The sequence below is a fragment of the Amycolatopsis arida genome (genome assembly GCF_900115565.1).
GTDB lineage: Bacteria > Actinomycetota > Actinomycetes > Mycobacteriales > Pseudonocardiaceae > Yuhushiella > Yuhushiella arida.
On record NZ_FOWW01000004.1, the window covers coordinates 401713 to 459383 of the forward strand.

The window sequence follows — 57671 nt, forward strand, 5'->3', positions numbered from 1 at the left end:
ACGCGCTGCGCGGCGTCGCCGAGGCGAGCGCGGAGCTCTGGCGGGGCGGCGCGGGTGACGCGGTGCGGCACGCGCTGACCGCAGCGGCCGGCTGGGCCGACGAGGCGGCCAGGGTGTCGGACGCGGTCGGCGGGTCGGTGGCCGAGCAGGCCGCGGTCGCCGCGCGGGCGCGGGCCGAGATGCCCGAGCCGGTGGACTACGACCCGGCGGGCATGATCCGGGGGGCCGCCGGCAGCGGCGACATCGTCGCGCTGATCGGGTTGTCCGACGCGTTGGCCGGGCGGCGGCTGGCGGCCGAGGTCGCCCGGCAGCGAGCCATCGACGTGATGCGGGCCAGGGACGCGGGGTTGCGGGCGGCGGTGCCGGCGGTCGGGTTCCCCGATCCGCCACCACTCACCGCGCGCGGTGGCGGATGATCCGCGTCTCGGCCTCGGCCTTCGACATCCTCTGGGCCGACCTCGGGCACGCCGGCGTGCCGGCGCCGCTGTGCGTGCCCAGCGTGGGGGTGACCGAGGCGGAGCGGGCGGCGGTGCGCGAGGCAGTGTACGACAACCTCGCCGAGCGCGGCCTGCTCGTCGACGGGGTGGTGGAGCCCGAGCTGGTGACCCGGTTGGCGGTGCTCGCCGGGGCCGAGGCCACCGTGGAGTGCGAGGCGCTGCTCGACATGGACGACCCGGAGCCGCTGCGCGCGGTGGCCGCGGCGCGCGACGGGCTGGGGGTGCTGGCCGCGCAGCCGCGGCGGACCATCGGCCTGTCCGAGATCGGGGAGGGCGAGCTGGTGGCGGCGGCCGTCGGGGTGCTGCCGGAGCTCGAGCCCGGGCCCGGCTACGGCGTCAGCCTGCCCGCCTCCGCGCTGGGGTCCGCGATGGCCGACCCGGTGTTCGACGAGGGCGGTGCCGACGACCTGTCCGCGGCGCACGCGCAGCAGATCCGAGAGGTGCTGGCCATCCAGGCGCGACCGGTGCTCGCCGCCGGTCAGTTCTCGGTGTGCGTGCGGGCGGGCGGGCGGCCGCGCCGGCTCGGCGGGGTGAGCTGGTTCCACACGGACGTCGGTGCCTATCTCGGTGCGGTCGCCCCCGGCCGCGGCGGGCAGGACTGGCTCACCGTGGCGCCCACCGACAGCGTCCGCCTCGCCGGCCGCCTCGCCGACTTCCTCACCGGCTGACCCGGGCCGGCACCGACCCGGCCTCGCCCACGCCCGGCGGCGCCCACCCCTTCCCCCGTCACCCCCACTCCGTCCCCACGGCCCCACTTGGGCTACCCACCCAGCCCCACCACCGCCTCCGCGCGCCCCGCACCGGGCCCTGACGGCCCGTCTCGAGGTCCGTCAAGGGCCGCTCGGAGGCGGCGAACCTCACCCGCCGCGGCGATGCTTCCCCACCGGGCCCCACTCGAGCCCACCGCCGTGACCTGCGCAAACAGGAAAGCTCATGACCCGATCGAGCGCGTTCGTCGTTGACTGTGGTGGAAAGTGGGGTACGGTGGTGCACAGTGGGGCGGAAGGGAGCCCCGTGGCCGACCCGGAGGGTCCGAAGAGGACGTTCAGGGCTCGGTGGGGAGGTGGAGGTCGGTGTTCCTCGGCACCCACACCCCCAAGCTGGACGACAAGGGGCGACTCACGTTGCCCGCGAAGTTCCGCGAAGCGTTGGCGGGTGGGTTGATGATCACCAAGGGACAGGACCACTGCCTGTACGTCTTCCCGCGCGCGGAGTTCGAGCAGATGGCCCGCAAGGTCGCCGAGGCCCCGTTCACGAACGAAGCGGTCCGCGCCTACCAACGGTATCTGTTCGCCGGCACCGACGAGCAACGCCCGGACGGGCAGGGGCGCATCGCCATCGCGCCCGAGCTGCGGCGGTACGCCGGGTTGAGCAAGGAGTGCGTGGTGATCGGCGCGATCACCAGGTTGGAGATCTGGGACGCCGAGGCGTGGCAGACCTACCTGGAGGAGCACGAGGACAGCTACGCCAAGGCGCAGGAGGAGGTACTGCCGGGCGTGTTCTGAACGTGGTGCGACGGCGGGAGGCGTCGTCGTGCGCGGTCTCGGTGTGGCCCGTGGGGAGCGGCGTCGCCCGAGGCGGTGACTGTCGTGAGGTCTCTGTCCGCTCAGCGGCCCTGGTGCACCTTCCCCGGCACCAGGTTCGCAGCGGGCGGGCGGGGACCTGACGGCAGCCGCCGGCCGCGACGGGAGGCCGGTCGCGAGTGGAGGGCGCGAGCGGAGAGCGGAAGGGGGTTGGCCATGGCGGAGCACGTTCCGGTGCTGCTGGACCGCATCCTCGAGCTGTTCGCCCCGGCGCTCGCCGACCGTGCTGCCGTGCTGGTCGACGCCACCGTCGGGCTCGGCGGCCACGCCGACGCGCTGCTCGCGGCGCACCCCGGGCTCCGGCTGGTCGGGTTGGACCGCGACCCCGACGCGCTCGACCGCGCTCGCGCGCGGCTGGCCCGACACGGCGACCGGGCGCATCTCGTGCACGCCGTCTACGACCGCCTCCCCGAGGTGCTCACCGACCTCGGACTGTCCCGAGTGGACGGCGTGTTGTTCGACCTCGGGGTGTCGTCGATGCAGCTGGATCGCGCCGACCGTGGCTTCGCCTACGCCAGGGACGCCCCGCTGGACATGCGGATGGACCCGACGACCGGCCCGACCGCCGCCGACGTCCTCAACACCTACCCCGCCGCCGAGCTGACCCGGATCCTGCGGGACTACGGCGAGGAGCGCTTCGCCGCGCGGATCGCGAGGGCGATCGTCGCCGAGCGCGAGCGCGCGCCGTTCGACCGCAGCGAGCGGCTGGTGCGGCTGCTCTACGCCACCGTCCCAGCGCCGAGCCGGCGCACCGGCGGGCACCCCGCCAAGCGCACCTTCCAGGCACTGCGGATCGAGGTCAACGGCGAGCTGGACATCCTTCGCGGGGCACTGCCCGCGGCCCTCGACGCGCTCGCCGTGGGCGGGCGGATCGTCGTGGAGTCCTACCACTCCCTGGAGGACCGCACGGTGAAGCAGTCCTTCGCGGCGCTGGCCCGCTCCCGCACCCCCGAGGGGCTGCCGGTGGAGCTGCCCGGACACGGACCCCAGCTTCGGCTACTCACCCGCGGGGCCGAGAAGGCCGGCGCCGCGGAGATCGAGCGGAACCCGCGCGCCAGCTCGGTACGGCTGCGTGCGGCGGAGCGGATCGGAGAGGCAACCACATGACCGCGCCCACCCGCACACGCACCCAGCAGCCCCCGTCCCGGACGCGGCGGCGGGCCCGCGCCACGCCGGCGACCGAGGAGACACCGGACACTCCCCGGCGTCGGCAGCGCGCACCCCGGCGCACCTCCCAGCGGGGGCGAACCTCGGCCGCCGAGCGAGCCTACGCCCGGCGTGCCCAGCGGGCCGACCTGGTGCAGCGCGAGGGCGACGCGCCGGCGCCGGCGCGTCGCCGGGTCCTGCTGCGCCGGCCCCGCTCGCGCACCTCGTTCGTGCTGCTCATGATGGGGCTGCTGGCCGCCGGGGTGGCCGCCTCGCTGTGGCTGTCCACCCAGGCCATCGCCGACACCTACCGGCTGGAGCGGTTGCGCGAGGACACCGCCGGGCTGGCCGAGCGGGTGGACCAGCTGCAGCGGGAGGTGACCGGCCTGGAATCGCCGGCGGCGCTGGACGAGCGGGCCCGCCGACTGGGCATGGTGCCCGGTGGCGATCCCGCCAGGATCGTGGTCGCCCCGGACGGCACGACGACGCTGGTCGGTGAGCCGAAGGCGGCGGTCGCGCCTCCTCCGCCACCGCCGCCCAGCAGGCCCACCGCCGAACCCCCCGCCGACACCGAGCGGCAGCCGGCGCCGGAGCAGGGCGCGCCAGCCGACGAGGGCACGGACCAGCAGACGGACCAGCAGGCCGACCAGCAGGGCGACGTGGCGCCCGAGCAGCGCGCCGCCGGCGCCGGAGGCGACTGATGGCGGGCGTGCCCGATCGCCGTTCGGCCCGCCAGCCCGCCAGGGTGCGGGCGGGCACCCGGCGGACGTACTCGGCCAGGGCCCGGCGGCGTGGTGCCGGCCGGGTGGACGGCGGCAACCGCCAGCGGTTCGTGGCGGTCCGGATCATCCTGGTGCTGGTGCTGGCCGCCGCCGGCGTCAAGCTGGTGCACCTCCAGGCCTTCGAGGCCGCGGCGCTGTCGGCGCAGGCCGAGCGGCAACGGGTGACCTCCATCGAGATCCCGGCGCCGCGCGGGTCCATCGTGGACCGCAACGGCGCGAAGCTGGCGTTCAGCGTGGAGGTCCGGAGCCTGTCGGTGAGTCTGCGGTCGATGCGGCGGACCTGGACCGAGTACGCCCGGCAGCACCCGGAGTCCGGGCAGGACTTCCGGACCAGGGCGGCCGACGCGGCGGCGTTCATCGCGGAGAAGCTGCCTGGCAAGGTCACCGAGGCGGAGCTGCTCTCGAAGTTCCACAAACCGGCCGACTTCACCTACCTCGTCCACGAGGTGGAGCCGTCGGTGGCCAAGGAGATCACCGAGCGGTTCCCGGAGATCGGCACGGAGAACCGGGCCAGGCGGGAGTACCCCGGTGGGTCGCTGGCGGCCCAGGTGGTGGGCGTGGCCAACTGGCGGATGGAGGACCCGGATCCCTACAAGCACAACCTGCACGGCCTGTCCGGGTTGGAGTTCGTTCGCGACGGCGACCTCTCGGGCACGCCGGGCCGCCGGCTGGCCGACACCAAGCAGGGCAACGACAACGTCATCATCCCCGGCACGGAGCGCGAGCTGCAGCCGGCCGTGCCCGGCTCGGACCTCGAGCTCACCATCGACTCCGACGTGCAGTACGTGGTGCAGAACATGCTCAGCGACTACGTGCGGGGCGCCAGGGCCCGGGGCGGCAGCGCCGTGGTGATGGACGCGCGGACCGCGGAGGTCTACGCGCTGGCGACCGACGAGACGTTCGACCCCAACGGTCCGCTCGACCCGAAGAAGCTGACCAACGAGGCGGTCACCAACGCCTTCGAGCCGGGCTCGGTGAACAAGGTGGTCACCGCGGCCGCGGCCCTCGAGACGGGCGTGGCGACGCCGGAGTCGGTGCTCGAGGTGCCCGACTCGCTGCAGGTGGCCGACCACGTCGTGCACGACGCCTGGGAGCATCCGACCCAGCCGTTCACCGTCACCGGGATCTTCGCCAAGTCCTCCAACATCGGCACGCTGCTGCTGGCCCGGCAGGTCGGGGAGGAGCGGTTCGCGGAGATGCTGAAGCGGTTCGGGCTGGGCACGCGGACCGGGATCGGCCTGCCCGGGGAGAGCCCGGGCAGCGTGCCGCCCCGGGACCAGTGGTACGCCACCACGTTCGGCAACCTGCCGATCGGACAGGGCCTGTCGATGACCGTGCTGCAGATGACCAGCATGTACCAGGCGATCGCCAACCACGGCCTTCGGGTGGAGCCGCGGATCGTCCGCGCCAAGATCACCCCGGACGGGCGGCGGGTCGAGGAGCCGACGCCCGGCACCGGGCAGGTGGTGAGCCCGCAGACCGCGGACACGGTCAGGAACATGCTGCGCGCGGTGACCCAGAAGGAGGGCGGGAACAACAACGGCACCGCCCCCGCGGCGGCGTTGGAGGGCTACCAGATCTCCGGCAAGACCGGCACCGGCCAGCAGGTCGATCCGAGGACCAGGAAGTACAGCGACTCGCTGTACAACATCACCTTCGCCGGGATCCTGCCGGCCGACGCTCCGCGGTTCGTGGTCGGCATCCGGTTGGACGCTCCGGAGGACACGCTGCCGCAGGGCTCCACCGCGGCGCCGCTGTTCCACGACATCGCCTCGTACCTGGCACAGCGCTTCCAGCTCCCGCTGTCGGAGAGCCCCACCCCGGTCGTCCCGCTGGTCCTGAGCTAGCCGACCCGAGCCGTTCCGGATCCGCCGGATGTGGGCCCTGTCATCGAATGTCGGCGTCCCACGAGCGGGTCAGCCGGATCTCCTCCTCCTGACAGCCCAGGGCGTGGTAGAAGCGCAGGGGCCGTCGTGTTGGCCGCTCCGGTGCGCAAGGTCAGGCGGGAAGGCCGCGCGCTCGGGCCCATTCCTCCGCCGCCGTCATCAACCGCCGGCCCGCGCCCATCCTGACCGCCTCCGCTGCCACGGCCAGTTCGCCGACGTACGCGTCCACGGCACCGGTGGAGTGTTGCTGCTCACCGACCGAGACCACTCCGACGACGTGCGGGCCATCCACGGCGACGTAGACCTCGCCCTGGCCGCGGGCAGCCGAGGCCAGGGAATCCACGAGCCACTGGTATGCGGCCCGCTCGGCCGACGCCCGGTCACGCCACGGCGCCATCCCCTCGGTCGATCGGGAAGCCAGCGCGAGGATCGCCCCCTGGTCACGGGCACGGCAGGACGGATCTCGATGTGCCACTCGCCATGCCATCGAGCATGGCGGGCGACCCGACGCGGAATGAACGGTCGGTCGGTGAGCTGACCACCCAGGTCTCGGGGTCCGAGGGACCGGCGGGCACGAGCACGGGAAGCGCCCGGGTGGTGGACGGCCGGAGCCGCCCACCACCCCGCGTGCCTCACAGGCCGGCCGTGCGGAAGCGGCGCACCGCCAGCGGCACGAAGATCACCAGCAGCAGCACCGACCACCCGATGGTCGCGGCGACCGGATGAGCCAGCGGCCACGGCACGTCGCCGCCGGGCAGGCCCGGGTTGCCGAACAGCTCCCGGCAGGCGGCCACGGCGGCGCTGACCGGGTTCCAGTCGGCCACCGCGCGCAGCACGGCGGGCATCCCGTCGGTCGGGACGAAGACGTTGGAGATCATCGTCACCGGCATCACCAGCGGCCCGATCTTCGCGGCGGTCTCCTCGTCCTTGATCAGCGATCCGAGGTACACCCCGACCCACGACACCGCGTACTGCAGCAACAGCAGCAGGCCGAAGGCACCGAGGGTGGCGCCGAGCCCGTTGTGCGCCCGCCAGCCGAACAGCAGCCCGCACCCGGCCATGATCAGCAGGCTGCCCGCGGCGACGATCAGGTCGGCCGCGGTCTGTCCGAACGGGACGGCCGAGCGGGCCATCGGCATCGACCGGAAGCGGTCCATCACGCCGAGGCCGTTGTCCTTGGCGATGACGGTGAGCGAGCCCATCAGCCCGAACACCACGCCCATCACGAACAGCCCCGGCATGAGGTACTCGCGGTAGTTCCCGCCGCCGGGGATCGGGATGGCGCTGCCGAAGACGTAGCCGAACAGGATCACCGAGATCAGCGGGAACGCGAAGGTGGCCACGATCTGGCCGGGGTGGTGCCTGAGCTTGAGCAGGTTGCGGCTCAGCACGGTGAACTCGTCGCCGAGGGCGGCGCGCAGCGCCCCGGTCCGGTCCAGGTCGAGCGTCGTCATCGGGTCACCTCCTGCAGAGCGAGCTCGGCGTGATCACTGGTGTTCCTGCTGGGCTTGCCGGTGAGGGCGAGGAACACCTCGTCGAGCGTGGGCCGCCGGATCGCCACGTCGACCGCGTCGACACCGGCTTGGTCGAGCCGGCGCACGACGTCGGGCAGCCGCACCGACCCGAGGGCCACCGGCACGCTCAGCCGCCGCTGGTCGACGTCGACGTCCGGATCGGCGGCCGAGCCGGCCGAGCCGGTCACGGCGGCCAGCGCACGGGCGGCCTGTCCGACATGGGCGTCGTCGAGCGGGGTGGCCGGGTCGAGGACCACGTCGATCCGGCCGCCGATCCGGGCCTTGAGCTCGTCCGGGGTGCCGTCGGCGATCACCCTGCCGGCGTCGATCACCGCGATGTTCCCGGCGAGTTGGTCGGCCTCGTCCAGGTACTGCGTGGTGAGCAGCACGGTGGTGCCGTCGGCGACCAGCGTGCGCACGGTGGCCCAGATCTCGTTGCGGCTGTGCGGGTCCAGCCCGGTGGTGGGCTCGTCCAGGAACAGCACGGTCGGCGTGACGACCAGGCTGGCGATCAGGTCCAGCCGACGGCGCATGCCGCCGGAGTAGGTCTTCACCAGCCGTTCCGCGGCGTGCGCCAGGTCGAACCGCTCCAGCAACTCGTCGGCCCGCCGGCGGGCGGCCGCCGCGCCGAGGTGGAACAGCTGGCCGAAGATCCGCAGGTTCTCCCGGCCGGTGAGGTCCTCGTCGAGCGCGGCGTACTGGCCGGCCAGCCCGATTCGGCGGCGAACCTCGCGGGACTCGCGCACGACGTCGTGCCCGGCGACGACGGCCCGGCCGGCGTCGGGCCGGGTGAGCGTGGCGAACACCCTGACCGCCGTGCTCTTGCCCGCGCCGTTCGGACCGAGCAGTCCGTAGACGGTGCCCGCCGGCACGGCCAGGTCCAGCCCGTCCAGTGCCTGCGTCTGCCCGAACCGCTTCCGCACACCCTCGGCGACCGTCGAGGGAGCGGGAGCTGCTGGCGCGGGTGCGCGTGTGGCTACCGGGGCCGCAGCGCTGCCGCGGGCCGGCACCGACCTACAGCCGGGAGCAGATCGCCGACGCCGCGATCCGGATCGCCGACGACGAGGGCCTGCCCGCGGTCACCATGCGCAAGATCGCCACGGCGCTGGGCACGGGCGCCATGAGCCTCTACCGCTACGTCGAGAACAAGGAGGCCGTGTTCGAGCTGATGGCCGACCGACTCGTCCACCAGCAGGGGCTGCCGGAGCGCAGCGGCGAGTGGCGAACCGACCTCCGCGTGCACGCCCGCCGGCAGCGCGCGCTGCTGCTGGACCACCCCTGGCTGCTGGAGCTCGTCTCGGGGCGGCCGCCGATGGGCCCGAACCTGGTGCGGGAGCTGGAGGCCCAGATGTCCATCCTGGACGAGCTGGGGCTGGACATCGACGACATGTTCGAGACCATCGTGCTGGTCGACACCTGGGTCACCGGCTTCGTGCGCAACGAGCTGGCCTGGCGCGCGGCCAGTGAGGAGATCGACGACGAGACCTGGATGCGCGCCTTCGAGCCCTACGTGCGGTCACTGATGGACAGCGGCGAGTTCCCCTACTTCACCCGAGTGGTCACCGAGGCGCGGCAGCCGCACGTGGACAACGACACCCGCTTCGAGCGGGGACTGGACCGCGTGCTCGCCGGGATCGAGGCCACCCTGCCCCGCCGCGGCTGACGCCCGCCCCGGCCGGTGCCCGGCCGGGGCAGGTCAGGCGTTCCCGCGGCTCACTTGGCGTAGAGCGCCTCGATGTCACCGGCGTGGTTCTTGCTCACCACGTTGCGCTTGAGCTTCAGGCTCGGGGTGATCTCCCCGTCGGCCTCGCTGAAGTCCCTGGGCAGGATGGTGAACTTCTTGATCGCCTCGGCCTGGGACACCTGCCGGTTCGCCTCGTTCACCGCCTCCTGCACCGCGGTCCGCAGGTCGGGGTCGTCGACGAGGTCGGCCACGGTGGCGTCGGCCGGCTTGCCGTGCTGCTCCTTCCACGTCGGGAAGAACTCCTCGTCGATGGTGACCAGCACACCGATGAACGGCCTCCGGTCGCCCACCACCATCGCCTGGCTGATCAGCGGCTTGGCCTTGAGGGCGTCCTCGAGCCCGGACGGGGCGACGTTCTTGCCGCCCGCCGTCACGATGATCTCCTTCTTCCGCCCGGTGATCTTCAGGAAGCCCTCGTCGTCGAGCTCGCCGAGGTCGCCGGTGCGGAACCAACCGTCCTCGAGCGACTCCTCGGTGGCCTGCTCGTTCTTCCAGTAGCCGCGGAACACGATGTCGCCCTTGAGCAGCACCTCGCCGTCCTCGGCGACCCGCACCGAGGTGCCGTTCACCGGCCGCCCGACGGTGCCGACCCGAAACCCGTGCTCGGTGTTGACGCAGGCCGCCGCCGAGGTCTCGGTGAGCCCGTAGCCCTCGAACACCGGCACGCCGATCCCGCGGAAGAAGTGCGCCAGCCGCGCGCCCAGCGGCGCCCCGCCGGACACCGCGGCCGTGCACCGGCCGCCGAGCGCCGCGCGCAGCTTGGCATAGACCAGCTTGTCGAACACCGCGTGCTTGAGCCGCAGCCCCAGGCCCGGCCCGCCGGCGTCGAGCGCCTCGCTGTAGGCCACGGCCGTGGCCTCGGCGACGTCGAAGATCTTGCCCTTGCCCTCGGTGTGCGCCTTGAGCTTGGCTCCGTTGTAGACCTTCTCGAACACCCTGGGCACGGCCACCACGAACGTCGGGCGGAACGTGCCGAGATCGGCGACCAGCTCCTTGACGTCGGAGCTGTGCCCGAGCGTCACCCGCGCGGTGAGCGCGGTGACCGCGATCGCCCTGGCCAGGATGTGCGCCAGCGGGAGGAACACCAGCAGCGAGTTGCCCTGCTCCATCAGCTGCGGGAACGCGTCGATGTCGGCGCGGACCTCGGCGAGCAGGTTCCGGTGGGTCAGCTCGACGCCCTTGGGTCGCCCGGTCGTGCCCGAGGTGTACACGATCGTGGCCAGCTCGTCGGCCTTCACCGACCGCCGGCGGTCGTGCACCCGGTCGTCGGCGAGGTCCGCGCCGAGCGCGGTCAGCTCGGCCACCGCGCCCGGCTCGCCCTCGATCTGCCAGGCGTGCGCCAGCTCGGGCAGCCGGCCGCGCACCTCGTCCAGGGTGGCTTTGTGCGCGGCGGTCTCCACCACCACGGCCTTGGCCCCGGAGTCGGAGAGGATCCAGTGCACCTGCTCCGCCGAGGACGTCTCGTAGATCGGCACGGTGACCGCGCCCGCCGCCCAGATGGCGAAGTCGAGCAGGGTCCACTCGTAGCGGGTCTTGGCCATCAGGCCGACCCGGTCGCCCTTGCCGATCCCGGCCTCGACCATGCCCTTGGCCACGGCGAGCACCTGGGCGGCGAACTCCCTGGCGGTGACGTCGAGCCAGGACCCGTCGACCTGTCGGCGGAAGCTCACCACGTCACCGAAGCGCTCGGCGTTGGCCCACACGACGTCGGCCATGTTCTCGTCGTCGGCGACCGACCGGTTTGCGGGGGCGCTGTATTCGCGCACGTGGACCTCCGAAGTTACGTACCGGCGAGTGTGCGGTGGGTGTTACTCGCCGGTTAACCTAGCTTGTGCGATTCGCCTTGGCCATGGCGGCGGCACACCGTCCCATCAGGCGTGACATTCTGCATGCGTGTCCGTTATCGACAATGCTCCGCCCGCGCTCGACATCGTCGACGAGACGTTCCTGGCGGTGCCGCCCACCACGGTGGCCGCGGCCTTCGCCGATCCCGCCTCCTGGCCACGATACTGGCCCGACCTGGTGCTGGAGGTCTACACCGACCGTGGCGCGGAGGGCCTGCGCTGGACGGTTCGGGGCGCGCTGGTGGGCACCATGGAGGTGTGGCTGGAGCCGGTGCTGGACGGTACCCTCCTGCACTACTTCCTGCGGGCCACCCCGGTCGGCGCCGACGGGCGACCGCTGGCGCTGCGGCCACGGGAGCTGCGCCGCGAGCTCGACCGGAGGGCCCGCGCGGCCAAGGGCATCGCGCTGCAGCTCAAGGCGGTGCTCGAGGACGGTCGCGAGCCCGGCGTGCCACCCCGGGCTCGGTAGGCTGGGCGTGTGAGGGTTCACGTCGTCTCGGATGTGCACGGCAACACCGAGGCCCTCGCCCGCGCGGGGGAGGGGGCCGACGCGCTCGTGGTGCTCGGCGACCTGATCGACTTCGTCGACTACCGGGAGCACGGCAACGGCATCCTGGGTGCCCTGTTCGGCCCGGAGAAGGTCGCCACGTTCGCCCGGCTGCGCCGCGAGGGCACCCGCGACGACACGGTCGCCTACTCCCGCTCGCTGTGGGCCAGCCTCGACGACCCTGCCGCCGCGGTGGACGAGGCCGTCCGCGCCCAGTACGCCGCGCTGTTCGGCGCGCTCACCGCGCCCACCTACGCCACCCCCGGCAACGTCGACACCCCGGACCTGTGGCCCGAGTACGCCGGCAAGGGGGTCACCGTGGTCGACGGCGACGTCGCGGAGATCGGCGGGCTGCGGTTCGGCTTCGTCGGAGGCGCGCTGCTGCCGCCGGGCGTGCTGCCCCGCCGCCCCGGGGCCGCGTGGCGGCCGTACCTGCGCACCCGGGAGGACTTCGACGCCGCCGTGGCCGGGCTGTCCGGGATCGACGTGTTGTGCAGCCACATCCCGCCCGCGGTGCCCGACCTCACCTACGACGTGGTGGCCCGGCGGGCCGAGCTCGGCTCCACCGCGCTGGCCGATCTCGTCGACAAGGAGCAGCCGCGGTGGTCGCTGTTCGGCCACGTGCACCAGCCGCTGGCCGCGCGCACCCGACTCGGCCGCACCGAGTGCCGCAACGTCGGGCACTTCAAGGAGACCGAGCGGCCGTACGTGCTGCGCTGGTGAGCCGGCCGGGTCGCGCCACCGACCCGCACAGCGGCTACGCTCTGCCGCATGGCCGAGGAGTCCACGCAGTCCATCGAGGTCGACGCGGCACCCGAGCGGATCATGGCGGTGATCGCCGACCTGCCCTCCTACCCGGAGTGGGCCAAGGCCGTCCGGGAGACCGAGGTGCTCGAGGAGGACGACGCGGGACGGGCCAAGCGGGTGCGGTTCACCCTGGACGCCGGTCCGGTGAAGGACGTCTACACCCTCGAGTACGACTGGGCCGACGACGGCATGTCGGTGAGCTGGCACCTGCTCAAGGGTCAGATGCAGAAGGCGCAGAACGGGCGTTACCAGCTCGAGCGCCGTGATGAGCGCACCCTGGTCACCTACACCCTCTCCGTCGAGCTGGCGCTGCCGATGATCGGCCTGCTCCGCCGCAAGGCGGAGAAGATGATCATGGACACCGCGCTGAAGGAGCTGAAGCGGCGCGCGGAGGGCCGCGGCTAGCGTGCGCATCCTGCTGTTCACCGGCAAGGGCGGCGTCGGCAAGACAACGCTCGCCGCGGCGACCGCGGCCGCGCTGGCCGACCGGGGCGGCAAGACACTCGTGGTGTCCACCGACCCCGCGCACTCGCTGGGCGACGCGTTCGGCCGGCCGCTGGGCGCCGACCCCGCCCCGGTGGACCGCGACCTGCACGCCGTGCAGGTCGACCCGCGCGGCCTCGTCGACGCCACCTGGCAGGACCTGCGCGGCCGGCTCCGGCAGGCACTGACCGGCGTCGGGGTGGACGCGCTGGACGCCGCCGAGCTCACCGTGCTGCCGGGGGTCGACGAGGTGCTGGCGCTCACCGAGGTGCGCCGGCTGGCCGAGACCGGCCCGTGGGGGACGGTCGTGGTCGACTGCGGGCCGACCGCGGAGACGCTGCGACTGCTGGCGCTGCCCGAGGCCGTGTCGGGGTACCTGCGGCGGATGTTCGGCCGGCCGGGCGAGCGCCGGTGGGGCGAGGTGGCCGGGGCGGTGCGCCGGCTGGGCGACCACCTGGACGGGCTGCGCGCACTGCTCACCGACGGCGACGTCACCAGCGTGCGCCTGGTGCTGACCCCGGAGCGGGTCGTCGCCGCCGAGACCCGGCGCACGCTCACCGCGCTGGCGCTGCGTGGCATCCGGGTGGACGGGTTGGTCGTCAACCGCGTGCTCCCCGCGCCGGGTCGCTGGGGCGGCGCGGCCGGCGCCTGGCTGCGCACCCGGCGGGCCGAGCAGGACACGGTGCTCGCCGAGCTCGCCGCGGCCGGGGTTCCCGACCCGCTGGTCCGGTCCGTCGAGCACCGCGCCGCCGAGCCGGTCGGCCTGCCGGCGCTGCGGGCGATCGCCGCCGAGCTGTACGGCGCCGCCGACCCGCTGGCCTCCGCTGCCGCCGGCGCGGCTCCGCTGCTGCGGGTGTCCGGCACGGCCAACGGGTACCGGCTGCGGGTGGCGCTGCCGCTGACGCCGGACGCCCGGATCGACCTCGCCAGGGTGGACGACGACCTGGCGATCACCGTGGACGGCGTGCGCCGGCTGGTCGCGCTGCCGGAGGCGTTGCGGCCGTGCGAGGTCACCGGAGCCGAGTGCGACCCGGCCGGCCTGCTCGTGTTCCTCAGCGGAGGGGAGAGCCGATGACCAGCGGGCGGACCTGGTCGGAGTCCGACGTCGCCAGCCTGGCCGAGGAGATCCGGCTGCTGGTCGAGCTGGTGGTGGAGCGGGCGGCGCCCTGGCTGGAGGGCCTCGTGGCCGCCGGCCACGGGCAGGGCCACGAGGAGCACGACGGGGCGGGGAGAGCGCCCGGACCCGACGCCGGGCGGGGCGGGGACACTCAGGCCACCGAGAACAGTGCCGACAGTGCTGACAGTGCTGACAGCACGGACAGCGCGGCCGGCACGGATGGCCCCGATGGCCCGGACGGTGCGGACACCGCCGGCGCGGCGTGCGGCTGGTGCCCGCTGTGCGCGGTCGTCGCGCTGGTCCGCGGGGAACGGCCCGAGCTCGCCGCGCGGCTGGTCGCGCAGGCCGCCCAGCTGGTCGCGCTGCTGCGTGCGGTGCTGGCCGACCGCTGGCAGCCCGAGGAGGGCGTGCACATGCCTGGCTTCCAGCCGGCGCCGAGGCCGGCCGGCGAGCCCGCGACGGGCAGGGTGCAGCGCATCCCGGTGCGCCGCGTCGCCGGGTGGGCGGCGGACGGGTCCCACTAGTGCTCACCGTCGGGGTGGACGTCGGGGGCACCAGCGTGCGGGCCGGCGTGGTGGACGAGCGGGGATCGCTGCTCGACACCGCACGGGTGGCCACGCCCAGCGGCGAGGTCGCGCTGGAGGACGCCGTCGCGGGGGTCGTCGAGGACCTGCGCAACCGGCACGAGGTCGGCGCGGTGGGCCTCGCGGTCGCCGGGTTCGTCGGCACCGACCGCCGCTCGGTGATGTTCGCCCCGCACCTGGCCTGGCGGGGGGCGCCGGTGGCCGACCGGATCGCCAAGCGGGTGGGCCTACCGGTCACGCTGGAGCACGACGCCAACGCCGCCACCGTCGGCGAGCACCGGTTCGGCGCGGCCCGCGGCGCCGGGGTGGCCGTGCTCATCGCGCTGGGCACCGGGATCGGCGCCGGGCTGCTGCTCGACGGGGCCCTCTTCCGCGGCGCGCACGGCGTGGCGCCCGAGCTCGGCCACCTGTGCGTGGTGCCGGGCGGGCGGCCCTGCCCGTGCGGCAAGTACGGCTGCTGGGAGCGCTACTGCAGCGGCACCGCGCTCGCCGCGACCGCCGTGGAGCTGCTGGCCAGGCACCCGGGCAGCTCGACCGTTCTGGCCAGGGAGACCTCCGGCGATCCCGGGTCGATCACCGGCCGCAGGGTGGCCGGCGCCGCCAGGGACGGCGACCCCGTGGCGCAGCGCGCGATGACCGAGCTGGCCCGCTGGTTGGGGGAGGGGTTGGCGCTGGTCGCCGACATCTACGACCCGGAGGTCGTGGTGATCGCCGGCGGGGTGTCGGAGTCCGCGCCGCTGTTCCTCGACGAGGCGCGCGAGCACTACGCCGGGGCGATCACCGGGGCGCGGCACCGGCCGCTGGCCAGGATCCGCACCGCCCAACTCGGCGACGACACCGCCATCGTCGGCGCGGCCACGCTGGCCAGGGAGGACCTCGGCACGGTCGACCGGAGGGCGGGCTGACCCTGCCGGCGCGCGCGGGACCCTCGGCCGCCGGGCCCGACATGGCGGCCGGCCGGGTTCGCCGCGGCGTGGCTCGCGGTGATGGCGAGCCGGCCGGAGCTCGCCGGCGGAGGGGCCGCCGCGGCCCCGGGGCCGTTCCCCGCGTCTCGACCTGGCTCGCCCGATCCGTGCCGGCCGGCCGGCACGGATCGACCGCGCTGAGCCGAGCGGCGGGGTCGGCTAGGCTCGGCCGGATGCTGCTCGGCGACGGCGGAGGGTTCGTCCGGTGCGCGTGCGGGAACCGGCACTGGGGTCCGCACGGCGCGGCCGGGCTGCTGCTGTCCGACCCCGAGCGCGGGGTGCTGCTGCAGCGCCGCGCGTGGTGGACCCACCACGGGCGGACGTGGGCGCTGCCCGGCGGGGCGGTGCGCCGCGGGGAGACCCCGGTGGAGGCCGCGGTCCGGGAGGCCGCGGAGGAGGCGGCGGTGCCGCCGGCCGCCGTGGCGGTGACCGCCGTGTCCACCGAGGAGCACGGCACCTGGCGCTACACCACGGTGCTCGCGACCGTCCGGGAGCCGGTGCGGGTGCGCGCGGTGAGTAGGGAGAGCGCGGAGCTGCGCTGGGTGCCCCCGGAACGGGTCGCCGACCTGCCGCTGCACCCCGACTTCGCCGCCGCGTGGCCCCGGCTGCGGGTCCAGCTGGAGCGGCGGCTGGTGCTGGTGGTGGACGCGGCCAACGTCGTCGGCGCCCGGCCGGACGGCTGGTGGCGCGACCCGGCCGCCGCGGCGCGCCGGCTGCGGGACCAGCTCGCCGTGCTGGGCGTGGCCGAGGTGTCGGGCACCGCGCTGCGGGTGACCGCGGACGGCGACTGGTGTTGGCGGCCGCGGGTGGTCATGGTGGTCGAGGGCCGGGCCAGGGGCGTCGAGCCGCGTGCCCCGGTCGAGGTGGTCGCCGCGCCTCGGGACGGCGACAGCACGATCGTCGAGGTCACCGAGCGGCTGCGGGCCGAGCGACCGGACGACCACGTGGTGGTGGTGACCGCCGACCGCGGCCTGCGGGCGCGGGTGGCCGACCCGGCCACCGCCCTGCTCGGCCCCGGCACCCTGCGCACCCTCCTCGACACCCACACCCCCTGACCGATCCGCGGTCTGCGTACGCGTGTCCGCGCTCTGTGCACGTGTGTCCGCGGTCTGTGCACGCGTGTCCGCGTCGTGCGGCGCAGACACCCGCTCACGGACCGCGGACACACCCGTCGGTGGGGATGCCGTCGCGCATCTCGGCGATCAGGGAGGCGACGACGGCCTTGAGGCTGCCGTTGTGCTCCCTGGCCACCGCGCGCTGCCGCTGGTAGCTCGCGCCGTGCCGGAGGATCGTCTCGACGCCGCGCAGCTCGGCGGCGCAGTCGAGGTGCTTGGCCACCGGCTCCAGCCGCTCCAGCACGTCCACGATGTCCTCGGTGACCAGCCGCTCGGTGCCGGCCGCGTCCAGGATGACGATCGCCTCCATGCCGTAGCGGGCGGCCCGCCACTTGTTCTCCTGCACGTGCCACGGCGGCAGCGACGGCAGCGTCTCCCCGGCGTCGAGCCGGGCGCTGAAGTCGTCCACCAGGCACTGGGTCAGCGCCGCGATGGCGGCCACCTCCTCCAGCGTCGGCAGCCCGTCGCAGACCCGCATCTCGACCGTCCCGAAGTGCGGCGCCGGCCGGATGTCCCAGCGGATCTCCGAGAAGTGGTCGATCACGCCGGTGACGAACATGTCCTCCACGTAGCGTTCCAGCTCGGCCCACCGGCGGAACTGGAACGGAAGGCCCGCGGTGGGCAGCTGCTGGAACATCAACGCCCGGTTGGAGGCGTAGCCGGTGTCCTCACCGCCCCAGTACGGCGACGACGCCGACAGCGCCTGCAGGTGGGGCGCGTAGTTGAGCAGCGCGTCCAGGATGGGCAGCACCTTGTCCCGGTGGTCGACGCCGACGTGCACGTGCACGCCGTAGATCAGCATCTGCCGGCCCCACCACTGGGTGCGGTCGATGAGCTTGGCGTAGCGATCCTTGTTGGTGACCTTCTGCTGGTACCACGTGGAGAACGGGTGCGTTCCGGCGGAGAACAGCTCGACGCCGAGCGGGTCGGTGACCGCCCGGACTTCGTCGAGCGAGCCGGCCAGGTCGGCGGCGACCTCGGCGACCGTCGTGCACACGTCGGTGATGATCTCGACGGTGTTGAGCAGCAGCTCCTGCTTGATCTTGGGGTGCTCGTCGGCGCCGGGCGGGCGGACCTCGGCCAGCACCCGCTCGGCGACCGAGGTCAGCTCGCCGCTGCGCCGGTCGACCAGCGCGACCTCCCACTCCGCGCCGATGGTGGAGCGTCGCGAGGGGTGGAAGTCGATGCGCATGGCGCTGGCGACCGGGTCAGACCTGGGCGCCGGTGCTCGGGTCGGCGCCGTCGGGCGGGCCCTGGCGGACCCGCAGGAGCAGCAAGGCGATCGCGGCGGCGAGGCCGAGGATGCCCAGTGGCGTGCCCACCGCGCTGGACAGGCCGACCACCCCGGGCGCGATGAGCAGCAGCAGGGCGAGCACGAACAGCAGCAGCACGACCACCGCGCCCTTGCGCGGGCGGGGCAGTGGCGGCGGCTCGGGTGGCACGTAGTGCTCGTCGTCCCCGGCCGGGTCGTCGCCGAACACAACCGTCTCCCACTCGGTGCCGCCGTCCCGCCACCCCGGTTGCTGGGAGCCGGCCGGCTCCCGGGGCGGCTCCGGAGGGGTGGCGTCCCGCCCCGCGGGGGCCGTGTCCCTGCCGAGTCCCTCGGCCCGCAGGTCGGCCACGATCTCGGCGAACGTGGCGTCCACGTCCTCCGGGCCGTCGTGGCCGCCGGTAGCCCGGTTCACCGCGTGCTCACCTCCCGCCTGCCGTCGGGTGTGCCACCGCGCCGGGGCGGCCGGGGGGACCGCACCGTGGCGAACGGCACGGGGTGCGGTGTCGGGAACGGCTGCGCGCCGGCGAGCACAGGCATGGCGTCCGCCTCTTTCGTCGACCGTGGTGCCCTCCATGGTCGCACGGTCGAGCGCGTGCGGGAGGATGCGCCGCGAGACGGCCATGGACACAGGGCGCTGGACGGATGTGAGATCGGTCGCCGCGCTGGGGCAACCGGGGGTCGGTCGTTGTGCGTCGACCGTTCGGCTTCGTAGGGTGGCTGATCGGGCAGTATGGCCGGCACGAGGGGCTGGCAGCGAGGAGGGCGTGTCGCGGTGCTGTATCGGCTGTTGAAGTATGTCCTGCTGGGACCGCTGCTTCGCCTGTTCTGGCCGACGAAGGTCACCGGGGTGGACAACGTCCCCGAGCGCGGCGGCGTCATCCTGGCCAGCAACCACCTCGCGGTGGCCGACTCGTTCTTCATGCCGCTCCACGTCCGGCGCAAGGTCACCTTCCCGGCGAAGCAGGAGTACTTCACCGAGAAGGGGGTGAAGGGCCGGCTCAAGAAGTGGTTCTTCACCGGGGTGGGGCAGATCCCCATCGACCGGTCCGGCGGGTCGGCCGCGCAGGCCGCGCTGGACACCGCGATCCGGCTGGTGCGGGAGGGGCACCTGCTCGGCATCTACCCGGAGGGCACCCGCTCCCCGGACGGGCGGTTGTACAAGGGCAAGACCGGGGTGGCGCGGGTCGCGCTCGAGTCGGGTGCGCCGGTGATCCCGGTGGCGATGATCGGCACCGACAAGGTCAACCCGATCGGCTCGAAGATGTGGCGGCCGCGGCGGCTGGAGATCCGGTTCGGCACGCCGCTGGACTTCTCCCGGTACGAGGGCCTTTCCGGCGACCGGTTCGTGGAGCGGTCGATCACCGACGAGATCATGTACGCGCTGATGGAGCTGTCCGGCCAGGAGTACGTCGACATCTACGCCGCGCGGGCGAAGGAGCTGGCGGCGGCCGAGGCGGCCGGGGTGACCGCGGACGTGCCCGCCCAGCCGGCGGCGCGGGAGTCGGCACGGCTGCCGGAGACCAAGGCGGGCTAGTGGTCTCCGCACCACTGACCAACCAGACCGAAAGCAAGCACGCTACGGCGACATGCTGACATGGCGGCCGGCTCGCGTTCGGTCGGATTGGTATCTACCAGCACTGTAGGGTGCCCCGGTGCGATTCTTCTACGACACCGAGTTCATCGAGGACGGCGTGACGATCGACCTGGTGTCGATCGGTGTCGTGGACGAGAACGGGCGCGAGTTCTACGCCGTGTCCACCGAGTTCGACCCGGACAGGGCGGGGCCCTGGGTACGGGAGCACGTGCTGGCGAAGCTGCCCTCGCCGGGGGACGCCGCGTGGCGGAGCCGGGAGCGGATCCGGGAGGACCTGCTGGCCTACTTCGGCAAGCCGCCCGGCGGGATCGAGCTGTGGGCGTGGTTCGCCGCCTACGACCACGTCGCGCTGGCCCAGCTGTGGGGGCCGATGCCGGCGTTGCCGCGGCAGCTGCCCCGGTTCACCCGTGACCTGCGGCAGCGGTGGGAGGACGTCGGGAAGCCACCGCTGCCGGCCGCCCCGAACGACGCGCACGACGCGCTGGCCGACGCCCGCCACAACCTCGAGCGCTGGCGGGTCATCGAGCAGGCCCGCCGCGCCCGCGACCGCCGCTGAAGCAGCGTTCGTGGGCCCGAGCGTTGCGCCCGACCGCGAGCGCGGGGCGGTCAGCGGCGGCCGACGACGTCGGCGAGCCGGTCCAGCAGCCGGGCCGTGCTCGGCCAGTCCAGGCAGGCGTCGGTGATGCTCCGCCCGTACTCCAGGTCCGCCGCGCGACCCAGGGTGAGGTCCTGCCGCCCTGCCGCCAGGAAGCTCTCCAGCATCACTCCCACGATCCCGGGCTCGCCGGCTCCGATCCGGTCGGCCAACTCCTCGACGACCACCGCCTGCCGCCGGTGGTCCTTACCGCTGTTGCCGTGGCTGGCGTCGACGATCACCCGCTCGGGCATTCCCGCCGCGCGCAGCCGCTCCAGCGCGTCGGCCACCGACGCGGGGTCGTGGTTCGGCCCCCCGGCCCCACCGCGCAGGATCACGTGGCAGTCCGGATTCCCGGACGTCGTCAGCAGCGCCGCCAGCCCGTCGGCGTTGATCCCGGCGAACACGTGCCCCGCCGCGGCCGCCTTGGTGGCGTCCACCGCCACCTGCACGTCCCCCTCGGTCGAGTTCTTGATCCCCACCGGCATGGACAGCGCGCTGCACAGCTGCCGGTGCACCTGGCTGGCCGCGGTGCGCGCGCCGATCGAGCCCCAGGTCACCGTGTCGGCGATGAACTGCGGGGTGATCGGGTCGAGGAACTCGCACCCCACCGGCAGCCCCAGCGCCGAGATGTCCAGCAGCAGCCGCCGGGCGATCCGCAGCCCCTTGTTGACCGCGAAGCCGCCGTCGAGGTCCGGGTCGTTGATCAGTCCCTTCCAGCCCAGCGTGGTGCGCGGCTTCTCGAAGTACACCCGCATCACCACGTGCAGCCGCTCGCGCAGCCCCTCGGCGTGCTCGGCCAGCCGGCGCGCGTAGTCCAGCGCCGCCACCGGGTCGTGCACGGAGCACGGCCCGACCACGACGATCAGCCGGTCGTCGCGCCCGTCGAGGATGTCGACGGTGTCCGCCCGGCCCTGCGCCACGGTCTTGGCCACGGCGGCGTCGATCGGGTGCTCCTGGCGCAGCAGGGCGGGGGACAGCAGCGGGCTGATGCTGGTGGTGCGTTGGTTGTCCAGCCGCTGGGAGTCGCTGTCGAGAGCGGAGGCTGCGTGCATCGCGGGGTTCCTTCCTTGGGACCGCCCCGCCGAGTCCTCCAGGTTCCCGCCGAGCCGGTCCGTGGTCGTCCGGCTCGAGGTGGGAGGTCAGCGCGCGGCGGAGTCTCGCCAGCCGGCTGGCCCACCCCGGGCCGGCCCGCCAAACCAGAAATAGCGCCGCACGGCGGCCACTGTACTCGACGGTTGCGCACTTTCGGTGGCCCGCCCCTTCCCGGCACCCCGCTGCTGCACCGATCAAGAGCGCTCCCGCTAGGCTGGCGGGTGACAACTGTGACGTAGGACAACCAGCGCAAGGCGGAGGTCGAGAGCGAATGCGTGTCGGTGTGCTGACCGGCGGTGGCGACTGCCCCGGGCTCAACGCGGTGATCCGCGCCGTGGTGCGCAAGGGGATCGAGGTGCACGGCTGGGAGATCGTTGGGTTCCGGAGCGGCTGGAAGGGCCCGCTCACCGGGGAGAGCCGGCCGCTCGTCCTCGGCGACGTGGAGGAGATTCTCACCAGGGGCGGCACCATCCTCGGCTCCTCCCGCACCAATCCATACAAAGTGGACGGTGGAGTGGACCGGATCAGGTCGGTGCTGGCCGAGCAGGGCGTGGACGCGCTGATCGCCATCGGTGGCGAGGACACCCTCGGCGTGGCCAGGCGGCTCACCGACGACGGCATCGGCGTGGTCGGGGTGCCCAAGACCATCGACAACGACCTCGCCGCCACCGACTACACGTTCGGCTTCGACACCGCGGTGCACATCGCCACCGAGGCGATCGACCGGCTGCGCACCACCGCCGAGTCCCACCACCGCGCGCTGGTCGTCGAGGTGATGGGCCGGCACGCCGGGTGGATCGCGCTGCACTCCGGCCTCGCCGGCGGCGCGAACGTGATCCTGGTGCCCGAGCGGCCGTTCTCGGTGGACAAGGTCGTCGAGTGGGTCGAGCGCCGGTTCGAGCGGATGTACGCGCCGATCATCGTGGTCGCCGAGGGAGCGCTGCCGGAGGGCGGCGCGGAGGTGCTGCAGAGCGGGGAGAAGGACGCCTTCGGCCACGTCCGGCTTGGCGGTGTCGGCACCTGGCTCGCCGACGAGATCTCCGCCCGCACCGGCAAGGAGTCCCGCGCGGTCGTGCTCGGCCACACCCAGCGCGGCGGCACGCCCACCGCCTACGACCGGGTGCTGGCCACCCGGTTCGGCCTGCACGCGGTGGACGCGGTGCACGACGGCGACTTCGGTGTCATGGTCGCGTTGCGCGGCACCGAGATCGTTCGGGTCAAGCTGGCCGAGGCCACGGCCGAGCTGAAGACCGTGCCGATGGAGCGCTACGAGGAGGCCCAGGTGTTCTTCGGCTGACCGGCCGCGCCGGTCGAGGTGCGGGCCACCGCTCCCCGCCGGGGCGGTGGCCCGCACCGTGTCCGACGGCGCGACGAGCGCGTGTCCGGACGCGTGTCTGGGCACCTGTCCCGACGGAAACGGTGCTCGCGGACGGGGGCACACGGTACATTCCGGGCACTCGAGCCACGGAGGTGACGCATGTCGCAGGTGGAAGGCCGCGCGGTCGACGCGGGACCGGAGCGGGGCGGCGGGGGTGTGCGCCGCCGGTGGATCGGCGTCGGCGCCGGCCCGGTGCTCGCCCTGCTGGCCTTCCTGCTGTTGCCCGACACCCTGTCCACCACCGGCCGCGCCACCGCCGCGGTGGCGGTGCTGATGGCCGTGTGGTGGATGACCGAGGCGCTCCCGCTGGCCGCCACCGCGTTGCTGCCGCTGGTGCTGTTCCCGGTGTTCGGCGTGGCCGGGATCAAGGACGCCGCGAGCCCGTACGCCAACGACGTGATCTTCTTGTTCATGGGTGGGTTCATGCTGGCGTTGGCGATGCAGCGGTGGAACCTGCACAAGCGGATCGCGCTGCGCACGGTGCTCGCGGTCGGCACCAGGCCGGTGCTGCTCATCGCCGGGTTCATGATCGCCACCGCGTTCCTCAGCATGTGGGTCAGCAACACCGCGACCGCGGTGATGATGCTGCCGATCGGCATCTCCGTGCTGGGCCTGGTGTCCCAGCTCGGGGACGGCAGGGGCGATCCCAACTTCGCCACCGCGCTGATGCTCGGCATCGCCTACGCCGCCTCGATCGGCTCGCTCGGCACGATCATCGGCACTCCGCCGAACACGCTGCTGGTCGGCTACCTCGCCGACAACCACGGCATCCAGCTCGGCTTCGGCGAGTGGATGCTCTTCGGCGTGCCGCTCGCGGTGGTGTTCCTCGCGCTGGCCTGGCTGGTGCTCACCCGGCTGGTGTTCCCGCCGCGGCTGCGCGAGCTGCCCGGCGGCCGCGAGCTGATCCGTGAGCAGCTGCGCGAGATGGGGCCGATGAGCCGCGGCGAGTGGAACGCCCTCGTGGTGTTCGTCCTCGCGGCGCTGTCCTGGATCTTCGTTCCGGTGCTCGCCGACACCGACACGATCGGCGGCGCGCTGCCGTGGCTGTCGCGGATCTCCGACGCCGGCATCGCGATGACGGTCGCGGTGATCCTGTTCGTCCTGCCGGTCGACGCCCGCCGCGGGGTGCGCACGTTGGACTGGGACACGGCCAAGCAGCTGCCCTGGGGCGTGCTGCTGCTCTTCGGCGGAGGGTTGAGCCTGTCTGCCCAGTTCACCGACACCGGGCTGAGCACGTGGATCGGCGACCGGGTGGGTGGCCTCGGCGGGTTGCCCACGGTCCTGCTCGTCGCGGTGACCGTCGCGCTCGTCCTGCTGCTCACCGAGCTGACCAGCAACACCGCGACCGCCGCGGCGTTCCTGCCGATCCTCGGCGGTGTCGCGGTGGGCCTCGGGCACGGACCGATGCTGCTGGTCGTGCCGGCGGCGCTCGCCGCGACCTGCGCGTTCATGCTGCCGGTGGCCACCCCGCCGAACGCGATCGCGTTCGGCTCGCGGCACATCACCATGGGGCAGATGATCCGCGGCGGCGTCTGGCTGAACGTCGCCGCGCTGGTGCTGGTCACCCTGGCCGCCTACACGCTCGGCGCGTGGGTGCTCGGGCTCACCTTCTGAGCCGCTGCGGGCCTCCGACGAAAGTCGGGTGAATGGTCCACACCATTGACCGATTGGTCTAGTCCACTTAACGTCGAGTTGTCCCCTCCGTGCCCGGATGGCCACCTCGATGACCGCCAGGGGACGCCCAACGGTCGCCGACCCGGCGGGGCCGGCGGCTCCCTGCGGCAGTACGGAGCTCGTATGTTCACAGCAGCTCGACGCACTCTCCTGGCCGTGGTTGCCACGCTCGCGGCCGCCCTGATGACCGTGACGCTGGCCGCGCCCGCGGCGACCGGGTCGACCACCCGCGCGGCGGCCGGCCCGCCCGAGGCGACGGCGGTGGGCAAGACACTCGGCTACTTCGTCCAGTGGGGCGTCTACGGGCGCAACTACCACGTGAAGAACATCCACACCAGCGGCTCGGCCGCGAAGCTGACCCACATCAACTACGCGTTCGGCAACGTCAGCGGCGGCCGGTGCACCATCGGGGACGCCTACGCCGACTACGACAAGTTCTACAACGCCAGTCAGAGCGTGGACGGCGTGTCCGACACCTGGGACGCCGGCGCGCTGCGCGGCAACTTCGGCCAGCTCAAGCGGCTGAAGAAGATGTACCCGCACATCAAGGTGCTGTTCTCGTTCGGCGGCTGGACCTGGTCCGGCGGCTTCGGCGAGGCGGCGCGGAACCCGGCGGCGTTCGCCGAGTCGTGCTACCGCCTCGTGAACGACCCGCGCTGGGCGGGCGTCTTCGACGGCATCGACATCGACTGGGAGTACCCCAACGCCTGCGGCCTCACCTGCGACACCAGCGGCCCGACGGCCTTCACCAACCTGATGTCGGCGCTGCGCTCCCGGTTCGGCTCGCAGCTGGTCACCGCGGCGATCACCGCCGACGCCAGCCCCGGCGGCAAGCTGGACAAGGCCGACTATGCCGGCGCCGCCCGCCACGTCGACTGGTACAACGTGATGACCTACGACTTCTTCGGGGCGTGGGCGGCACAGGGCCCGACCGCGCCGCACTCGCCGCTCACCGCCTACCCCGGCATCCCCCAGCAGGGGTTCGACTCCGACGCGGCGATCCAGAAGCTCAGGAGCAAGGGTGTGCCGGCGAGCAAGCTCCTGCTGGGCCTGGGCTTCTACGGCCGCGGCTGGACCGGTGTCACGCAGAGCGCGCCGGGCGGGTCGGCCACCGGGCCGGCACCCGGGACCTACGAACAGGGCATCGAGGACTACAAGGTGCTGAAGACCCGCTGCCCGGCCACCGGCACGGTCGGCGGCACGGCCTACGCCCACTGCGGCAACCAGTGGTGGGGCTACGACACCCCGGCCACCATCCGGGGCAAGGTCGGCTACGCCCGCGCCCAGGGCCTCGGCGGCACCTTCTTCTGGGAGCTGTCCGGTGACACCGCGGGCGGTGAGCTGATCACCGCCATCCGCAACGGCTGAGCCGGTAGGGCCAGCGGGGGTCGCGGGGAGGGCCGGTCGGGACCGGCCCTCCCCGCGACCGCTATCGTCGGCCGGTGCGGTTCACCGGCTTCGGCGAGTACGCCATCGACTTCTTCGACGGACTGGTCGCCGACAACTCCAAGCCGTACTGGCAGGAGCACCAGCACGTCTACCGGCGCGACGTGCGCGAGCCGATGGAGGCGCTGCTGGCCGAGCTGGCGCCCGAGTTCGGCGCCGACTTCGGCGAGCCCAAGGTGTTCCGCCCCCACCGCGACGTCCGGTTCGCCCGGGACAAGCGCCCGTACAAGACACACTGCGGCGGGGTCATCGAGGCCGGCCGCGGCGGCGGCGCGTACTACGTCGAGGTCGGCCCGGCCGGGCTGCGGGTCGGCGGGGGCTGCTTCCACCTCGCTCCCGACCAGCTCGCCGCGTTCCGCCGCGCGGTCGACACGGACGTGCACGGCCGCGCGCTCGCGGAGATCGTCGACACCCTGCGCGGGGCGGGGTGGACTCTCGCCGGAGACGTGCTGAGGTCCCGGCCGCGCGGAGTCTCCGCCGACCACCCCCGGCTCGATCTGCTGCGGCACCGGTCGCTCTACGCGATCCGCACCTGGGAGCCGAACGACACGCTGCACGAGCGTGCCTGTCTCACCCGGGTGCGGCGGGCCTGGCGCGCGCTGCGCCCCCTCAACGAGTGGGCCCGCGACCACGTGGGTCTGAGCGAGCTGCCCCGCCGCTAGCGACGCGGGTGGTGTGTATCGATTTCGGGATCGGTACAGACGGACGGGCCCGAAGCGACTACCCTCATTGTCTGTGAGTCGACGCGGGAAGATCGTGTGCACGCTGGGTCCGGCGACCTCCACGGCGGAGAAGATCCGGGCGCTGGTGGACGCCGGCATGGACGTGGCCAGGATGAACTTCAGTCACGGTAGCCACGGCGACCACAAGCAGGTCTACGACCTGGTGCGGGCCGCCGCCGCGGAGAGCGGCCGTGCCGTGGGCGTCCTCGCCGACCTGCAGGGCCCGAAGATCCGGCTCGGCACGTTCGCCGGCGGCCCGGTGGAGTGGCGCACCGGCGACGTCGTCCGGATCACCGTCGAGGACGTCCAGGGCACCCACGACCGGGTCTCCACCACCTACAAGGGCCTGGCCAGGGACGCCAAGCCGGGTGACCGGCTGCTGGTTGACGACGGCAAGGTCGGCCTCGTCGTCCGGGAGGTGACCGGGCCGGACATGGTCTGCGAGGTCACCGAGGGCGGCCAGGTCAGCAACAACAAGGGCGTCTCGCTGCCCGGCATGGACGTGTCGGTGCCGGCGCTGTCCGGGAAGGACATCGAGGACCTCGAGTTCGCGCTCGAGCTCGGTGTGGACTTCATCGCGCTGTCGTTCGTCCGCTCGCCCGCCGACATCGACCTGGTGCACCAGGTGATGGACCGGGTGGGCCGGCCGCGGATCCCGGTGATCGCCAAGCTGGAGAAGCCCGAGGCGGTGTACAACCTCGAGGCGATCGTGCTCGCCTTCGACGGGGTGATGGTCGCCCGCGGCGACCTCGGCGTCGAGCTGCCGCTGGAGCAGGTGCCGCTGGTGCAGAAGCGGGCCATCCAGATCGCTCGGGAGAACGCCAAGCCGGTGATCGTGGCCACCCAGATGCTCGACTCCATGATCAACAACTCCCGGCCCACCCGCGCGGAGACCTCCGACGTGGCCAACGCGGTGCTCGACGGCGCCGACGCGGTCATGCTCTCCGGCGAGACCAGCGTCGGCCGCTACCCGATCGAGAGCGTGCGGACGATGAGCAAGATCGTCCAGGCCGTGGAGGCCGACTCGCCGACCGTGCCGCCGTTGAGCCATGTCCCGCGCACCAAGCGGGGCGTCATCTCCTACGCGGCGAAGGACATCGGGGAGCGGCTCAACGCGAAGGCGCTGGTCGCGTTCACCCAGTCCGGAGACACCGTGCGCCGGCTGGCCCGGCTGCACACCCGGCTGCCACTGCTCGCGTTCACCCCGGAGGAGAGCGTCCGCTGCCAGCTCGCGCTGACCTGGGGCACCACCACGCACATCGTGCCGAAGGTGGACCACACCGACGCCATGGTGCGCCAGGTCGACCACGCGATGCTGGAGATGGGCCGCTGCCAGCCGGGCGACCTCGTGGTGATCGTCGCGGGGTCGCCACCGGGCACGGTCGGCTCGACCAACCTCATTCGGGTGCACCGGCTCGGCGAAGAGGACCATGCCTGAGTGAGGTCGGTCAAATCCGGCCCGGAACGGTCGGTGCCGGTGATCGGCGGCGGATAGGGTCGCGGCATGACTGAGGCCGCGCGCGAAGCCGCCACCGGGCTGGACAGCGAGCAGGGGATCGGCGGGCAGACCGTGCTGGACCGGCTGGTCGCCCTGCTGGACCTGGAGAAGATCGAGGAGAACATCTTCCGCGGGGTCAGCCCGCCGCACTCGCCGGTGCGGGTCTTCGGCGGCCAGGTCGCCGGGCAGGCGCTGGTCGCGGCCGGCCGGACCGTGCCCCCGGAGCGGCAGGTGCACTCGCTGCACGCGTACTTCATCCGGTCGGGGGATCCGAGCGTGCCCATCGTCTACGAGGTGGACCGGATCCGCGACGGGCGCTCCTTCACCACCCGGCGCGCGGTCGCCATCCAGCACGGCAAGGCGATCTTCGCGCTGTCGGCGTCGTTCCAGAAGGAGGAGCCCGGCCTCGAGCACGCCGAGCCGATGCCGGACGTGCCGGACCCGGAGTCGCTGCCGACGCTGCCCGAGCGGGCCGGGCCGTACGCCGAGCGGCTGGGGCTGCGCAGTCGGCCGCGGCCGATCGACATCCGTTACGTCAACGACCCGCCGTGGGTCACCCGCGACACCGGCGAGCGCCCCGCGCGCAACCAGGTGTGGATGCGCGCCGACGGGGTGCTGCCCGACGAGCGCCTGCTGCACGTGTGCGTGCTGACCTACGCCTCGGACATGACGCTGCTCGACTCGGTGCTGGCCCGGCACGGCGTCTACTGGGACCTGGACCGGGTGATCGGCGCGAGTCTCGACCACGCGTTGTGGTTCCACCGCCCGTTCCGGGCCGACGAGTGGTTCCTCTACGACAGCGCCTCGCCCACCGCGTCGGGTGCCCGCGGCCTGGCCACCGGGCGGTTCTTCGCCGCCGACGGCCGGCACATCGCCACGGTCGTACAGGAGGGGCTGCTCCGGGTGGCGTAACAGTGCCGGTAGATACCAGTCCGACCGAAAGTAGCCTTGCGCCCGGGTTGCCACGGTGCGGTAGTCTGCCTACTTTCGGTCTCCTTGGTAAGCGCTCACCACATCGCCTCCGATCCGGTTGATCGCTATCATCGGCGCACCGTGCCGAGGGTGCCGGCGATGGGGGTGGCCCATGTCCCGATGTCCGCAGTTCCGACGTGTCCCGTCCCGACCGGGGCGGGTGGCCGTCCTGGTGGCGCTGCTCGCCGCGCTGGTGGTCGCGCCCGCGGGGGCACCGAGCGCCACCGGTGACGACGCGCTCGGTCGGGACCTGAGCGCCGTCCTCGCCGCGCCCGCGTTCGCCGGCGCCGACATCGGCCTCGTGGTCCGCAGGGCCGACACCGGCGAGGTGCTGTTCGACCGGCAGGGCGACCGCCGACGCCAGCCTGCGTCCAACGGCAAGCTGCTCACCGGCGCGCTGGCGTTGGACCGCCTCGGCCCGGAGCACCGCTTCCGCACCACCGTCGAGTCGCCCGCGCGGCGGGTGGGTCCGGTGCTCACCGGCGACCTGTACCTGCGCGGCGGCGGCGACCCGACCATGCTCGCCGCGGACTACGACGCGCTCGCCGCTCACCTGGCCCACGCCGGGATCCGGCTGGTCCGGGGCCGGCTGGTGGCCGACGACACGTACTTCGACGACGTCCGGCTCGGCCTCGGCTGGGCGTGGGACGACGAGCCGTACTACTACAACGCGCAGATCTCCGCGCTGACCATCGCGCCGGACACCGACTACGACGCCGGCTCGGTGATCGTCCGGGTCACCCCGGGTGCCGCCGGTGCCGCGCCGACCGTCGAGGTCGAGCCGCCGAACACCTACGTGACCGTGCGGTCCACGGCGACCACCGGCGCGGCCGGCGGACCCACTACGCTGGTGGTCGACCGGGAGCATGGCGGCAACACCATCACCGTCACCGGCAGCATTCCCGCCGGCCGCTCGCCGGTGACCGAGTACATGGCCGTGTGGGAGCCGACCGGGCTGGCCGCGGCCGTGTTCCGGGACGCGCTGCGCCGGCACGGCGTGCACGTGGTCGGCGGCACCGCCACCGGAGCCACGCCGCCCGGCGCGGCCGTGCTCGCCGAGCGGCGGTCGATGCCGGTGCGCGAGCTGATGCTGCCGTTCATGAAGCTGTCGAACAACATGCACGCCGAGGCGCTGGTGAAGGAAGCCGGCAGGGCCGCCGGCGGCGCCGGGAGCTGGCCGGCGGGGCTGGCCCGGCTGCGGGCGGCGATCGCCGGGCTCGGCGTCGACCCGGCCCGCACCGCGGTCGTCGACGGATCGGGACTGTCCAGGATGGACCAGGTGTCCCCGGCCCAGCTGGCGGAGCTGCTGCTGGCCGCCCGCGACCGGCCGTGGTTCCCGGACTTTCATGCGTCGCTGCCGGTGGCCGGGGTCGCCGACCGTGCGGTCGGCGGCACGTTGCGCAACCGGATGCGGGACACCGCCGCCGAGGGCAGGGTGCGGGCCAAGACCGGCACGCTCACCGGGGTGAGCGCGCTGTCCGGCTACGTCACCGCGGCCGACGGCACCGAGTTGGTGTTCGCCATGGTCAGCAACCAGACGCTGACCAGCGCCAAGCCACTCGAGGACGCGGTGGCGATCCGGCTGGCGCAGTACGCCGGCGCGGCCGACCGGCGACAGCCGGTGGCGGTTCCCGAACCGCGCTCGGCCGGCATGGATGGCACAGCCGGCGCGGACGGCACGGAAGTGGAGCTCGAGTGCAGCTGGCGCAAGGCCTGCTGAGAGGTCACCGGGTGTAGCCCGCCCGCCCCCGGTGCCGGCGGGCGGGGAACTCCGGCAGCCCCGTGGGGTCGGTGGCGCCCAGCCGTAGCTGCGCGGCCAGGTAGGCGCGGCACGGGATGCGGCCGCGCCGCCAGAACAGCAGCCGGGTGCGCCGGGGCCGGCACGTCACGCAGCGCCCGTGCGCGTCGAGCCGGTGCTCGGCCAGCACCGCACGCAGCGCGGCGGCCAGCGCCTCGACCTCGCCGGCGGGGCCGCCGTGTCGGGCGAGCTCGGCGAGCCGCCGGTGCACGGCGGCCTGCAGCGGGCTGACGACGGGGTCGCGCGGCCCCACGGCTCACCTCCCGACCTGGCGGTACCGTCCGTGAGCGTACCCCGACCGACCGTGCGGCGACGGCTGAGAAGCCGAGGCGGGAGGAGCGCGGCCTGGGGTCGCAGCGCGACCTGCACCGGACACGCGACGACCGCCGGCGACGGGTCGCGGTGGGGAGGAGCGTGGCCGGAAGGACCGCCACGCGGCGACCATCGCGCACCGCCGGCCGCGGGAGGGCTGGTCGCGCCGGTGCCCTTACCCGCGTGGGTGCCGCGTCCGCCGCGGGTGGCGGGGTAAGGGATCGCGGCGGTCCTCGGCGGCGTGATCGTCGGATGCCGATGCCCACCCCTTACGACGACTCTGAGTTTCACCAAAGGTGGATCTCGAAAGGTCGGAGGGACGATGACCACGGACTGGTTGTTGTGGGACGCGGTGCGGGCCGAGGCGGCCTACCGTGTGGAGGAGATGCGCAAGGCCGGGCGCGTGCAGCGGATCGGCGCCAGCCGGCGGAGCGCGAAGCGGACCGAGGCCGGGGTGCCGCGGCAGCGGCGCGGCGAGCACGAGCGCGTCGAGCGGACCGGGCGTGCCCGGTGACGCGCACCGGTCGGGTGGGACCGCCCACCCGGCCGGTGGCGCGCTGGCGCGTGCGCCCGCAGTGAAAACGATGGCGGAACTGTCGGACCGGTAGGCCACAATGCATCTCGTGCCTCGCCTCGGATCCGGAATCCCCCTCGTCGCCCGCGCCGCCGAGCTCGGCAGGCTGCGGGAGGCGTTCGCGCGCGCCGAGGCCGGCGCGGCCGGGGCGGTGCTGGTCGGTGGCGACGCCGGGGTCGGCAAGACCCGGCTGGTCACCGAGCTGGCCGAGCACGCCGCCGCGGCCGGCGCGCTGGTGCTCACCGGGCGGTGCCTCGACGTGCGCGAGGGTGGCCTGCCGTACCTGCCGTTCGCCGAGGCACTCACCCCGCTGGCGACGGCCGACGACGCGGCCGTGCTCGCCGCGATGCGCAATCGGCCGGCGCTCGGCCGGCTGCTGCCGCAGCTCGCGCCGGCGGGTGCCTCGGCGGGTGCGCACCACCAGCCGCTGCCGCCGGCGGCGCAGGACTCGCTGGGCCGCGGCACCAGCGAGCAGGATCTCGGTCAGCTGCAGTTGTTCGACGCGATACTGGGGGTGCTGACCGAGCTGGCCGCCGACCGGCCGGTGGTGCTGGTGGTGGAGGACCTGCACTGGGCCGACACGTCCACCCGCAACCTGCTGTCGTTCCTGATCTCCCGGCTGCGGGCGCAGCGGCTGCTGCTGGTGGCCAGCTACCGGGAGGAGGACGTGCACCGTCGGCACCCGCTGCGGCCGGTGCTCGCCGAGCTGGTCCGGCTGCCGGCGGTGCAGCGGATCGACCTGCCGCCGATGGGTGAGGCGGACGCGCGGGCGCTCGTCGAGGCGCTGGCCGAGGGTCCGCTCGACCCGGCACTGGTCGACACGGTGGTGGAGCGGTCCGAGGGCAACCCGTTCTTCGCCGAGGAGCTGCTCGCCTCGGGACCCGCGTGCGCCGACCTGCCGGCCGGGCTGGCCGAGGTGCTGCTCGCCCGGCTCGAGCGGCTGCCCGCCGACGCCCGCCAGGTGGTGCGGGTGGCGTCGGTGGCCAACGGGCGGGTGTCGCACGCGGCGCTGGCCGAGGTGTCCGGGCTGGGGGAGCGGGAGCTGGACGAGGCGCTGCGCGCCGCCGTGCAACACCACGTGCTGGTCGTCGAGCGGGGCTACTACGCGTTCCGGCACGCCCTGCTGCGCGAGGCCGTGTACGGCGACCTGCTGCCGGGGGAGCGGTCCCGGATGCACGCCGCGTACGCCGCGCGGCTGCTGGGCCAGCCGGACGTGCGTGGGCGGGACGCGGCGCTGGCCTACCACAGCCTGCAGAGCAACGACCTGCCGACGGCGCTGGCCGCCGCCGTCCGCGCGGCCGACCAGGCCGAGAAGCTGGGCGCGCCGGGATCGGCGCTCGGGCACGTCGAGCAGGCGCTGCGGATCTGGGACGCGGTGCCCGCGGAGCAGCGCCCGGACGGGGTGGACGAGCACGAGCTGCTGCACGAGGCGTCCTACTTCGCCGGCGCCTCCGGCCAGCCGGAGCGTTCGATCGCCTATGCCCGTTCAGCCGTCGCCGCGCTGGACGGCACGGTCCGTGCCGAGCGGGCCGCCAAGACCTGGCGGCGGCTGGCCCTGGCGCTGATGAGCCTGGACAGCACCCGCGACGAGGCGGTCGAGGCGGTGGAGCGGGCGTGGGAGCTGGTCGCCGACGCCGAGCCGAGCCCGGCGCGGGTCTGGGTGCTGGCCACCAGGGCGCAGTTCCTGCGCAACACCGGCCAGTTCGCCGAGGCGCTGCGGTGCGCGCAGGCCGCCGTGGCCGACGCGCGCACGGTCGGCTCGCCGGCCGGCGAGGCCGACGCGCTGGTCGTGCTCGGCGCGCTCACCGAGCACGACGGTGAGGTCGCCAGGGCCCGTGAGTTGCTCGACGAGGCGATGCGGAAGGCGCACGCCGCCGACGCGTCGGCGGTGGCGCTGCGCGCGCTGTACTTCCTCGGACTGAGCCACGACGATCACGGCGAGCTCGACCGGGCACAGGCCACCTACCGGCGGGCACTGGACTACGCCGAGGAGGCGGGGCTGACCTGGAGCTCCTTCGGCATCGAGATCCGGCTCAAGCACCTGTTCCTGCGCTACGTCACCGGGGACTGGCCGGAGGTGGACGCCGCCGTGCTGCCCGAGCGGACCGGATCGACCGTGGTGACCGCGCGGATGGCGGCGGCATGGGCGCACATCGCGGTCGGCCGGGGTGACCTGGCCGTGGCCGAGCGGCTGGTGGCCGACGTGGCCGAGCAATGGCGGACCGACACCCAGATCCCGCTGTCGGGCGGGGCGGCCCGGGCTGAGCTGGCGTTCTGGCGGGGAGATCACGCCGTGGCGGTACGCGGGGTGCGGGAGACCGTCGGCTGGCTCGAGGAGTTCACCCCGTGGCAGCTCGGCGGCATCCGGCTGGGCGCCATCGGCATCACCGCCGCGGCCGCGTGGGCGGCGAGCGCCCGGTTGCGCGGTGACGACGAGGCGGTGACCACCGCCGTTGCCGAGGGTGGGGCCCTGCTGGAGCACGTCCGCGGGTGCGCGGCCAAGGGGTGGCCGCGCACCGGCACGCTCGGTCCGGAGGGGCGGGCCTGGCTGGCGCGGGCGGAGGCCGCGGCGACTTGCCTGACCGGTGCGCCGGACCCGGAGCTGTGGGCGGAGGCCGTGCGGGCGTTCGACTACGGCGCGGTGTACGAGCAGGCGATCTGCCGGTGGCAGCGGGCGGAGGCACTGCTGGCGCACGACGGCGCCGCGAACGCCGCGGCGGCCGCCGAGGAGCTGGCCGACGCGGCCGCGGTGGCGGAGCGGCTGGGCGCGCGGCCGCTGCGCGACGCGGTGCGCGACACCGCCCGGCGGGCGCGGGTGGACCTACCCGGCCAGGCGGCACGGCGGGACGTGGTGAGCCCGCTCACCGATCGGGAGCTGGCGGTGCTGCGCCAGGTGGCGCTCGGCCGGACCAACCGGCAGGTGGGCGCCGAGCTGTACATCAGCGAGAAGACGGTGAGCGTGCACCTGTCCAGGGCGATGGCCAAGCTGGGCGCGAGCCGCCGCGCGGAAGCCGTCGCCATCGCCTACGACCGCGGCCTCCTCTGACGCGGAGTTCGACGTTCCCGACGCCGAGTTCGACGTTCGGGATGACGGAATTCCGCGCCGCACTACCGGCCGGGCAGCCGCCGCAGGGCTTTCAGGCTCACGGTCATGGCCCGGGTCCACAGCGCCGGCGGCATGCCGCGGAACGGCCGCAGCCGCAGGCCGCGCTGCACCGCGATCGACTGCGACTCGGTGTACTTCAGCAGCCCCTCGGCGCCGTTGCGCCGGCCGACGCCGGACTCCTTCATCCCGCCCATCGGCACCCCGACGCTGCCGAAGGTCGCGGCGAACCCCTCGTTGACGTTCACCGTCCCGGCCTTCAGCCGTGCGGCCAGCGCCCACCCGGCCCGGGTGTCCCGCGTCCAGACGCTGGCGTTCAGCCCGTACTTCGTGTCGTTGGCCCGCTCGATCGCATCGTCGACGTTCGCGTACCCGTAGATCGCCACCACCGGGCCGAACGTCTCCTCCCGGAACAGCCGCGCCGACTCGGGCACGTCGGTCACGATCGTCGGCTCGTAGAACAGCGGCCCCAGGTCCGGCCGGGCCCGCCCACCGGTCAGCACCCGCGCCCCCCGCTCCCGGGCGTCCGCCACGTGCGCGTCCACCGCCGCGAGCTGCTCGGCCGAGGTCAACGACCCCATGTCCGCGCCGTAGTCGAGTGCGGCCCCGAGCCGCAGCGCCTCGGTGCGCTCGACGAACGCCCTGGTGAACTCCTCCCGGATGCCGTCGTGCACGTAGATCCGCTCCACCGACACGCACAGCTGGCCGGCCGAGGAGAAGCACGCGGTCACCGCGCCCGCGGCCGCCTTCGCCACGTCGGCGTCGGGCAGCACCACCATGGGGTTCTTGCCGCCGAGCTCCAGCGAGTACCCGGTGAGCCGCTGGGCGACCTGCCCGGCGAGCGCCTTCCCGGTCGGTGTCGAGCCGGTGAAGCACAGGTAGTCCGACTCCTCCACCAGCGCCGCGCCGATGGTGGACCCACGGCCCAGCACCACCCGCCACACCCCGGCCGGCAACCCCGCCTCCTCGGCGAGCTCGTGCAGCCACAGCGCGGGCAGCGCCGTCTGGTTGTCGGGCTTCTGCACCACCGCGTTTCCCGCCATCAGCGCGGGCAACACGTCCATGGCGGTCAGCGCCAGCGGGTAGTTCCACGGTGAGATCACCCCGACCACGCCCTTCGGGTGGCGGACCTCCCCGGCCCTGGTCAACGCCGGGATCACGCCCGCGGCCCGCCGGGGCCGCAGGATCCGCGCGCTGTGCCGGCCGTAGTAGGCGGCGACCAGCGCGGTCGACGCCACCTCGTCGAACGCGTCGATCCGCGCCTTGCCCGCTTCCACCTGGATCAGGTCGAGCACCTCGTCCTGCCGGTCCAGCACCAGATCGTGCAGCCGGACGAGGACGCGTTGGCGCTCGGCGACCGGCCGCGCCGCCCACGCCTGCTGGGCCTGCCGGGCCGCGGCGAACGCGGCGCGGGTGTCGGCGTCGGTGGCCTGCGGCAGCGTCGCGGTGAGCGACCCGGTGAACGGTGAGGTCGTCTCCACCGGCGCCGAATCCTTGCCGCCGGTCACCCGCCCGACCAGGGTCGCCGCCCGCGTCGCCGGTGGCGCGCCCGCGACGCCGCCGATGGTGCTCGGTACGTCCCTGCCCAAGGATTGCGGTGTCGTGCTGGTCATCGCCGCCTCCGTGTCCGCGCCCACTGGTTACCGACGAGTAGAGCATACCGCCGGTACGCGAACGATGGCGGCCGTCGTCAGCTCGGGTGGGCTCGCCGGCGGCGCTCGGGGGAGAAGGTGTCGATGGTGCCGGGCCCCTGGTCCGGCTCGGCGTCCCAGCCACGGAGCTTCGCCACCAGCCGCTGGTAACGGCCGCCGGTCGGGGCACGGTGATCTCGCCGGGCGGAACCTCGGACTCGATCTCGTAGAGGAATCACCGGGCGACGGACAGCAGCACCGGGGCCGCGGCGGGGGTGAGCCGCACGGACAGCGTGCTGCCCTCGATCCGGAAGTGTTCCGCCTCGCCCTCGGCGAGGACGGGCCAGCCGTTGGCGCTCGTCGCCCCCTGCCACGTCCTGCCGGCGGCGGGCGCGGTGGCGTGCGCGGCGATGACGACGGCCGCCACGAGGAACACCGCCGTGGCGGCGTTGAGCGGCCAGGCCACCACGTTCACGCTGACCCCGTCCGGCCACACGCAGCGCGCCACGACGGGGCAGTCGAAGAAGCTCGTGCCGGTTCGCGGGGGCGCCGGTTACGAGTCGATCCCGGCTCCGCACGGTGAGCATTCGATGGCGTGCGGTACGCATGCTGGCCGCGATCCGGCCACCCTGGCCGGGTCCGCGTTCGACAACGCATAGCCGGGTCGGGCCCAGGGGTTCGCGAACGCGAACGTCACGGCGCGGGCGCGCGGACCTCATCACTGGTAGAGCGGGTCGGCCCGAGCGAGGGCCGGGCCGACCCGCGCCTCAGCCACCCGCGTACAGCTGCACAGCGAGGCGCTTCCACTCCTCGATCAGTTGCTTGCGCCGCTTGGGATCGCCACCGAGCTCGGCGTCGAGCGCGAGGCCACGGGTGAGGTTGACGGTCAGCCAGAACAGCGTCTCCACCCGTTCCCGCGGCGCCGTGCCGGCGGCCGCGGCGATGTTCTCCAGGACGGACCGGCCCAGCGCCCGGTCGACCGGCCGCATGGCCGCCCTGAGCTCGGGGTCCGTGCGCGCCGCGACCCACAGCTCGGTCACCGCGGTCGACAGCGTGCCGGAGTAGGCCTCCCACAGCAGGTCGATGGCGGCGGCCACCCGTTCCGGCCCGGCCGGAAGGTCCGCCATCGAGCCGAGGCGCTGCGCCTTCAGCCGCTCGGTGAGGTGCTCGATGGCGGCGGCCATCAGCTCGGCCTTGTCGGTGAAGTGGTGCTGCACGGCGCCCTTGGACACGCCGGCCCGCGCGCAGATCTCCTGCACGGAGGTGCGTGCGTAGCCGATCTCCACCAGGCAGTCGATCGTCGCGTCGAGCAGCGCCGCCCGGGTCCGCTCCCGCCGCTCGGCCTGCGTGCGGTGCCGCCGCGGTGTCGTGTCCGGCACGGCTCACTCCCGCCTCGGTCTTTACCGGTCGTCCGGCTCGACGGTACATTCCAGCTGGAACTTACATCCCGGCTGGAATGTTTGCCACCGACGGCCGGAGCGGATCAGGAGGCTTGCCGTGGCGCTGCAGAGGCACCGGAGTTCGTGGAGCGACGACGACCTGGAGGAGTTCCGGGAGCTGGCGCGCACGTTCTGCCAGAAGGAGCTGACCCCCAACCAGGAGCGGTGGATCGAGAACAAGCAGGTCGACCGGGAGCTGTGGACCAAGGCGGGCGAGGTCGGCCTGCTCGCGCTGTCCGTTCCCGAGGAGTACGGCGGGGGCGGGGGCACGTTCGCCCACGAGACCGTGCTGCTCGAGGAGCAGGCCCGCTCCGGTGACGGCGCCTGGGGCGTGGCCGTGCACAGCGGCATCGTCGCGCACTACCTGCTGGCGTACGCGGCGGAGGAGAGGAAGCGGGAATGGCTGCCCAAGCTCGCCAGCGGCGAGTACGTCGGCGCGATCGCGATGACCGAGCCGGGCACCGGGTCGGACCTGCAGAGCATCAGGACCCGCGCCGTGCGCGACGGTGACTCCTACGTGGTCAACGGCGCGAAGACGTTCATCACCAACGGCGCGCAGGCCGACCTGGTGGTCGTGGCGGTGAAGACCGACCCGGACGCCGGCGCGCAGGGCGTCTCGCTGCTCGTGGTGGAGACCGACACGCCGGGCTTCCGCCGGGGTCGGGTACTGGACAAGGTCGGGCTCAAGGGGCAGGACACCGCCGAGCTGTTCTTCGACGACGTGCGGGTGCCCGCGGCGAACCTGCTCGGCGAGCAGGAGGGGCTCGGCTTCGTCCAGCTCATGCAGCAGCTGCCGCAGGAACGCCTGCTCATCGCGGTGACCGCGGTGGCCGGCATGGAGGCCGCGATCGACCAGACGATCGCCTACACCAAGGACCGCACCGCGTTCGGCCGGCCGATCTTCACCTTCCAGAACACGAAGTTCACCCTCGCGCAGGCGGCCACCGAGGCCGCGGTCGCCCGGGCCTTCCTCGACCAGTGCGTCGAGCGGCACCTGCGCGGCGAGCTCGACGTGCAGGGCGCGGCGATGGTCAAGCTGTGGACCACCGACCGGGTGAACAAGGTGATCGACGACTGCCTGCAGCTGTTCGGTGGCTACGGCTACATGACCGAGTACCCGATCGCCCGGGCCTGGGCCGACGTCCGGATCGCCCGGATCTTCGGCGGCACCAACGAGATCATGAAGGAGATCATCTCCCGCACGCTGTGACCGGGCGATCGAAGGAAAGGACGCAGTGACGTGATGAAGCCTGGCCCGCTGAGCGGGCTGAAGGTGGTCGAGCTGGCCGGGCTCGCGCCCGCGCCGTTCGCCGGTACGGTGCTCGCCGACCTCGGCGCCGACGTGGTGCGGATCGACCGCGCCAGCCCCGGTGCCGACGTGCTCGGCTTCTCCTACGACCCGCTGATGCGCGGCCGGCGCACCATCGGCGTCAACACCAAGTCGCCGGAGGGCGTGGAGCTGGTGCTCCGGCTGGCCGAGCGGGCCGACGTGCTCATCGAGGGCTTCCGGCCCGGCGTGGCCGAGCGGATGGGCCTCGGCCCCGCCGACGTGCACGCGCGCAACCCGAGGCTGATCTACGGCCGGATGACCGGCTGGGGCCAGGACGGGCCGCTGGCCACCGCAGCCGGGCACGACATCAACTACATCGGCATCGCCGGCGCGCTGGAGCCGATCGGCCGGGCCGGTGAGCGACCGGTCCCGCCGCTGAACCTGATCGGTGACTTCGGCGGCGGCGGGCTGTTCCTGGCGATGGGCGTGCTCGCGGCGCTGTACGAGCGCACCACGTCGGGCAAGGGGCAGGTCGTGGACGCCGCCATGGTCGACGGCGCGGCACTGCTCACCACGAGCCTGCACGGCATGCGCGCGTCGGGGGTGTGGCCGGGCGAGCGCGGCGACAACATGCTCGACGGCGGCGCGCCCTTCTACGACACCTACGAGACCGCCGACGGCAAGTACGTCGCGGTGGGCGCGATCGAGATGCGGTTCTGGGCCGAGCTGCTGACGGTGCTCGACCTCGACCCGGAGACCGTGCCGTTCCACCTCGACAAGAACGAGTGGCCGCGGCTGCGGGAGATCCTGACCGAGGCCATCGGCAAGCACACCCGGGACGAGCTGGTGCGCAGGGCGGAGGGCACCGACGCGTGCCTGACCCCGGTGCTGTCGCCGTGGGAGGCGCCCGAGCACCCGCACAACCGCGCGCGGGGCACGTTCGTCGACATCGGCGGGGTGATCCAGCCGGCGCCGGGGCCGCGGTTCGACCGCACCCCGCCGGCGGTGCCGGAGCCACCGCACGAGAGGGGGGCCGACACCGCCGACGTGCTCGGCGAGCTCGGCCTCGACGACGCCGAGCTCGAGCGGCTGCGCGCCGACGGGGTGGTGAGCTGAGCTGAACCGGCGAGCCGAACCCGTGGTGGGCGGGCGTGTCCGGTAGTGCGATCACGGCTGCTTCTCTAGAGTGGTGATCACACTCGCCGAACACGGGGAGTCATGGCGGCCGCCCATCCGCGTGATCATCGATCGCGTGTCCCGCGACACGGTGTACTTTTCGGAGGATGGTCGGGTCGCCGGCTGAGCACTGCGCCGCGCGGTGATCGCGGGGTGCACGACCGATCGGATGGAGCCATGTCGCCGGGAGTCAAGAAGGTCCTCGTCATCGGCGTCGTCGCGCTCGTCCTCTTCCTCTTGATCAGCCGGCCGACGGAGTCCGCGGAGGCCGTGCAGACCGCGCTCGGATGGCTGCGCGACGGCGCCGAGGCCCTCCTCACGTTCGTCCAGAACCTGTTCGCCTGACCCCACATCGCACCGGCCCGGCACGCCCTCGGGGCGCGCCGGGCCGGAGTGCTGCGCGCCCGAGCAGTGGCTACGGAGCGTCAGGGGACACCCGATGGCGATGTGAGGATCCACCATCCGGGTGGATTACGCCCCACAACCCCCTGGTCACTGGATTCCTTGGCGCGGGGGACTGGCGGAGCATCGGCGCCGGGTCCTACTGTGCTCACATTGCGTGATCGGTCGATTGCCTCGGAGCCAATCGCCGCACGCATGTTGGGCGCACCAGTTCCCGCGAGGCGGAACCAGTCCTGAACTACCCCAGTGCGTGGCTAAGGAGGCAGGGATGACGGGAGATCCCGGAGTGGACGCGTTGATCCAGCAGTGGGCGGCCGAGCGCGAGCAGAGCGCGGAGGACCGGGAGATCCACCAGATCGCCTCGGCGTGGTTGGCCGACGCCCCGGCGGCGGCTCCGGGCATCCCCGGCCAGCGGGAGCGCACCGGCGCGAACGGCTGGGTCAGGGTCGACTCCGCGGACCCGTCCTACGTCGCGGCCATGCGCCGCAGGCTGCCCGAGGTGCCCTACGACCTGCTCGCGGCGGCCGCGGGCTGGTGGCAGATGATCGGTGACGTCACCGAGGCCGAGGCCTGGTGGGACGCCGGGATCAGCCCGCTGGACCAGCGGGCGCTGGACTACCGCGCCGCCGGGCTCACCCCCGCCGACCTCGGTCGGCGGCTCGGGCCGCTGACCGTGCTGGAGCACCTGCGCCGCGGGAGCGCGCCGGCGTGGTGCGTCGCCCGGCTGTCCCGCCAGCGGAAGGACGCCGCGAGCTGAGCCGACCGGTGCCGGGGTGCCGGCACGGCACCGGCGGGACCGGCGGCCGTAACGCCACGCCGCACGGCGTCGTTGTGCTGATGACAGCGTCGGCGTGGTGGTGACACCCCGGCATCGGTTCGACAGGCCCGGTCGCGGGCCCGGTCTCGAAAGGCACCGCTTGTTGCACGGTATGTCCGAGCGCCCCGAGCCCGTCGGCGAGAGTCACGACGGCATCCCCGTGACCAATGTGATCACGGAGGCCTCCCCCGCCGATGGTGGTGCGGCCGTCCCCGGGGCCACCCGGACGGAACGGAGCCCGCGGCGGGGCATGGCCGCCGCGGGGCGGCTGGCCGTCGTCGTGTCCGTGCTCGCCGCGGCCGGGGGCGGGGTCTGGCTGGTCGGCAGGGCGGCCACCCCCGAGGCCGGACCCACGACCACCGAGATCCCGGCGCTCGAGGTGGCGGCGGCGCCGGTGGAGCCGGGCAGCGTCGCACCGGTGAGCAACACGCTCGACCGTCCGGCCGCGGGCGGTGAGACCGGGCCGGCGCCGGCGCGTCCCGGCCCGGCGACACTGGCCGAGTGGGCCGACCGGGCGGCGCCCGTGGTGGGTGTCCCGGCGCGGGCGCTGCTCGCGTACGGCAACGCGGAGCTGGCGATGCGGGCCACGCAGCCGGGCTGCCGGCTGTCCTGGGCCACGCTCGCCGGAATCGGCCGGATCGAGTCCAACCACGGCCGCTACGGCGGCGCGGAGCTGGGTGCGGACGGCCGGCCGTCGAAGCCGATCATCGGGGTGCCGCTGAACGGCTCGCCGGGCGTGAAGGCGATCGCCGACACCGACGGCGGGCAGCTCGACGGCGACGTGCCCAGCCCAGCAAGCGGCGAGGACGACGACGGCGGGCAGCTCGACGGCGACACCACCCACGACAGGGCGGTGGGGCCGATGCAGTTCATCCCGAGCACGTGGGCGCGCTACGCGGCCGACGGGGACGGCGACGGCAGGGGCGACCCGCACCAGATTGACGACGCCGCGCTGGCGGCGGCCCGCTACCTGTGCGTGGGCGGGCGGGACATGGCCAGCGCGCAGGGCTGGTGGTCGGGCATCCTGTCGTACAACAACTCGGTGGAGTACGCGCAGAAGGTGTTCGCCCTCGCCGACGGCTACGCCAAGTCCGCCCAGGCGGTCCACCCCGGCTGAGCCGCCGCCGGTGGGCCGGGTGCTAGCGTCGAGGTGTGCGTGACAGCTCCGTCCTGGCCCGCAGGCTCGCCATCGTCACGGTGTGCCTGACGAGTCTGGTGCTCTGCTGCGGGCTCGCCTGGTGGCAGTGGGAGCGGTTCTCCTCCGCGGGTGGCACCTTCCAGAACCTCGGCTACGTGCTGCAGTGGCCGCTGTTCGGGCTGTTCCCCATCTTCGTGTTCTGGCGGATGCGCCAGCTGCGCCGCCGCGCCGAGCAGCACGGCGCCGGGCAGCACGGCACCGGGCAGCCGGCGAGCGGCCGCGCCGAGTGGGGCCGCCGGCCGGCAAACGTGCCGGCGCCGAGGCCCGCCCCGGCGCCGGCGACCCGGCCCGCACCTCCCGCCGGCGAGCAGGACGACACCGACGACGAGTTGGCCGCGTACAACCGCTACCTCGCCGAGCTGCACCGGCGCGACCAGCGGCGCAACTCCTGACCACCGCACGAGAGGGGCCCGGCACCACCATGTCCACCGAAACCGGACCGACCACCGGAACCGAACCCCGGACACCCACCCGGGTGTTGCGGGGAACGCTCACCCGCTTCCGGGTGGCCGCCTACGTCACCGGTGTCGGCCTGCTCGGCCTGTGCGCCGTCATGGTGATCCGCTACGGCTTCGACAACCCCACCCCGTCGGCGGTCTACTCCCCGATCCACGGCGTGCTGTACATGATCTACCTGGTGCTCACCGTGGACCTCGCGATCAAGGCCCGCTGGTCGGTGAAGGGCGCGGTGCTCGTGCTGCTGGCCGGGTGCGTGCCGCTCGTCTCGTTCGTCGCCGAGCGCGCCGTCACCCGGCGGGTGCTGGCCGGTCGGAAGCTGTGACCCCGGAGCCGTCCACCCGCAGGCCGTGCGGCGGCACGGCGCCCCCGCGCAGCGCCTCGGCGTCCAGCGTCTCCGGACGGTAGCCGGCGGTCGGCAGCCGGCCCACCATCGTGCCCACCGGGTCGGCCAACCGGTCCACCCGGCCCGACAGGAACGCCCACTCGTGCTCGTCCGAGCCGAAGTACACCACCGTGCCGAACACCTCGTGGAACCGCCGCCACGCGCCGCGCAGCGTCGTGTTGCGCCACAACGTCGGGCAGCCCGCCTGGCAGACCACCACCCCGCCCGGCGCCAGCACCCCGGCGCAGCGGCGCAGGAACTCCGTCCCGTACAGCCGGTTGTGCTGCGCGTCCTGATCCGTGGTCTCGTCGGGAAGGTCGATCACGACCAGGTCGTAGCCGGCGTCGGACCCGGACGCCTCGGCGAGGAACGACCAGCCGTCCCGGTAGTGCACTCGTACCGGCCCCGTCCCGGCCTCGGCCACCGCGAGCTCGTCCGCCGTGTACCCGTAGGGCAGGTACTCGGCGCACGCGCGCACCGCGGCGCGGTCGATGTCCACGTGGTCCACGACGGCCGCGCCCTGCGCCACCGCGAGCTGGCTCACCACGCCCTCGCTCGAGCCGACCACCAGCACCCGGCGCACCTGGTCGGCCAGCAGCATCGGCGGCACCATCAGCGCCTCGTGGTACACGAGTTGGCTCAGCTCGCTGCTCTGCCGGTCGTCGTCGCAGAACAGGGTGACGCCGTGGGCGGTGCGGGCGATCACCACGTGCTGGTAGTCGGTGCGGGTGTCGAGCAGGACCTCGGACACCTCCCACGTCCGGGACAGGCCGGGGCCGAGCGGCTCGACGATCCGGGACAGGGCGCCGGTCTGGTTCACGCCTCCTCCTTCTCGGGTCTCAGGTGTGGGCCGGTTGCCGGCCGCGGGCGACCGTGGACATCCGCACCGACGTCGTCCGCAACGCCGTCGCGAGCAGCCGCACGGCGTGCTCGGGGTCCGCCCGGTCGCCGCAGGTGAACACGTCCACGAACACGGCCCCGATCTCGGGGTAGGTGTGCACCGAGGCGTGCGACTCGGCGAGCAGGGCGAGCACGGTGACCCCCTGCGGCTCGAACCGGTGCCCCACGACCTCGCACACGGTCGCGCCCGCCTCGGTCAGCGTGTCGGCGAGCGTTCCGCGCAGGAACGACAGGTCGTCGAGCAGGTCCGGCTCGATGCCGTCCAGCTCGGCGAACGTGTGCCGCCCCGCGAACTCACCGATCGGCCGGCGTTCCAGCTCCGGCACTGATCAACCTCCCTCCCAGTAGACAGTACGTACGCAGTGGTTCGATGCCGTTGAACGCCACCGAGGAGTAGCTGGCGGTGTAGGCGCCGGTGTTGCGCAGGTCCAGCCGGTGGCCCGCGCGCAGCGCCAGCGGCAGCCGGTACGGCGTGCGCTGGTAGAGCACGTCGTCGCCGTCACAGGTGGGACCGGCGAGTACCACGGGGCCGTCCCCGTCCCCGTCGACGTCGACCGGCTCGACAGGGTAGGTGATCGCCTCGTTCTCGGTCTCCGCGAGTCCGTTGTACCGGCCGATGTCGAGGTAGACCCAGCGCCGCGGGTCGGCGGGCGAGCGCTGGGTGACCAGCACCACCTCGGCGCGGATCAGGCCGGCCTCGGCGACGACGGCCCGGCCCGGCTCCAGCGCCAGCTCCGGAGGGTCGGTGAAGTGGGCGCGCAGCGCCGCGTCGATCCGCGCGGCGTACTCGGCGAGGTCGGGCGCCGGGCCGGTGTAGGGCACGGCGAAGCCGCCGCCGACGTTGAGCCGGCGCACCGGGACGCCCCGCTCCGCGGCCGCGGCCGCCACCCGGCCGGCGGCCGCGATCGCGACCTCCCACGCGGAGGCGTCGAGCTGCTGGGAGCCGACGTGGAAGGCCAGGCCCAGCGGGTCGAGGCCGAGGTCGGCAGCGCGGACCAGGAGGTCGGCGGCGCGCTCCGGCGGGCAGCCGAACTTCTGCCCGAACGGGGTCACCGAGTCCGGCGAGTCGGTGAGCAGCCGCACCGACACGGCCGCACCGGGGGCGTGCTCGGCGACGTTGGCCACGTCGGACTCGGCGTCGCAGACGAACTCGCGCACCCCGCGCGCCGCGGCCAGCGCGATCGCCGACGGCTTCTTGATCGGGTTGCCGTAGGACAGCGCCGCCGGGGCCGCGCCGCGGTCGAGGCACAGGTCGATCTCACCGGGGCTGGCCACGTCGAAGCCGGTCCCCGCGGCCACCAGCGCGTCGACGACCGCGGGCTCCGGGTTGGCCTTGACCGCGTACAGCACGCGGGCGCCGGGGAACGCGCCGGTCAGCGCACGGTAGCGGTCCAGCACGGTGTCGACGTCGATCACCAGGCACGGGGTCGGCGGGTCGTGGTCGGCCAGGAACCGGCGGATCCGGTGCGGCGTGTCCGTCAGTGTGTTCGTCACGGCCACCGAGGGTCTCAGGCGCCGATCCCGGTCAACGACCGGACCTCCATCTCGGCCCGCCGGCGCGGGTCGGCCCCGTCCCGCCCGACGAGGGTGCCCAGGAAGCCGCACAGGAAGGAGAACGGGATGGACACCAGACCCGGGTTCTTCAGCGGGAACCAGTGGAAGTCGACACCGGGGAAGATCGAGTCCGGGGCGCCGGACACCACCGGGGAGAACAGCACGAGCACCAGGCACGCGCCCAGCCCGCCGTAGATCCCCCACAGCGTGCCGGTGGTGTTGAACCGCCGCCAGAACAGCGTGTACAGCAACGTCGACAGGTTCGCCGACGCCGCGACGGCGAACGCCAGCGCCACCAGGAACGCGATGTTCTGCCCCTTGGCGAGGACACCGCCGACGATGGACAGCACGCCGACGACGATCGCGGTGACCCTGGCGACGCGGACCTCGGCGACCGGGTGGGCGACCCCGCGCTTCACCACGTTGGCGTACACGTCGTGGGCGAACGACGCCGACGCGGTGATGGTCAGCCCGGCCACCACGGCGAGGATGGTCGCGAACGCGACCGCGGAGACCACCCCGAGCAGCACCGTGCCACCGATCCGCAGGGCCAGCAGCGGCGCGGCCGAGTTCTCCCCGCCGGGCGCCGCGGTGATGGCCTCCGCGCCGACCAGCGCGGCCGCGCCGTAGCCGATGACCAGCGTGCACAGGTAGAACACGAACATGCACCCGGTGGCCCAGACCACCGATCGGCGGGCCTCGCGGGCGTTCGGCACGGTGTAGAAGCGCATGAGCACGTGCGGCAGCGCCGCGGCGCCGAGGATGAGCGCCACCGACAGCGACACGAAGTCGAGCTTGCTGGTGTCGTTGGCGCCGTAGAGCCCGCCGGGCTCGAGCAGGGCCTCGCCCATCGGGCTGTTGTCGGCCGCCGCGCCGAGCAGCGCGGACAGGCTGAAGCCGAACTTGCCGAGCAGGAAGACGGTGATGAACACCACGCTCAGGATGAGCATGGTGGCCTTGATGATCTGCACCCACGTGGTGCCCTTCATCCCGCCGACCAGCACGTAGAGCACCATCACCAGGCCGACGCCGGCGATGACCAGCGACTGCCCGAACCCGCTGTCGACGTCCAGCAGCAACGCCACCAGCCCGCCCGCGCCGGCCATCTGCGCGAGCATGTAGAAGAACGAGATCACCAGGGTGGAGGTGGCCGCCGCGGCCCGCACTGGTCGCTGCCGCATCCGGAAGCTCAGCACGTCGCCCATCGTGAAGCGGCCGGTGTTGCGCAGCAGCTCGGCGATCAGCAGCAGGTCGACCAGCCAGGCGACGAGGAAGCCGATCGAGTACAGGAAGCCGTCGTATCCGTGCACGGCGATGGCGCCGGCGATGCCGAGGAACGACGCGGCGGACAGGAAGTCACCGGACAGGGCGATGCCGTTCTGCCGGCCGGTGAACACGCTGCCCGCGGCGTAGTAGTCGGCCGTCGTGCTGTTGCGCGTGCTCACCCGGTAGACGACGTAGAGGGTGATCGCGACGAACAGCCCGAAGACGGCGACGTTCAGCAGCGGGTCGCCGGCGGCGAGGTCGGCCGGCATCAGTCGGCTCCCTCCGCCCGGTACCGGACCTCCGCCCGACACCGGATCTCGGCCACCGCGGGGTCGATCCGCCGGCGGGCGAAGCGCAGGTAGCCGGCGGTGATCGCGAGGGTGGAGGCGAACTGCAGCAGGCCCAGCACGATGCCGACGTTGACCGCACCGACCACCTTGGTGCTCATCAGGTCGTGCGCGAACGCGGCGAGCAGCACGTAGCACAGGTACCAGGCCAGGAACAGCAGGCTCATCGGGAAGACGAACCGGCGCAGCCGGCGGCGCACCGCCACGAACTCGGGGCTGCGCCGGATCTCCTCGTAGTCGGGCCCCTCCCGCGGTGGCGCCGGATCCGCGACCGGCGCGGCCGCGGCGGGACGGTCCGGGGGTCCGGACACGGCCGGCAGACGCGTGGTCTGCTCCTGCGCCGTGCTGCCCGCGGGGGAGGGCGCGACCTCGGGCATGGGGAAGTCCTCCGCTGGCGTCGTGGCGTGGTACCGCTCGGGCGTGCCGCATCGTAGCGACGCGGCTCGACCGATCCGGGGACGGGCTCGCCGGTGCGCCGTGAGTCCATGCGAGATGGGGTCGGGTGGGCATCGCCGCCGGTGCGGGCACGGCGCCGGAGGCGAAAACCGCTTACCGTTTCCGGCAAGATCGGGAGAGGAAGTGTCCTCCTCCTCCGGTTGCCGGCGGAGAACCACATCATCGGGGATACTTTTCGCCCACCTCCGCCCTGGTCGAGCACCCGCGGTGCGACTCGTCCGCCACCCGGCGGCCGCGCTAGGGCTAAGTGGGTGACCTGGCGGGCCGCGTGCCCGCGGATTCCGTAACCGAATTCGCGGGCAGGGCCGGCACCACCTGAATGAACGGCTTGAGAAAAGGTTCACAAATCCGTTTGTGCAGGTCAAAGCGCGAGCGTCGAGAGTAATTGTTTTCCACTCGATTGGTGTACGCTTCTTTGGCCACGTCGACCACTGTGATCGATACGGGTCGCGCCGGCGTCGGTGCCCGTGAAGCTGCACCGTGAACCTGCACGGGGAGGGTGCACGACGCGGTTGCACGTGCACCGACGACCACGGCGCCGGGGGGGTTGAGCGACACGGGATGATGTGGTCACGGGCCTGACCGACGACCACGCACGCACCATGGGTGAGAGGGACGGATCGCATGCGCGCCAGACCACGGACCACCGGCCGCACCGACCCTCGCGTACCGACCATGCCGGACAGGGAGTCACCTTCGTGACTGTTGCAGGACAAGGCCAAGTGCCTGTTGGGAAGCTCCTCGGGCAGCAGCCCGCGCCACGGTCGCGGTGGCGGGCACTGGTGGAGTGGCGGGACTGGAGCCTGCCGGCGAAGCTCGCCGCGGTGACCCTGGTGCCGTGCCTGATCGCGCTCGTGCTGGGCGTGGCGACCGTGGCCAACCAGGTCGAGCGCGCCGACGGCTACCAGCGGGTCGACCGGCTGGTGCGGCTCGACACCGAGGTGCGGACGGTGCTCGGCGCCATCCAGCAGGAGCGGGCGCTGACCACCCGGCTGCTGGCCGAGGGCACCGCGGGCAACTCGGCCGAGTTGGACACCGCCCGCGGCGCGGTGGACACCGCCGTCCCGGCGCTGGCCGCCGCGGCCGATCGGGCACTCGAGCTCGACCCGACCCTCGCCGGCGCGCGCCAGGAGGCGACCGACCAGCTCGGCCGGCTCGGCGCGCTCCGCGATCAGGTGGCGGCCGGCCAACTCGGCCCCGCGCAGGCGATCACCGAGTACGCCGCCGTCACCGGCACGCTGCTCCGGCTGGACGCCGCCGCGGTGTCGGGGATCAGCGACGCCGAGATCGGCCGCACCCCGCGGGCACTGCACGCGTTGACCGCCGCCGGCGACGAGCTGTCCGTGGAGCGTTCCTTCGTCGACTACGCGCTCTCCCGCGGCACGCTCACCCCGAGCGAGCTGAACCAGCTGCGCTCCACGGAGGTCCGGTTCACCGACCGGCTGGCCGACTTCCGCGCCGCCGCCACCGACGAGCAGCGGCGCGCCTTCGACGCGGCCGTGCCCGGCGCCGCGCTGGAGGCCCGCGACCGGCTGGTCGCGACCGCCCTCGGCGCGCAGGGCGGCGACGGGCAGGCGGTCGCCACGATCCCGGCCCAGGAGTGGGCCGACGCCTCGGGCGCGGTGGCCGCCGGGATCGCGGACGTGGCCTCCGGCATCGGCGACCGCCTCGCCGCCACCTCGGCCGAGCTGGTCGACGGGTCCAGCAGCGCGGCGGGCGTGCTGTCGGTGCTGCTGTTCGCCGCGTTCGTGCTGGCCGCCGCGGTCGTCTTCGTGATCACCCGGCACCTGCTGCGCTCGCTGCGCAAGCTGCGGGCCAGCGCCCTCGACGTCGCGGAGAACAAGCTGCCCGCCGCGGTGCACGACATCCAGGAGGGCCGCCCGCGGGGTACCGAGGTGGAGCCGATCGGCGTGCACGCCGGGGACGAGATCGCCGAGGTGGGCCGCGCCTTCGACGCGGTGCACCGGCAGGCGCTGCGGCTGGCCGCGGAGCAGGCCGCCATGCGCGCCGGCTACAGCAGCGTGTTCGTCAACCTCTCCCGGCGCAGCCAGAGCCTGGTGCAGCGGCAGCTGCAGCTGATCGAGCGGTTGGAGCGCGACGAGCAGGACGCCGACCAGCTCGCGACGCTGTTCCAGCTCGACCACCTGGCCACCCGGATGCGGCGGAACAACGAGAACCTGCTGGTGCTCTCCGGCGCCGAGCCGAGCCGCCGTTCCGGTCAGCCGGTCACCACGACCGACGTGCTGCGCGCGGCGGTGTCGGAGATCGACCAGTACCAGCGCGTCGTGGTGCGCACCCCTCCGGAGGCGAAGGTCGTCGGCTACGCCGCCAGCGACCTGATGCGGCTGATCGCCGAGCTGCTCGACAACGCCACCGCGTTCTCCGCGCCGGACACCCAGGTGGACGTGGTCAGCCGGCTCACCGACGACGGCGCGCTGGTGATCGACATCCTGGACAAGGGCATCGGCATGAACGAGGCCGAGGTGGCCGAGGCCAACGCCCGGCTCACCGAGGCCGGGTCGCTCGACCTCGCCACCTCGCGGCGGATGGGGCTGTTCGTCGTCGGCCGGTTGGCCAGCCGGCACCGTATCGGCGTGGCGCTGCACGGCGGCAAGGACATCGTGGGCATGCGGGCGACCGTGACCGTGCCCGCGGAGCTGGTGCTCGACGCGCAGAGGCAGCCGGAGCCCGTGGAGCCCGCCGCTCGGCCGCAGCCCGGTGCGCAGCTGCCGCGCCGCCGGCCGACCAACGGTGCGGTCCGTCCCGGGCTGATCGAGCAGCGGCTGGCGGGCCAGGCGCCGGAGCCGTCCGCGGCCTCCACCGGCAACGGCGTGGCGCCGGCCCAGCGCACCGCGGGGCCGCCCACGGACATGGAGGTCTCCGGCACCGCGCTGTTCAGCCCGATCGAGCGGGACGACCCGGCGCCGCGCCCGGCCGGGCCGCCGCCGGTCCCGGCGGCCGGCCCCCCCGAGCCGCGCCCCGCCCCGGACGCCGCGGGGACCGCAACCGGGCAGCCGGGCGAGGCGGAGCGGCCGGACCCGGCAGCCGGCTCGGTGACCGGGGAGATGGCGGCCGGCGACGTGGCGGCCGCCACGGCCGAGAAGAACGCGACCGAGCGCACCACCGAGCACGGGACGGTCGACCACGGGACAGCCGGGCAGGACGCGACCGGGCAGGACGCCGGGACCGCGGCCACCCGGTCGCCGACCACCCGGCCGCCGACCCGGCGGGCGGGAGCGCCCCGGCCGCGGCCGGGGCGGGGCGCCGAGGAGGCACTGCCGGCGGGCCGGGAGCTGTTCGAGGCCGGCGGCACGACGGTCAGCGACTGGTGGAGCGCCGCCACGGCGGCCGAGGCCGAGCGCGCGCGGCGAGCGGTGCCCGCGGCGGAGGAGACGACGCCGATCTTCGACGCCACCCTGTCGGCCTGGTTCCGGTCCGCCTCCGAGCCGGCGAAGCGCGAGTCCGACCCCGGGCGCACCGACAGCTGGGCCTTCGCCACGGACGAGAACTGGCGCACCGTGCAGGCGGTGACCCAGGCCGCGCCGTCCACCTACACGGAGGCCGGGCTGCCCCGGCGCCGGCGGGGTGAGCAGTTGTTGCCGGGCAGCGCGGGGCCGGCGGCCGACCGGACCGGGGCCGGGGACGCGGCGGCTTCCCCGCCCTCCTCGTCCGCCTCCGCTGCCTCGTCCGCCTCGTCGGGGGCGCGGCCGAGCCGGGCGCCGGAGGAGGTCCGCGGCCGGCTCAGCAGCTTCCAGCAGGGCGTCAACCGCGGGCGGCGGCGGAGCCACGCGGCCCGACCGGACGGGCCCGGCGCGGGCACCGGATCGACCGGGCCGCCCGGGGCGACCGGGTCCGGCTCCGCGGCGGCCACCGGACCCGGTGGCGCGCGGGGCCCGGGCGCGCCGGACTCCGCGGCGCGGGGCACCCGGCCACGGGACCAGGCGGGGATTCCGGTCCAGCAGCCGCCCCAGGGTCCGGCGGAGTCCGAGGGCAGGGAGGCCACCGAGACCACGGAAGCCACCGAGGCCACGGAGACCATCGAGGCCACCGAGGTCATGGGAGCCACCGAGGTCATGGGAGCCACCGAGGCCGCGGGGGCCGCCGAGGCCGGTGCGTCCCGGGACGAGGCGGCCCGGCCGACCGAGTGGAGCTTCGCCGCCGACGAGCGGATGCGGGCGGCACGGTCGGCGTCCGCGGCGCCGTCGAGCTACACCGAGTCCGACTACACCGGAGCCGGACTGCCCCGCCGCCGGCGGGGCGAGCAGCTGCTGCCCGGCAGCGCCGGCCCGCCGACCCCGGCGCGATCGCCGCGCCGCGACCCGAACGACGTGCGGGGCCGGCTCAGCAGCTTCCAGCAGGGCGTCCGTCGCGGCCGGCACCACACGGCGCCGCAGCCGGAGGACGGGAATTCCGAGAAAGTGGAGGGTGAATGACCTCGCCGGACAATGCACAGCCGCAGAACCAGTTCGGATGGCTGGTCAACGACTTCGCCGAACGGGTGCCGGGTGTCGCGCACGCGGTGGTCGTCTCCGCCGACGGCCTGCTGCTCACCGCGTCGAACCGGCTTCCGCTGGACCGGGCCGACCAGCTGGCCGCGGTGGCGTCCGGGCTGGTGAGCCTGACCCAGGGCGCGGCGCGCTGCTTCGAGGCGGGCGCGGTGAACGAGACCGTGGTGGAGATGGAGCTGGGCATCATGATCCTGATGTCCATCAGCGACGGCTCCTGCCTGGCCGTGCTCGCCGCGCCGACCTGCGACATCGGGCAGGTGGCCTACGAGATGACCCTGCTGGTGGACCGGGTCGGCCAGATCCTCACCCCGGAACTGCGCGCCCAGTTGCAGGGTGCCGGGGGCTCACTGATCGGCGAGCCGGTGGGATGATGCCGCGATGAGCACGGGACCGGGACCACACGGTGCGGACCCGGCGCGCCGGCAGCCCCCCGCAGTGCCCGATTCGGACGGCGCCGGACACCGGGAGGAGAGCACGTTCGCCGACGTGCTCAACTCGCTCACCCTGGATTCTGGGCGTGGTCGTCGCAAGCGCAGCAGGAACCGCGGTGCGGACACCGCGGGATCGCCCGACCCGGCACCGGTCGACGACCAGGTCGACCCCGGGACCCAGACCGGAGAGGAGCTGCCCGTGTCGGCCGAGGCCATACCCCTACCGGCGGCGGAGGAGACGGGGTTCGTCCGTCCCTACGCCATCACCGGGGGCCGTACCAAGCCGAGCCACACCCTCGAGCTGGAGACGCTGATCTCCACCAGGGACGTCACCGGGGTGACGCCGGAGCTGCTCGAGCACCGCGCCATCATTGAAGAATGCCGAACCCCGCGCTCGGTCGCCGAGATCGCCGCCACCCTGGAAGTCCCGATCGGTGTGGCGCGCGTGCTGATCAGCGACGCGGCGGACGCCGGGCTGGTCACGGTCCACCGGACCGTGACCGGCAGTGAGGGCGCCGAGGAACACCTGATTTTGATGGAAAGGGTTTTGAGTGGACTCCGTCGGCTATAAGGCACCGCGGGAGACCGCCTCGTCGACCATGACCTCGGCCAAGATCGTCGTGGCCGGCGGCTTCGGCGCGGGCAAGACGACGTTCGTGGGCTCGGTGTCGGAGATCGTTCCGCTGACCACCGAGGCGATGATGACCGCCGCCAGCACGGGCATCGACGACCTGGAGGCCACTCCGAACAAGGCGACCACCACGGTGGCGATGGACTTCGGCCGGGTCTCGCTGGACGAGGACCTGATCCTGTACCTGTTCGGCACGCCCGGCCAGCAGCGGTTCTGGTTCATGTGGGACGACCTGGTGCGCGGCGCGATCGGCGCCGTCGTGCTCGTCGACACCCGCCGGCTCGCGGACTCCTTCGCGCCGGTCGACTTCTTCGAGGACCGCGGGCTGCCCTACATCATCGGGGTGAACACCTTCGACGGCGTGCTGCACCACGACCTGAACGACGTGCGGGAGGCGCTGTCGGTCGACCCGGGCACGCCGGTGGTGCGCTGCGACGCCCGCGACCGGGAGTCGACCAAGCAGACGCTGATCACCCTGGTCGAGTTCGCCATGCGGCAGTGGATCGCCCGGCGGTCCACGGTGGCGCGGTAACCCGACCCGGTCGTTGCGATGAGATGGCCGTCACGTCGCGCCTGGGGCTGCAAATAGTAGGAAGTCCAAGTATTTTAGGGGTATGAGCGCGCACCTGCACCGGCCAGAGAACCCCGTCCGGTTCGTCACCGCGTCCAGCCTCTTCGACGGCCACGACGCGTCGATCAACATCATGCGGCGGATCCTCCAGTCGCAGGGGGCGGAGGTGGTGCACCTCGGGCACAACCGGTCGGTGGACGAGGTGGTCACCGCGGCCATCTCGGAGGACGTGCAGGGGGTGGCGATCAGCGCCTACCAGGGTGGGCACGTCGAGTACTTCAGCTACCTGGTCGAGCTGCTCGCCGAGCGCGGCGCCGGGCACGTGAAGGTCTTCGGCGGTGGCGGCGGGGTGATCGTCCGCGAGGAGATCGAGCTGTTGCACTCCCGCGGCGTGGCGCGCATCTTCTCCCCGGACGACGGGCTCGAGATGGGCCTGCCCGGGATGATCAACCACATGATCCGCGAGTGCGACGTCGACCTGGCGGCCGAGCAGCCGCACTCGGTGGACGAGCTGGTCGCCGGTGACGTTCCCACCCTCGCCAGGGTGGTCACCCAGCTCCAGCAGGACGTGCTGCCCGCCGAGTGGCGCGCGGCGATCGACGAGACCGCCGCGGCGCGCACCGTGCCGGTGCTCGGCATCACCGGCACCGGCGGTTCGGGCAAGTCCTCGCTCACCGACGAGCTGATCCGCCGGTTCCGGCTCGACCAGGAGGACAAGCTGCGGATCGCCGTGCTCGCGGTGGACCCCACCCGGCGCAAGGGTGGCGGCGCGCTGCTCGGTGACCGGATTCGGATGAACAGTCTGGACGGCGCCTCGCCGGTGTACTTCCGCTCGCTGGCCACCCGTGGCACGGCCGGGGAGATCCCGGTCGGCCTGGACGAGGCGGTGCGGGCCTGCAAGGCGGCCGGCTACGACCTGGTGATCGTGGAGACCCCCGGCATCGGCCAGGGTGACGCCGGCATCGTCGAGCACGTCGACTTCTCGCTGTACGTGATGACGCCGGAGTTCGGTGCCGCGTCGCAGCTCGAGAAGATCGACATGCTCGACTTCGCCGACGCGGTGGCGATCAACAAGTTCGAGCGCCGCGGCGCCGAGGACGCCCGCCGCGACGTGGCCCGCCAGTTGCTGCGCAACCGCGAGGAGTTCGGCGCCTCCTGGGAGGACATGCCGGTCTTCGGCACCAGCGCGGCGAAGTTCAACGACGACGGCGTCACCGCGCTGTACCAGCACCTGCGCGACGCGCTCGCCGAGCGTGGCCTCTCGGTGTCGGCCGGGGTGCTGCCGGCGGTCGAGGGCAAGGTCTCCACCGACGCCTCCACGGTCATCCCGCCGTCCCGCGAGCGCTACCTCGCCGACATCGCCGAGACGGTACGTGCCTACCACGCCCGCACCCGGGAGCAGGCCGAGGTGGTCCGCCGGCGCGAGCACCTGCGGGCGGCCCGGGCGGCGCTGGCCGCCGAGGGCGCGCCGACCGGCGACCTCGACCGGCTGCTGGAGCGGGTGGAGGCCGAGGTCGATCTGGAGTCGCGGCGGCTGCTGGAGTCCTGGCCGGAGCTGGCGGAGTCCTACCGGGGCGACGAGCTGGTGGTGAAGGTCCGGGACAGGGAGCTGCACACCCAGCTGTGGCGGGACACCCTGTCCGGCAACCGCGTGCCGAGGGTGGCGCTGCCGCGCTACGCCGATCCCGGCGAGCTGCTGTCGTTCCTGCGCAGGGAGAACCTACCCGGCTACTTCCCGTACACCGCGGGGGTGTTCCCGTTCAAGCGGGAGGGTGAGGATCCGGCGCGGATGTTCGCCGGCGAGGGCGACCCGTTCCGCACCAACCGGCGGTTCAAGCTCCTGTCGGAGGAGTCGGAGGCCAAACGGCTGTCCACCGCGTTCGACTCGGTGACGCTGTACGGGCACGACCCGGACACCCGGCCGGACATCTACGGCAAGATCGGCACCTCCGGCGTCTCCATCGCGACGCTGGAGGACATGGAGGCGCTCTACGACGGCTTCGATCTCACCGCGCCGACGACGTCGGTGTCGATGACGATCAACGGCCCGGCGCCGACGATCCTGGCGTTCTTCCTCAACACCGCGATCGACCAGCGGTTCGCGGCCTTCCGCGCCGAGCACGGCCGGGAGCCGACCGCCGAGGAGGCCGTCGAGCTGCGCGAGTGGGCGCTGCGCAACGTGCGCGGCACCGTGCAGGCCGACATCCTCAAGGAGGACCAGGGGCAGAACACCTGCATCTTCTCCACCGAGTTCTCCCTGCGGATGATGGCCGACATCCAGGAGTGGTTCATCCAGCACGGGGTGCGCAACTTCTACTCGGTGTCGATCTCCGGCTACCACATCGCCGAGGCCGGGGCGAACCCGATCACCCAGCTCGCCTTCACCCTGGCCAACGGCTTCACCTACGTCGAGGCCTACCTGGCCCGCGGCATGGACATCGACGACTTCGCGCCGAACCTGTCGTTCTTCTTCTCCAACGGCATGGACGCCGAGTACACCGTGATCGGCAGGGTGGCCCGGCGGATCTGGGCGATCGCCATGCGGGAGCGCTACGGCGCCAACGAGCGGTCGCAGAAGCTCAAGTACCACGTGCAGACCTCCGGCCGGTCGCTGCACGCGCAGGAGATGAGCTTCAACGACATCCGCACCACGCTGCAGGCGCTGTGCGCGCTGTACGACAACGCGAACTCGTTGCACACCAACGCCTTCGACGAGGCGATCACCACGCCGACGGAGAGCTCGGTGCGCCGCGCACTGGCCATCCAGATGATCATCAACAAGGAGTGGGGCCTGGCGAAGAACGAGAACCCGCTGCAGGGCTCGTTCATCGTCGACGAGCTCACCGACCTGGTGGAGGAGGCCGTGCTCGCCGAGTTCGAGCGGATCTCCGCCAGGGGCGGCGTGCTGGGCGCGATGGAGACCGGCTACCAGCGCGGCAAGATCCAGGACGAGTCCATCCTGTACGAACGGCTCAAGCACGACGGCTCGCTGCCGATCGTCGGGGTGAACACCTTCCGCAACCCGAAGGCCGACGAGGAGGAGACCGTCGTCGAGCTGGCCAGGGCGACCGAGCGGGAGAAGCAGTCGCAGCTGGAGCGGTTGGCCGACTTCCAGCGGCGGCACGCGGCCGACGCGCAGCACGCGCTGAAGGCGCTGCGCGAGGCCGCGACCCGGGGCGAGAACGTCTTCGACGTGCTCATGGACGCCGCGAGGGTGTGCTCGCTCGGCCAGATCACCGAGGCGTTCTTCGAGGTGGGCGGCCAGTACCGGCGCAACGTGTAGCGGGCCGGGGCCTCGGTCAGCCGGCGGTGTCCGTGCGCTCCGCGGTGCCCGTGCGCTCCGCGGTGCCCGTGCGCTCCGCGGTGAGCCGCCACACCGGCAGCAGGACCCGTCCCCGGTCGTCCCGGTCCAGCTCCGGCATGTCGTCGTCGGTCGCGTCCGGGTTGAGCTGGTGCATCGCCTGCCGGAGCTCCTCGGCGGTGGCCGCGGACACGTAGCCGGTCCGGTCCAGCCGGGTGATCGTCCACAGTCGACCCACCGTCTCC

General features: G+C 73.4%; 54 protein-coding genes (2 of these 54 only partly in view). 37 read left to right on the forward strand and 17 right to left on the reverse strand.

From position 1 onward, the window contains the following. From BM051_RS14955 to BM051_RS14980, 6 genes are all read left to right on the forward strand, one after another. On the forward strand, positions 1 to 416 hold the 3' portion of the coding sequence (locus BM051_RS14955) for a PE-PGRS family protein (protein WP_092530736.1). 157 nt of this gene lie to the left of the window's left edge; only the last 416 of its 573 coding nucleotides appear in the window; its start codon lies off the left edge, out of view; the stop codon is at positions 414 to 416. After that, positions 413 to 1165 (forward strand): ESX secretion-associated protein EspG, encoded by a 753-nt coding sequence (locus BM051_RS14960; RefSeq protein WP_092530737.1) that lies wholly within the window; start codon positions 413 to 415, stop codon positions 1163 to 1165. Before BM051_RS14955 ends, BM051_RS14960 begins: the two co-directional genes overlap by 4 nt. Before the next feature lie 405 nt (positions 1166 to 1570). After that, positions 1571 to 2002 carry a division/cell wall cluster transcriptional repressor MraZ gene (gene mraZ, locus BM051_RS14965; RefSeq protein WP_092530738.1) on the forward strand — a complete coding sequence of 144 codons (432 nt, stop codon included), beginning with the start codon at positions 1571 to 1573 and terminating at the stop codon, positions 2000 to 2002. 234 nt (positions 2003 to 2236) lie between these two features. Beyond that, positions 2237 to 3187, forward strand: coding sequence for a 16S rRNA (cytosine(1402)-N(4))-methyltransferase RsmH (rsmH, locus tag BM051_RS14970; RefSeq protein ID WP_092530739.1), 951 nt, complete (start codon positions 2237 to 2239; stop codon positions 3185 to 3187). Beyond that, on the forward strand, positions 3184 to 3927 hold the full coding sequence (ftsL, locus tag BM051_RS14975; protein WP_092530740.1) for a cell division protein FtsL: 744 nt from the start codon (positions 3184 to 3186) through the stop codon (positions 3925 to 3927). The genes rsmH and ftsL overlap by 4 nt, the downstream gene beginning before the upstream one ends. Beyond that, positions 3927 to 5855 (forward strand): peptidoglycan D,D-transpeptidase FtsI family protein, encoded by a 1929-nt coding sequence (locus BM051_RS14980; protein ID WP_092530741.1) that lies wholly within the window; start codon positions 3927 to 3929, stop codon positions 5853 to 5855. The genes ftsL and BM051_RS14980 overlap by 1 nt, the downstream gene beginning before the upstream one ends. A 151-nt stretch (positions 5856 to 6006) precedes the next feature. On the opposite strand, the gene BM051_RS30505 is transcribed toward BM051_RS14980, so the two are convergent. From BM051_RS30505 to BM051_RS14995, 3 genes are all read right to left on the reverse strand, one after another. Further along, positions 6007 to 6381 (reverse strand): GNAT family N-acetyltransferase, encoded by a 375-nt coding sequence (locus BM051_RS30505; RefSeq protein WP_092530742.1) that lies wholly within the window; start codon positions 6379 to 6381, stop codon positions 6007 to 6009. A gap of 145 nt (positions 6382 to 6526) precedes the next feature. Continuing rightward, on the reverse strand, positions 6527 to 7348 hold the full coding sequence (locus BM051_RS14990; RefSeq protein WP_092530743.1) for an ABC transporter permease: 822 nt from the start codon (positions 7346 to 7348) through the stop codon (positions 6527 to 6529). Continuing rightward, the gene (locus BM051_RS14995) at positions 7345 to 8331 is read right to left on the reverse strand and encodes an ATP-binding cassette domain-containing protein (protein WP_243859834.1); all 987 of its coding nucleotides are present in this window, start codon (positions 8329 to 8331) and stop codon (positions 7345 to 7347) included. Before BM051_RS14995 ends, BM051_RS14990 begins: the two co-directional genes overlap by 4 nt. Before the next feature lie 41 nt (positions 8332 to 8372). Here BM051_RS14995 and BM051_RS15000 point away from each other — a divergent pair, with 41 nt between their 5' ends. Beyond that, positions 8373 to 9071, forward strand: a complete 699-nt coding sequence (locus BM051_RS15000) for a TetR/AcrR family transcriptional regulator (RefSeq protein WP_243859835.1) — start codon at positions 8373 to 8375, stop codon at positions 9069 to 9071. Between the two features lie 50 nt (positions 9072 to 9121). On the opposite strand, the gene BM051_RS15005 is transcribed toward BM051_RS15000, so the two are convergent. After that, on the reverse strand, positions 9122 to 10918 hold the full coding sequence (locus BM051_RS15005; protein WP_092530745.1) for an AMP-dependent synthetase/ligase: 1797 nt from the start codon (positions 10916 to 10918) through the stop codon (positions 9122 to 9124). A gap of 136 nt (positions 10919 to 11054) precedes the next feature. Between BM051_RS15005 and BM051_RS15010 the strand changes: the two genes are divergently transcribed. The 7 genes from BM051_RS15010 to BM051_RS15040 all read left to right on the forward strand — a co-directional run bounded on the left by BM051_RS15010 (position 11055) and on the right by BM051_RS15040 (position 16554). Continuing rightward, on the forward strand, positions 11055 to 11465 hold the full coding sequence (locus tag BM051_RS15010; RefSeq protein WP_092530903.1) for a polyketide cyclase / dehydrase and lipid transport: 411 nt from the start codon (positions 11055 to 11057) through the stop codon (positions 11463 to 11465). Between the two features lie 9 nt (positions 11466 to 11474). Continuing rightward, positions 11475 to 12266: a metallophosphoesterase family protein gene (locus BM051_RS15015; RefSeq protein ID WP_092530746.1), complete on the forward strand. Its 792-nt coding sequence runs from the start codon at positions 11475 to 11477 to the stop codon at positions 12264 to 12266. A gap of 48 nt (positions 12267 to 12314) precedes the next feature. After that, on the forward strand, positions 12315 to 12755 hold the full coding sequence (locus tag BM051_RS15020) for an SRPBCC family protein (RefSeq protein ID WP_092530747.1): 441 nt from the start codon (positions 12315 to 12317) through the stop codon (positions 12753 to 12755). A gap of 1 nt (position 12756) precedes the next feature. Continuing rightward, a complete protein-coding gene (locus tag BM051_RS15025) occupies positions 12757 to 13908 on the forward strand; it encodes an ArsA family ATPase (RefSeq protein WP_092530748.1) in 1152 nt (383 codons plus the stop codon). Further along, a complete protein-coding gene (locus BM051_RS15030; protein ID WP_092530749.1) occupies positions 13905 to 14474 on the forward strand; it encodes a hypothetical protein in 570 nt (189 codons plus the stop codon). Before BM051_RS15025 ends, BM051_RS15030 begins: the two co-directional genes overlap by 4 nt. 14 nt (positions 14475 to 14488) lie before the next feature. Further along, positions 14489 to 15439: an ROK family protein gene (locus BM051_RS15035; protein ID WP_092530904.1), complete on the forward strand. Its 951-nt coding sequence runs from the start codon at positions 14489 to 14491 to the stop codon at positions 15437 to 15439. A 233-nt stretch (positions 15440 to 15672) separates the two neighbouring features. Continuing rightward, positions 15673 to 16554, forward strand: coding sequence for an NUDIX domain-containing protein (locus BM051_RS15040; protein ID WP_092530750.1), 882 nt, complete (start codon positions 15673 to 15675; stop codon positions 16552 to 16554). Between the two features lie 94 nt (positions 16555 to 16648). Here BM051_RS15040 and BM051_RS15045 read toward each other — a convergent pair whose 3' ends face one another. Then, a complete protein-coding gene (locus BM051_RS15045) occupies positions 16649 to 17806 on the reverse strand; it encodes a glutamate--cysteine ligase (RefSeq protein ID WP_092530751.1) in 1158 nt (385 codons plus the stop codon). Positions 17807 to 17822: 16 nt separating this feature from the next. After that, positions 17823 to 18299, reverse strand: a complete 477-nt coding sequence (locus BM051_RS15050; RefSeq protein ID WP_092530752.1) for a hypothetical protein — start codon at positions 18297 to 18299, stop codon at positions 17823 to 17825. 360 nt (positions 18300 to 18659) lie between these two features. Here BM051_RS15050 and BM051_RS15055 point away from each other — a divergent pair, with 360 nt between their 5' ends. Both BM051_RS15055 and BM051_RS15060 read left to right on the forward strand, forming a co-directional pair. Continuing rightward, positions 18660 to 19421, forward strand: coding sequence for a lysophospholipid acyltransferase family protein (locus tag BM051_RS15055; protein WP_092530753.1), 762 nt, complete (start codon positions 18660 to 18662; stop codon positions 19419 to 19421). A gap of 118 nt (positions 19422 to 19539) precedes the next feature. Next, on the forward strand, positions 19540 to 20037 hold the full coding sequence (locus BM051_RS15060; protein ID WP_092530754.1) for a polyadenylate-specific 3'-exoribonuclease AS: 498 nt from the start codon (positions 19540 to 19542) through the stop codon (positions 20035 to 20037). 50 nt (positions 20038 to 20087) lie between these two features. On the opposite strand, the gene BM051_RS15065 is transcribed toward BM051_RS15060, so the two are convergent. Beyond that, positions 20088 to 21170 carry a 3-deoxy-7-phosphoheptulonate synthase gene (locus BM051_RS15065; protein ID WP_092530755.1) on the reverse strand — a complete coding sequence of 361 codons (1083 nt, stop codon included), beginning with the start codon at positions 21168 to 21170 and terminating at the stop codon, positions 20088 to 20090. Between the two features lie 311 nt (positions 21171 to 21481). Here BM051_RS15065 and BM051_RS15070 point away from each other — a divergent pair, with 311 nt between their 5' ends. The 7 genes from BM051_RS15070 to dacB all read left to right on the forward strand — a co-directional run bounded on the left by BM051_RS15070 (position 21482) and on the right by dacB (position 30620). Next, positions 21482 to 22507 carry a 6-phosphofructokinase gene (locus tag BM051_RS15070; protein ID WP_092530756.1) on the forward strand — a complete coding sequence of 342 codons (1026 nt, stop codon included), beginning with the start codon at positions 21482 to 21484 and terminating at the stop codon, positions 22505 to 22507. Positions 22508 to 22687: 180 nt separating this feature from the next. Next, positions 22688 to 24202, forward strand: a complete 1515-nt coding sequence (locus tag BM051_RS15075) for an SLC13 family permease (RefSeq protein WP_092530757.1) — start codon at positions 22688 to 22690, stop codon at positions 24200 to 24202. A 183-nt stretch (positions 24203 to 24385) separates the two neighbouring features. Continuing rightward, positions 24386 to 25630, forward strand: a complete 1245-nt coding sequence (locus tag BM051_RS15080) for a glycoside hydrolase family 18 protein (RefSeq protein ID WP_092530758.1) — start codon at positions 24386 to 24388, stop codon at positions 25628 to 25630. A 74-nt stretch (positions 25631 to 25704) separates the two neighbouring features. Beyond that, entirely contained in the window at positions 25705 to 26370 is a 666-nt protein-coding gene (locus tag BM051_RS15085) for a DUF2461 domain-containing protein (RefSeq protein ID WP_092530759.1), read from the forward strand. Between the two features lie 73 nt (positions 26371 to 26443). Continuing rightward, on the forward strand, positions 26444 to 27868 hold the full coding sequence (pyk, locus tag BM051_RS15090) for a pyruvate kinase (RefSeq protein WP_092530760.1): 1425 nt from the start codon (positions 26444 to 26446) through the stop codon (positions 27866 to 27868). Between the two features lie 66 nt (positions 27869 to 27934). Continuing rightward, complete coding sequence (locus BM051_RS15095) at positions 27935 to 28840, forward strand: acyl-CoA thioesterase (RefSeq protein WP_092530761.1); 906 nt, start codon at positions 27935 to 27937, stop codon at positions 28838 to 28840. A gap of 220 nt (positions 28841 to 29060) precedes the next feature. Further along, positions 29061 to 30620, forward strand: a complete 1560-nt coding sequence (dacB, locus tag BM051_RS15100; RefSeq protein WP_092530762.1) for a D-alanyl-D-alanine carboxypeptidase/D-alanyl-D-alanine endopeptidase — start codon at positions 29061 to 29063, stop codon at positions 30618 to 30620. Positions 30621 to 30624: 4 nt separating this feature from the next. On the opposite strand, the gene BM051_RS15105 is transcribed toward dacB, so the two are convergent. Then, positions 30625 to 30951, reverse strand: coding sequence for a hypothetical protein (locus BM051_RS15105; protein WP_092530763.1), 327 nt, complete (start codon positions 30949 to 30951; stop codon positions 30625 to 30627). A gap of 381 nt (positions 30952 to 31332) precedes the next feature. On the opposite strand from BM051_RS15105, the gene BM051_RS15110 reads away from it, so the two are divergent. After that, positions 31333 to 31524 carry a hypothetical protein gene (locus tag BM051_RS15110; protein WP_092530764.1) on the forward strand — a complete coding sequence of 64 codons (192 nt, stop codon included), beginning with the start codon at positions 31333 to 31335 and terminating at the stop codon, positions 31522 to 31524. Between the two features lie 100 nt (positions 31525 to 31624). Further along, a complete protein-coding gene (locus BM051_RS15115; protein WP_092530765.1) occupies positions 31625 to 34630 on the forward strand; it encodes a helix-turn-helix transcriptional regulator in 3006 nt (1001 codons plus the stop codon). 62 nt (positions 34631 to 34692) lie between these two features. Here the strand turns inward: BM051_RS15115 and BM051_RS15120 are convergent, their stop codons facing one another. From BM051_RS15120 to BM051_RS15130, 3 genes are all read right to left on the reverse strand, one after another. Continuing rightward, positions 34693 to 36300 (reverse strand): succinic semialdehyde dehydrogenase, encoded by a 1608-nt coding sequence (locus BM051_RS15120; protein WP_092530905.1) that lies wholly within the window; start codon positions 36298 to 36300, stop codon positions 34693 to 34695. A gap of 253 nt (positions 36301 to 36553) precedes the next feature. Further along, complete coding sequence (locus tag BM051_RS29410) at positions 36554 to 36826, reverse strand: hypothetical protein (protein WP_208326028.1); 273 nt, start codon at positions 36824 to 36826, stop codon at positions 36554 to 36556. A gap of 259 nt (positions 36827 to 37085) precedes the next feature. Further along, positions 37086 to 37697 (reverse strand): TetR/AcrR family transcriptional regulator, encoded by a 612-nt coding sequence (locus BM051_RS15130; protein WP_092530766.1) that lies wholly within the window; start codon positions 37695 to 37697, stop codon positions 37086 to 37088. Between the two features lie 118 nt (positions 37698 to 37815). On the opposite strand from BM051_RS15130, the gene BM051_RS15135 reads away from it, so the two are divergent. The 7 genes from BM051_RS15135 to BM051_RS15160 all read left to right on the forward strand — a co-directional run bounded on the left by BM051_RS15135 (position 37816) and on the right by BM051_RS15160 (position 43401). After that, positions 37816 to 38967 (forward strand): acyl-CoA dehydrogenase family protein, encoded by a 1152-nt coding sequence (locus BM051_RS15135; RefSeq protein WP_092530767.1) that lies wholly within the window; start codon positions 37816 to 37818, stop codon positions 38965 to 38967. Positions 38968 to 39000: 33 nt separating this feature from the next. Further along, a complete protein-coding gene (locus BM051_RS15140; protein WP_092530768.1) occupies positions 39001 to 40143 on the forward strand; it encodes a CaiB/BaiF CoA transferase family protein in 1143 nt (380 codons plus the stop codon). A 237-nt stretch (positions 40144 to 40380) separates the two neighbouring features. Continuing rightward, positions 40381 to 40548: a hypothetical protein gene (locus tag BM051_RS29055; RefSeq protein ID WP_166677854.1), complete on the forward strand. Its 168-nt coding sequence runs from the start codon at positions 40381 to 40383 to the stop codon at positions 40546 to 40548. Between the two features lie 325 nt (positions 40549 to 40873). Next, positions 40874 to 41362: a transcriptional regulator gene (locus BM051_RS15145; RefSeq protein ID WP_092530769.1), complete on the forward strand. Its 489-nt coding sequence runs from the start codon at positions 40874 to 40876 to the stop codon at positions 41360 to 41362. Between the two features lie 214 nt (positions 41363 to 41576). Next, positions 41577 to 42539, forward strand: a complete 963-nt coding sequence (locus tag BM051_RS15150) for a lytic murein transglycosylase (protein WP_425319718.1) — start codon at positions 41577 to 41579, stop codon at positions 42537 to 42539. A 35-nt stretch (positions 42540 to 42574) separates the two neighbouring features. After that, positions 42575 to 43012 (forward strand): hypothetical protein, encoded by a 438-nt coding sequence (locus BM051_RS15155; RefSeq protein WP_092530771.1) that lies wholly within the window; start codon positions 42575 to 42577, stop codon positions 43010 to 43012. A gap of 29 nt (positions 43013 to 43041) precedes the next feature. Continuing rightward, the gene (locus BM051_RS15160; RefSeq protein WP_092530772.1) at positions 43042 to 43401 is read left to right on the forward strand and encodes a DUF3817 domain-containing protein; all 360 of its coding nucleotides are present in this window, start codon (positions 43042 to 43044) and stop codon (positions 43399 to 43401) included. Here the strand turns inward: BM051_RS15160 and BM051_RS15165 are convergent. Genes BM051_RS15165 through BM051_RS15185 form a run of 5 tightly spaced genes read right to left on the reverse strand, consistent with a single transcriptional unit; the run spans position 43367 to position 47905 of the window. Next, positions 43367 to 44281, reverse strand: a complete 915-nt coding sequence (locus BM051_RS15165) for a spermidine synthase (RefSeq protein WP_243859838.1) — start codon at positions 44279 to 44281, stop codon at positions 43367 to 43369. The two genes, BM051_RS15160 and BM051_RS15165, sit on opposite strands and share 35 nt — an antisense overlap. Before the next feature lie 19 nt (positions 44282 to 44300). Next, positions 44301 to 44678: an adenosylmethionine decarboxylase gene (gene speD / locus BM051_RS15170; protein ID WP_092530906.1), complete on the reverse strand. Its 378-nt coding sequence runs from the start codon at positions 44676 to 44678 to the stop codon at positions 44301 to 44303. Then, a complete protein-coding gene (locus BM051_RS15175) occupies positions 44656 to 45843 on the reverse strand; it encodes a type III PLP-dependent enzyme (RefSeq protein WP_092530908.1) in 1188 nt (395 codons plus the stop codon). The genes speD and BM051_RS15175 overlap by 23 nt, the downstream gene beginning before the upstream one ends. A gap of 26 nt (positions 45844 to 45869) precedes the next feature. Beyond that, a complete protein-coding gene (locus BM051_RS15180; RefSeq protein ID WP_092530773.1) occupies positions 45870 to 47450 on the reverse strand; it encodes a solute symporter family protein in 1581 nt (526 codons plus the stop codon). Next, positions 47450 to 47905, reverse strand: a complete 456-nt coding sequence (locus tag BM051_RS15185) for a DUF485 domain-containing protein (protein WP_092530774.1) — start codon at positions 47903 to 47905, stop codon at positions 47450 to 47452. Before BM051_RS15185 ends, BM051_RS15180 begins: the two co-directional genes overlap by 1 nt. Positions 47906 to 48706: 801 nt before the next feature. Between BM051_RS15185 and BM051_RS15190 the strand changes: the two genes are divergently transcribed. The 5 genes from BM051_RS15190 to icmF all read left to right on the forward strand — a co-directional run bounded on the left by BM051_RS15190 (position 48707) and on the right by icmF (position 57408). Continuing rightward, complete coding sequence (locus BM051_RS15190; RefSeq protein ID WP_134046376.1) at positions 48707 to 52417, forward strand: sensor histidine kinase; 3711 nt, start codon at positions 48707 to 48709, stop codon at positions 52415 to 52417. Beyond that, the gene (locus tag BM051_RS15195; protein WP_092530775.1) at positions 52414 to 52863 is read left to right on the forward strand and encodes a roadblock/LC7 domain-containing protein; all 450 of its coding nucleotides are present in this window, start codon (positions 52414 to 52416) and stop codon (positions 52861 to 52863) included. The genes BM051_RS15190 and BM051_RS15195 overlap by 4 nt, the downstream gene beginning before the upstream one ends. Before the next feature lie 7 nt (positions 52864 to 52870). Further along, complete coding sequence (locus tag BM051_RS15200; protein WP_092530776.1) at positions 52871 to 53494, forward strand: DUF742 domain-containing protein; 624 nt, start codon at positions 52871 to 52873, stop codon at positions 53492 to 53494. Continuing rightward, the gene (locus BM051_RS15205) at positions 53475 to 54086 is read left to right on the forward strand and encodes a GTP-binding protein (RefSeq protein ID WP_166677856.1); all 612 of its coding nucleotides are present in this window, start codon (positions 53475 to 53477) and stop codon (positions 54084 to 54086) included. The genes BM051_RS15200 and BM051_RS15205 overlap by 20 nt, the downstream gene beginning before the upstream one ends. A gap of 82 nt (positions 54087 to 54168) precedes the next feature. Beyond that, positions 54169 to 57408 carry a fused isobutyryl-CoA mutase/GTPase IcmF gene (gene icmF, locus BM051_RS15210; protein WP_092530777.1) on the forward strand — a complete coding sequence of 1080 codons (3240 nt, stop codon included), beginning with the start codon at positions 54169 to 54171 and terminating at the stop codon, positions 57406 to 57408. 16 nt (positions 57409 to 57424) lie between these two features. Here the strand turns inward: icmF and BM051_RS15215 are convergent, their stop codons facing one another. Continuing rightward, positions 57425 to 57671: the 3' end of a class I SAM-dependent methyltransferase gene (locus BM051_RS15215; RefSeq protein ID WP_092530778.1), read on the reverse strand. 515 nt of this gene lie beyond the right edge of the window; 247 of the gene's 762 nt are visible here — the last part of the coding sequence; the start codon falls outside the window, past its right edge; the stop codon is at positions 57425 to 57427.

Coding starts and splice junctions, on each gene's coding strand:
- BM051_RS15030 (WP_092530749.1), top strand. CDS start 13,905: ATGACCAGCGGGCGGACCTGGTCGGAGTCCGACGTCGCCAGCCTGGCC.
- BM051_RS15185 (WP_092530774.1), bottom strand. CDS start 47,905: ATGCCCGAGGTCGCGCCCTCCCCCGCGGGCAGCACGGCGCAGGAGCAG.
- BM051_RS15200 (WP_092530776.1), top strand. CDS start 52,871: ATGAGCACGGGACCGGGACCACACGGTGCGGACCCGGCGCGCCGGCAG.
- BM051_RS14960 (WP_092530737.1), top strand. CDS start 413: ATGATCCGCGTCTCGGCCTCGGCCTTCGACATCCTCTGGGCCGACCTC.
- BM051_RS15080 (WP_092530758.1), top strand. CDS start 24,386: ATGTTCACAGCAGCTCGACGCACTCTCCTGGCCGTGGTTGCCACGCTC.
- BM051_RS15120 (WP_092530905.1), bottom strand. CDS start 36,300: ATGACCAGCACGACACCGCAATCCTTGGGCAGGGACGTACCGAGCACC.
- BM051_RS14990 (WP_092530743.1), bottom strand. CDS start 7,348: ATGACGACGCTCGACCTGGACCGGACCGGGGCGCTGCGCGCCGCCCTC.
- BM051_RS15065 (WP_092530755.1), bottom strand. CDS start 21,170: ATGCACGCAGCCTCCGCTCTCGACAGCGACTCCCAGCGGCTGGACAAC.
- BM051_RS15045 (WP_092530751.1), bottom strand. CDS start 17,806: ATGCGCATCGACTTCCACCCCTCGCGACGCTCCACCATCGGCGCGGAG.
- BM051_RS15195 (WP_092530775.1), top strand. CDS start 52,414: ATGACCTCGCCGGACAATGCACAGCCGCAGAACCAGTTCGGATGGCTG.
- BM051_RS15140 (WP_092530768.1), top strand. CDS start 39,001: ATGAAGCCTGGCCCGCTGAGCGGGCTGAAGGTGGTCGAGCTGGCCGGG.
- BM051_RS15180 (WP_092530773.1), bottom strand. CDS start 47,450: ATGCCGGCCGACCTCGCCGCCGGCGACCCGCTGCTGAACGTCGCCGTC.
- rsmH (WP_092530739.1), top strand. CDS start 2,237: ATGGCGGAGCACGTTCCGGTGCTGCTGGACCGCATCCTCGAGCTGTTC.
- icmF (WP_092530777.1), top strand. CDS start 54,169: ATGAGCGCGCACCTGCACCGGCCAGAGAACCCCGTCCGGTTCGTCACC.
- BM051_RS15095 (WP_092530761.1), top strand. CDS start 27,935: ATGACTGAGGCCGCGCGCGAAGCCGCCACCGGGCTGGACAGCGAGCAG.
- ftsL (WP_092530740.1), top strand. CDS start 3,184: ATGACCGCGCCCACCCGCACACGCACCCAGCAGCCCCCGTCCCGGACG.
- BM051_RS15075 (WP_092530757.1), top strand. CDS start 22,688: ATGTCGCAGGTGGAAGGCCGCGCGGTCGACGCGGGACCGGAGCGGGGC.
- BM051_RS15040 (WP_092530750.1), top strand. CDS start 15,673: ATGCTGCTCGGCGACGGCGGAGGGTTCGTCCGGTGCGCGTGCGGGAAC.
- BM051_RS15110 (WP_092530764.1), top strand. CDS start 31,333: ATGACCACGGACTGGTTGTTGTGGGACGCGGTGCGGGCCGAGGCGGCC.
- BM051_RS15070 (WP_092530756.1), top strand. CDS start 21,482: ATGCGTGTCGGTGTGCTGACCGGCGGTGGCGACTGCCCCGGGCTCAAC.
- BM051_RS15115 (WP_092530765.1), top strand. CDS start 31,625: ATGCATCTCGTGCCTCGCCTCGGATCCGGAATCCCCCTCGTCGCCCGC.
- BM051_RS15020 (WP_092530747.1), top strand. CDS start 12,315: ATGGCCGAGGAGTCCACGCAGTCCATCGAGGTCGACGCGGCACCCGAG.
- BM051_RS15160 (WP_092530772.1), top strand. CDS start 43,042: ATGTCCACCGAAACCGGACCGACCACCGGAACCGAACCCCGGACACCC.
- BM051_RS30505 (WP_092530742.1), bottom strand. CDS start 6,381: ATGGCATGGCGAGTGGCACATCGAGATCCGTCCTGCCGTGCCCGTGAC.
- BM051_RS29055 (WP_166677854.1), top strand. CDS start 40,381: ATGTCGCCGGGAGTCAAGAAGGTCCTCGTCATCGGCGTCGTCGCGCTC.
- BM051_RS15145 (WP_092530769.1), top strand. CDS start 40,874: ATGACGGGAGATCCCGGAGTGGACGCGTTGATCCAGCAGTGGGCGGCC.
- BM051_RS14980 (WP_092530741.1), top strand. CDS start 3,927: ATGGCGGGCGTGCCCGATCGCCGTTCGGCCCGCCAGCCCGCCAGGGTG.